General features: G+C 54.8%; 43 protein-coding genes and 2 pseudogenes (2 of these 45 running past the window's edge). 21 read left to right on the forward strand and 24 right to left on the reverse strand.

The window, feature by feature from the left end:
• From R8G34_17760 to R8G34_17805, 10 genes are all read right to left on the reverse strand, one after another.
• Positions 1-201, reverse strand: the 5' end (the start) of a protein-coding gene (locus R8G34_17760) for an MOSC domain-containing protein (protein MDW3224698.1). 537 nt of this gene lie to the left of the window's left edge; 201 of the gene's 738 nt are visible here — the first part of the coding sequence; it begins with the start codon at positions 199-201; its stop codon lies off the left edge, out of view.
• Complete coding sequence (gene yidC, locus R8G34_17765; protein ID MDW3224699.1) at positions 198-2,021, reverse strand: membrane protein insertase YidC; 1,824 nt, start codon at positions 2,019-2,021, stop codon at positions 198-200. Before yidC ends, R8G34_17760 begins: the two co-directional genes overlap by 4 nt.
• Before the next feature lie 159 nt (positions 2,022-2,180).
• Entirely contained in the window at positions 2,181-3,728 is a 1,548-nt protein-coding gene (locus tag R8G34_17770; protein ID MDW3224700.1) for a bifunctional diguanylate cyclase/phosphodiesterase, read from the reverse strand.
• A 345-nt stretch (positions 3,729-4,073) separates the two neighbouring features.
• On the reverse strand, positions 4,074-4,493 hold the full coding sequence (locus R8G34_17775) for a hypothetical protein (protein MDW3224701.1): 420 nt from the start codon (positions 4,491-4,493) through the stop codon (positions 4,074-4,076).
• A gap of 139 nt (positions 4,494-4,632) precedes the next feature.
• Positions 4,633-5,511, reverse strand: a complete 879-nt coding sequence (gene ttcA / locus R8G34_17780; GenBank protein ID MDW3224702.1) for a tRNA 2-thiocytidine(32) synthetase TtcA — start codon at positions 5,509-5,511, stop codon at positions 4,633-4,635.
• Positions 5,512-7,092: 1,581 nt separating this feature from the next.
• Positions 7,093-9,504, reverse strand: a complete 2,412-nt coding sequence (locus R8G34_17785) for a hypothetical protein (GenBank protein MDW3224703.1) — start codon at positions 9,502-9,504, stop codon at positions 7,093-7,095.
• A complete protein-coding gene (locus tag R8G34_17790; protein ID MDW3224704.1) occupies positions 9,491-10,837 on the reverse strand; it encodes a hypothetical protein in 1,347 nt (448 codons plus the stop codon). The genes R8G34_17785 and R8G34_17790 overlap by 14 nt, the downstream gene beginning before the upstream one ends.
• Positions 10,838-10,901: 64 nt before the next feature.
• The gene (locus R8G34_17795; protein ID MDW3224705.1) at positions 10,902-12,131 is read right to left on the reverse strand and encodes a hypothetical protein; all 1,230 of its coding nucleotides are present in this window, start codon (positions 12,129-12,131) and stop codon (positions 10,902-10,904) included.
• 3 nt (positions 12,132-12,134) lie between these two features.
• Positions 12,135-12,557, reverse strand: a complete 423-nt coding sequence (locus R8G34_17800) for a hypothetical protein (protein MDW3224706.1) — start codon at positions 12,555-12,557, stop codon at positions 12,135-12,137.
• 1,354 nt (positions 12,558-13,911) lie between these two features.
• On the reverse strand, positions 13,912-16,410 hold the full coding sequence (locus R8G34_17805) for a cation:proton antiporter (protein MDW3224707.1): 2,499 nt from the start codon (positions 16,408-16,410) through the stop codon (positions 13,912-13,914).
• 831 nt (positions 16,411-17,241) lie between these two features.
• Here R8G34_17805 and R8G34_17810 point away from each other — a divergent pair.
• The 4 genes from R8G34_17810 to R8G34_17825 all read left to right on the forward strand — a co-directional run bounded on the left by R8G34_17810 (position 17,242) and on the right by R8G34_17825 (position 21,891).
• Positions 17,242-17,730, forward strand: a complete 489-nt coding sequence (locus tag R8G34_17810; protein ID MDW3224708.1) for a twin-arginine translocation pathway signal — start codon at positions 17,242-17,244, stop codon at positions 17,728-17,730.
• 20 nt (positions 17,731-17,750) lie between these two features.
• Entirely contained in the window at positions 17,751-18,356 is a 606-nt protein-coding gene (locus tag R8G34_17815; protein ID MDW3224709.1) for a ferric reductase-like transmembrane domain-containing protein, read from the forward strand.
• Between the two features lie 351 nt (positions 18,357-18,707).
• Positions 18,708-19,475 (forward strand): penicillin-binding transpeptidase domain-containing protein, encoded by a 768-nt coding sequence (locus tag R8G34_17820; GenBank protein MDW3224710.1) that lies wholly within the window; start codon positions 18,708-18,710, stop codon positions 19,473-19,475.
• 772 nt (positions 19,476-20,247) lie between these two features.
• Positions 20,248-21,891 (forward strand): ABC transporter substrate-binding protein, encoded by a 1,644-nt coding sequence (locus R8G34_17825; protein MDW3224711.1) that lies wholly within the window; start codon positions 20,248-20,250, stop codon positions 21,889-21,891.
• Between the two features lie 184 nt (positions 21,892-22,075).
• On the opposite strand, the gene R8G34_17830 is transcribed toward R8G34_17825, so the two are convergent.
• Positions 22,076-22,660, reverse strand: a complete 585-nt coding sequence (locus R8G34_17830; GenBank protein MDW3224712.1) for a YceI family protein — start codon at positions 22,658-22,660, stop codon at positions 22,076-22,078.
• A gap of 131 nt (positions 22,661-22,791) precedes the next feature.
• On the opposite strand from R8G34_17830, the gene R8G34_17835 reads away from it, so the two are divergent.
• The 9 genes from R8G34_17835 to R8G34_17875 all read left to right on the forward strand — a co-directional run bounded on the left by R8G34_17835 (position 22,792) and on the right by R8G34_17875 (position 32,568).
• On the forward strand, positions 22,792-23,502 hold the full coding sequence (locus R8G34_17835) for an endonuclease/exonuclease/phosphatase family protein (GenBank protein MDW3224713.1): 711 nt from the start codon (positions 22,792-22,794) through the stop codon (positions 23,500-23,502).
• Positions 23,503-23,826: 324 nt separating this feature from the next.
• Positions 23,827-24,318: a CDP-alcohol phosphatidyltransferase family protein gene (locus R8G34_17840; protein MDW3224714.1), complete on the forward strand. Its 492-nt coding sequence runs from the start codon at positions 23,827-23,829 to the stop codon at positions 24,316-24,318.
• Complete coding sequence (locus tag R8G34_17845; protein MDW3224715.1) at positions 24,228-25,931, forward strand: sulfatase-like hydrolase/transferase; 1,704 nt, start codon at positions 24,228-24,230, stop codon at positions 25,929-25,931. Before R8G34_17840 ends, R8G34_17845 begins: the two co-directional genes overlap by 91 nt.
• Positions 25,928-26,833, forward strand: coding sequence for a lysylphosphatidylglycerol synthase transmembrane domain-containing protein (locus tag R8G34_17850; protein ID MDW3224716.1), 906 nt, complete (start codon positions 25,928-25,930; stop codon positions 26,831-26,833). Before R8G34_17845 ends, R8G34_17850 begins: the two co-directional genes overlap by 4 nt.
• The gene (locus tag R8G34_17855; protein MDW3224717.1) at positions 26,830-27,825 is read left to right on the forward strand and encodes an ABC transporter substrate-binding protein; all 996 of its coding nucleotides are present in this window, start codon (positions 26,830-26,832) and stop codon (positions 27,823-27,825) included. Before R8G34_17850 ends, R8G34_17855 begins: the two co-directional genes overlap by 4 nt.
• Positions 27,826-27,830: 5 nt before the next feature.
• Positions 27,831-28,577 (forward strand): ABC transporter ATP-binding protein, encoded by a 747-nt coding sequence (locus R8G34_17860; GenBank protein ID MDW3224718.1) that lies wholly within the window; start codon positions 27,831-27,833, stop codon positions 28,575-28,577.
• 21 nt (positions 28,578-28,598) lie between these two features.
• Positions 28,599-30,113, forward strand: a complete 1,515-nt coding sequence (locus R8G34_17865) for an ABC transporter permease subunit (GenBank protein MDW3224719.1) — start codon at positions 28,599-28,601, stop codon at positions 30,111-30,113.
• On the forward strand, positions 30,110-31,156 hold the full coding sequence (locus tag R8G34_17870) for a glycosyltransferase family 4 protein (protein ID MDW3224720.1): 1,047 nt from the start codon (positions 30,110-30,112) through the stop codon (positions 31,154-31,156). Before R8G34_17865 ends, R8G34_17870 begins: the two co-directional genes overlap by 4 nt.
• A gap of 425 nt (positions 31,157-31,581) precedes the next feature.
• On the forward strand, positions 31,582-32,568 hold the full coding sequence (locus R8G34_17875; GenBank protein ID MDW3224721.1) for an NAD(P)-binding protein: 987 nt from the start codon (positions 31,582-31,584) through the stop codon (positions 32,566-32,568).
• Here the strand turns inward: R8G34_17875 and R8G34_17880 are convergent.
• On the reverse strand, positions 32,539-33,831 hold the full coding sequence (locus R8G34_17880; GenBank protein ID MDW3224722.1) for a transposase: 1,293 nt from the start codon (positions 33,829-33,831) through the stop codon (positions 32,539-32,541). The two genes, R8G34_17875 and R8G34_17880, sit on opposite strands and share 30 nt — an antisense overlap.
• A gap of 149 nt (positions 33,832-33,980) precedes the next feature.
• On the opposite strand from R8G34_17880, the pseudogene R8G34_17885 reads away from it, so the two are divergent.
• A pseudogene (locus R8G34_17885) lies at positions 33,981-34,987 on the forward strand (IS110 family transposase).
• 289 nt (positions 34,988-35,276) lie between these two features.
• On the opposite strand, the pseudogene R8G34_17890 reads toward R8G34_17885, so the two are convergent.
• The 3 genes and pseudogenes from R8G34_17890 to R8G34_17900 form a co-directional block, all read right to left on the reverse strand.
• A pseudogene (locus tag R8G34_17890) lies at positions 35,277-35,563 on the reverse strand (transposase).
• A gap of 187 nt (positions 35,564-35,750) precedes the next feature.
• Positions 35,751-37,964, reverse strand: coding sequence for an NADP-dependent isocitrate dehydrogenase (locus R8G34_17895; GenBank protein ID MDW3224723.1), 2,214 nt, complete (start codon positions 37,962-37,964; stop codon positions 35,751-35,753).
• A 146-nt stretch (positions 37,965-38,110) separates the two neighbouring features.
• Positions 38,111-39,019, reverse strand: coding sequence for a LysR substrate-binding domain-containing protein (locus R8G34_17900; protein MDW3224724.1), 909 nt, complete (start codon positions 39,017-39,019; stop codon positions 38,111-38,113).
• 118 nt (positions 39,020-39,137) lie between these two features.
• On the opposite strand from R8G34_17900, the gene R8G34_17905 reads away from it, so the two are divergent.
• The 6 genes from R8G34_17905 to R8G34_17930 are packed head-to-tail and all read left to right on the forward strand — an operon-like array spanning position 39,138 to position 45,403.
• A complete protein-coding gene (locus R8G34_17905) occupies positions 39,138-40,193 on the forward strand; it encodes a dipeptidase (GenBank protein ID MDW3224725.1) in 1,056 nt (351 codons plus the stop codon).
• Positions 40,194-40,245: 52 nt separating this feature from the next.
• Positions 40,246-41,841 (forward strand): ABC transporter substrate-binding protein, encoded by a 1,596-nt coding sequence (locus R8G34_17910; protein MDW3224726.1) that lies wholly within the window; start codon positions 40,246-40,248, stop codon positions 41,839-41,841.
• Positions 41,842-42,900, forward strand: a complete 1,059-nt coding sequence (locus R8G34_17915) for an ABC transporter permease (GenBank protein MDW3224727.1) — start codon at positions 41,842-41,844, stop codon at positions 42,898-42,900.
• Positions 42,901-43,809, forward strand: a complete 909-nt coding sequence (locus R8G34_17920) for an ABC transporter permease (GenBank protein ID MDW3224728.1) — start codon at positions 42,901-42,903, stop codon at positions 43,807-43,809. It abuts the gene before it with no gap.
• A complete protein-coding gene (locus R8G34_17925) occupies positions 43,809-44,666 on the forward strand; it encodes an ABC transporter ATP-binding protein (GenBank protein ID MDW3224729.1) in 858 nt (285 codons plus the stop codon). Before R8G34_17920 ends, R8G34_17925 begins: the two co-directional genes overlap by 1 nt.
• On the forward strand, positions 44,663-45,403 hold the full coding sequence (locus tag R8G34_17930; protein ID MDW3224730.1) for an ABC transporter ATP-binding protein: 741 nt from the start codon (positions 44,663-44,665) through the stop codon (positions 45,401-45,403). The genes R8G34_17925 and R8G34_17930 overlap by 4 nt, the downstream gene beginning before the upstream one ends.
• Positions 45,404-45,493: 90 nt before the next feature.
• Here the strand turns inward: R8G34_17930 and R8G34_17935 are convergent, their stop codons facing one another.
• Positions 45,494-48,445, reverse strand: a complete 2,952-nt coding sequence (locus R8G34_17935) for an EAL domain-containing protein (protein ID MDW3224731.1) — start codon at positions 48,443-48,445, stop codon at positions 45,494-45,496.
• An 88-nt stretch (positions 48,446-48,533) separates the two neighbouring features.
• On the opposite strand from R8G34_17935, the gene R8G34_17940 reads away from it, so the two are divergent.
• Positions 48,534-48,764 (forward strand): hypothetical protein, encoded by a 231-nt coding sequence (locus R8G34_17940; GenBank protein MDW3224732.1) that lies wholly within the window; start codon positions 48,534-48,536, stop codon positions 48,762-48,764.
• Positions 48,765-48,794: 30 nt separating this feature from the next.
• Here the strand turns inward: R8G34_17940 and R8G34_17945 are convergent, their stop codons facing one another.
• The 8 genes from R8G34_17945 to R8G34_17980 all read right to left on the reverse strand — a co-directional run.
• Positions 48,795-49,334: a flavodoxin domain-containing protein gene (locus R8G34_17945; protein MDW3224733.1), complete on the reverse strand. Its 540-nt coding sequence runs from the start codon at positions 49,332-49,334 to the stop codon at positions 48,795-48,797.
• Positions 49,335-49,539: 205 nt separating this feature from the next.
• Positions 49,540-50,814, reverse strand: a complete 1,275-nt coding sequence (locus tag R8G34_17950; protein ID MDW3224734.1) for an amidohydrolase family protein — start codon at positions 50,812-50,814, stop codon at positions 49,540-49,542.
• The gene (locus tag R8G34_17955) at positions 50,814-51,758 is read right to left on the reverse strand and encodes an ABC transporter permease (protein MDW3224735.1); all 945 of its coding nucleotides are present in this window, start codon (positions 51,756-51,758) and stop codon (positions 50,814-50,816) included. Before R8G34_17955 ends, R8G34_17950 begins: the two co-directional genes overlap by 1 nt.
• Position 51,759: 1 nt before the next feature.
• Entirely contained in the window at positions 51,760-52,809 is a 1,050-nt protein-coding gene (locus R8G34_17960) for an ABC transporter permease (GenBank protein MDW3224736.1), read from the reverse strand.
• Positions 52,799-54,331 carry an ABC transporter ATP-binding protein gene (locus R8G34_17965; GenBank protein MDW3224737.1) on the reverse strand — a complete coding sequence of 511 codons (1,533 nt, stop codon included), beginning with the start codon at positions 54,329-54,331 and terminating at the stop codon, positions 52,799-52,801. The genes R8G34_17960 and R8G34_17965 overlap by 11 nt, the downstream gene beginning before the upstream one ends.
• Before the next feature lie 6 nt (positions 54,332-54,337).
• Complete coding sequence (locus R8G34_17970) at positions 54,338-55,354, reverse strand: BMP family protein (GenBank protein ID MDW3224738.1); 1,017 nt, start codon at positions 55,352-55,354, stop codon at positions 54,338-54,340.
• Positions 55,355-55,481: 127 nt separating this feature from the next.
• A complete protein-coding gene (locus R8G34_17975; protein ID MDW3224739.1) occupies positions 55,482-57,077 on the reverse strand; it encodes a gamma-glutamyltransferase family protein in 1,596 nt (531 codons plus the stop codon).
• Between the two features lie 411 nt (positions 57,078-57,488).
• A protein-coding gene (locus tag R8G34_17980) for a DUF2793 domain-containing protein (protein ID MDW3224740.1) crosses the window boundary here: on the reverse strand, positions 57,489-57,671 show its final stretch. The gene runs 894 nt beyond the window's last position; only the last 183 of its 1,077 coding nucleotides appear in the window; the start codon falls outside the window, past its right edge; its stop codon occupies positions 57,489-57,491.

Raw genomic sequence — 57,671 nt, forward strand, 5'->3', positions numbered from 1 at the left:
CGCCAGCAATCCCGGCGCTTTTGAACCACGGCTGAAATTTGCACAAGGCGCCCAAGCGCTGCCATCAGCTTTGGACGCATCATGCGCCACAGCCCAAAGCCGATCATAAGGCATGGCGTGTGCCGGGCTCAACACAACTGCGTCAAGCGCTTCCCGGCCATGGCTTTTGAGGGGATGGCGCAGGATATGAGTGATTTTCATCCGTCCGGGTCCGGTTTGGATTTTTTAGCGAAACCGCCTTTGATATTCCCGAACACGTCCGGCTTGTATCCCTGGCTGCGCATGATCAAATATTGCTGTGTGAATGTGATCGTATTGTTTGCAATCCAGTAGACTACGAGTCCGCTTGCAAAACTACCCAGCATGAACATGAACACCCACGGCATCCATGCGAAAATCATCTGCTGCGTCGGATCCGTGGGCGCCGGGTTCAGCTTTTGTTGCAACCACATCGAGATGCCGAGCAAAAGCGGCAAGATACCAATGAAGATCAGCGCCATGATCGATCCTGGTTCGGGCCCATTGAGCGGGAGCAACCCAAAAAAGTTCATCAGGGATGTCGGATCCGGCGCGCTAAGATCCTGAAACGGGCCAAAGAAGGGGGCGTGACGCAATTCAATGGTCACAAAGATCACTTTATAGAGTGAGAAAAAGATTGGGATTTGCAACAGGATCGGCAGACATCCAGCCGCCGGGTTTACTTTTTCCCGCTTGTACAGCTCCATCATGCCCTGCTGCATTTTTTGACGATCGTCGCCAGCCTCTTCCTTCAGTTTTTCCATTTGCGGCTGAAGCTCTTTCATTTTCGCCATGGAAACGTAGGATTTATAAGCCAATGGGAAAAGAATAGCCTTGATGATCAGCGTCAAACCGATGATCGCCCAGCCCATGTTGCCAATAAGTTTGTTCAACTCATGCAGCAGCCAGAAAATTGGTTTTGTCAGGAAAAAGAACCAGCCCCAGTCGATGCTATCGATGAATTTTGGCACACCGGTGGATTCGTATTCACGCAGCATTGCCCATTCCTTTGCACCTGCAAAGAGCTGTGTGGTGATCTCGAAGGAAGACCCGCTTTCGATGGTTTGGGTCGGCATACGCGTGACGGCGCGGTAAACGTCCGTTCGCGCATCATAGGTGAGAGCCTGATCGAATGTCTGGCCTGCCAGCGGTATCAGAATTGCCTGCCAGAAGTGATCGGTAAAGCCAATCCAGCCTGAAGTGACGTCTTCTTTCACAATTGCCTGACGACCCCACTTTGGGTCCATTTCGGCCTCTGCGATCTCATCCCAATCGGTCTCTGTCAATTCTTCATTGGCTATTGCAACGGCGCCTTCGTGAAGGATGAAAAAGTTCTCAAGATCATCTGGTGTGGTATGCTGAACGATCATGCCATAGGGGGCCACGCTGATCGCCGCGTCACCCGCGTTCGCAACAGATTGTGTGAGCGAAAACATATAGTTGTCATCAACCGATATGGTGCGCGAAAACACCTGCCCGGCATCGTTATCCCATGTCAATGTAATTGGCTGGTCAAGGCCAAGAGTTTCGCCCGCGCTCAAGGACCATTCCGTTTCGGGCCCGGGTACGGCGGAAGGTTCGATCCCAGCGCCGGCAGCCCAGCCTTGCAACGCATAATAAGCGTCATTGGTGCCTTGAGGAGACAACATCGTGACGATGGTGGCATCTTCGGCCAGCGTGGTCTGATAATCCTTGAGTTTCAGATCATCGATACGTCCTCCCACCAGGGAGATCGAACCCGTGATGCGTGACGTTTCTATTGGGACGCGAGGCGCATTCTCAAGTGACGTGTCGGTCGATTGTGTGGGCGTACTGAGCGGCGCTGCGGCGGTCGATTCCGGCGCGGCCGGGATTGCTGTCCCGTTGGAGTTTGTGGCTTGCTCCGCCGGCAACGTATCGAGCGGCACTTCAGGTTCTGGTGGGGGGAAAAGAACAAACCACACCAGAATAACAATGAAACTGAGTGCCGTTGCAAGAATGAGGTTCTTGTTCTGATCGTCCATAGGGACAGCCACCTGATCTGTTTGATATCAGCGTGGGTTCAACAGAGTGCAGCCACAAAGGTCAAGCGGAATCGCGGATTTTGTTCGAATTCTGACCGCCGGACCTAAAACGGTTTCGAATATTGATCGAGCATCTGATTGTCGGGCGCTATAACACCTTCACCCTGTGCGGTTGCCAATGATACGCGGCACATCCTGCAATTTTGCGTTATGCGCAGCTATCCAGTCGAGAGTTTGGTCAAATGGCATCGGTTTGCCAATGCCGAAACCCTGAACATGATCGCATCCCAGTTGCGCCAGAAGTGCGTGCTCGCCGACCGTCTCAACGCCTTCCGCGAGTGTTTCCACATTCAGTCGTTCGGCCATTGTCAAAATCGCGCTGATCATGCGTTGCTGTTCCGGATCCCGATCCGCCTTCATGACAAAAGAGCGATCAATCTTGATACGGCTGACAGAGAATTTCCGGATCGAGGCAATTGACGCGTGCCCTGTGCCAAAGTCATCCAGGTCGACGCTACAACCAAGCTGACCCAACCCATTGATGTTGCGCGTAATCACATCTTCGGGGGCACCGGCGACAACCGTTTCCAACACTTCCACCGTCAGGCGATCGGGTGTGAGGTCAAATCGGTCAAGTTCCCACTTCACTTTATCCACCAGCCTGGGATTTTTTAACTCTGGCCCTGCAAAATTGACTCCCACTTTGGGGACCACAACGCCCGCGTTGTCCCAGTCCTTGAGCGCATTGAACGCCCAAAACATCATGACTTCCGCCAGGCGTTCCAACATATCGGCTTGCTCAATTGCGGGCAAGAAATCCACCGGAGAAATCATCCCGCGTTCAGGGTGGATCCACCTTGCCAAGGCCTCAAACCCGGTGACGAGCCCTGTATCCGTTGAGATCTGTGGTTGGAACCACGGTATAATCTGGCCGCTTTCCAAAGCGTTGGCGACTTCTTCGCGTAATTCCGCCTTGGTTTCTGATTTTTTGCGCATCTCTTCAGAAAAGGCTCTGATGGCGCTGGGGCCGTGGTTTTGGGCTTCGCGCAGCGCGGCGCTTGCCGCTACCACCCATTTCTCGGATGAGCCGTTTCGAACACGGCTATGTTGACAAAATCCAACGGAAGACGTGATGTAAACTGCGGTACCATCAATGGAAATCGGTTCTTCCAAGGTCGCTTGCATGCGGCCTGCGAGCTGAATGCACAACTCCAGATCCAATTGACGCACCGGCTCCAGGCAAATCGAAAATTTGCTGTCTCCCGACTGTGTGATCGCGTCATCGTCTCTGAAAATTGCAACCAGACGTTCACCAACGCGTTTGACGACTGCATCGATTGCGGATTGACCATACTGGTCTATAAGTTCCTCAAAATCGTCGATTTCGATCCTGAAGATTGCGCTGGTCAGGGTTGTTTCCTGGGCTTTTTCAAAAACTTCCTTGGAGATTTTTTCGAAACTCCGCCGATCAATCAGACCAGCCGATGTCCTGGTTTTTCCCAAAATGGCGCGAATGCGTGTCTGTCCGCCGACGACGAGGTAAATGAGCGGCGTAATCACCGCTGCGCTCATCAGGGCCCTGTCTCCACCGGCCCAGTAGATGCCAAGAGACGCGGCAGGCAAGAACGCAATCGTTGCAGGTCGCATAAGGAAACTTGCGGTTTTCTCTCGAAATTGCGACCAGTTTTCACTGAAAACCTTTGCCATACGACGTCCTATTCAATCCGGTGCCTCTTGCACAATTGACGTCAAATTATGCAGCTACCAATGACACTTCGGTTAACAGCGGTGTTTCAAGTGCGACTGGATTGAATAAAAATGTATCCAACGCAGACATACCTCTGGGCTTCCAAGTGCGTCGCATCTGAAAAAACAGACCAGCACGATTTATCGAGACGGCTTAGGATTTCACGAATGACAAGTTGCACGCTCAGCTGGTCCGCGCCTTTGCGCGACTGTTTTTGTCAAGCACAAGACCTCTTTTCCAAGTGCTGTCTTCGCACCACGCCCTCCCACTTGCGATATGACCCTGAAGAAAATCATCCCTATGTTTCAGTGCGCCGCAGTCGACGGAATTCCACAAGCATAGAAAATTGGATCGTGCGTCATGTCCGCGAAGCCGTCGAGAGATCTGGGATGGTTCAAGGAAGTTAAGGACGCAGGCTTTTTTGCCTGTGTGACAGCAAGGACAGCTACACCTTGCTTGCGATGCTTTATGAATTGGAATTGTGCAGCTTCCTCCGAGGCGAACTCTTCGCCTGTAACTTGGGCCGGCCAGGTTTTCCAACGGCAATTTTGCTGAAGTTGCCTGAAGCGAATGGTGGTACCGCACCGGATCGGATACCAGGACACTTTTTCCATCGTCATAAGCAAGACACCCGAGGGCCAGATCTTTTTGTGCGCCGTGTTCATCCTTGCGGGGGAACCTTTGCTGGATGGCGCGCGGAGTGGGAAGCGGTCGTGCTTGGTCATCACAGACAGAATCTACATCAGCTATGCAAAACAGAAATCGCACCAGACGGAAGAAATCTGCATTGCTAGCCTGGGAGTCTGTCGGTGCATATCATTGCTCAGACACGAATTTCTGTGCGCGAATATGTGCGAAACGCTTTTAGTTTTCCTGCGATTCTGTGTCCCCTTGGACAGTCTTGTCATTCAGGCTGGTGCCGCGTGCTAGCTGTGAAAAGTCCCAGAGTTTTGGATCCAGCAAGTGCGAAGGGCGTGCATTCATCAACGCCCGAAACATGACTTGTCGTCGGCCGGGGCTGTTCTTTTCCCAGTCATCAAGAATCTGTTTAACTTGCTGCCGCTGCAGTCCATCCTGACTTCCACACAGGTCACAGGGAATAATTGGGTAGTTCATGGCTTGGGCAAATCGCTCGCAATCCTTCTCTGAAACATGTGCAAGCGGACGAAGAACAAATAGATCGCCCTCATCATTCACCAGTTTTGGCGGCATTGTTGCCAGCCTCCCGCCGTGAAAAAGGTTCATGAAAAAGGTTTCCAAGATGTCATCCCTATGGTGGCCAAGGACGACGGCGCTACACCCCTCCTCTCGTGCAACCCTGTAAAGATTCCCACGGCGCAAACGTGAACACAGCGCACAAAATGTCCGGCCTTCCGGTATCTTGTCCATGACGATGGAATAGGTGTCTTGGTATTCGATCCGGTGCGGTACGCCCATCTTTTCGAGGAATTCCGGCAGCACCGTCGCCGGGAACCCGGGCTGCCCTTGATCGAGGTTGCAGACCAGGATGTCGACCGGCAAGAGCCCTCGCCATTTCAACTCGTGCAGTGCTGCAAGCAGCGTATAACTATCCTTGCCGCCAGACAGGCAGACGAGCCAACGCGCATCACGTTCTTCAACCATGCCGTATTGCTCGACCGCTTCGCGCACCAAACGCGTTATCCGCTTGCGCAGTTTGCGGAATTCGGTCGTTTGGGGTGCTCCATGAAAGAGCGGATGAATTTCTTGGGCTAGATCAGACACAATACACTGCCTATGCGAAAGAATGAGGTTTCGAAAGTGCCTATTGTCAACAGGCTGGTAGTGCTGGGATACCAACTGAGCGCTTTGTAAGGCATATTTGGAGGGATATCAGAGCAAGCTGACCGATGCTCTTTATCAGGGGATTGAAATCTCCATCCTCGAGCATTTTGCGGAGAGCGCCAGCGGTCAGTTGATCTTTGCAACCTCAGTGTTCTCACGAAGACAAGTCTGACGTCGTCAAATCAGGTGCTCCGTCGGCCATTCGTTCTGTTTTTAAAGGATTAAATACAAGCTGAACCTGCTGTTCTTGTCGGAGGCCCTCAGGCGGTCAGGATATTGGGATTTGGCAAAGGAGAGCTTAGGGAGAGGAGGTCTGGACGAATTATATGCGCGTGCCGTGCGTATGGTCTTGCGTAAAGAGAGTGGGTATCAAAGTCGTTCATGGCCAACCTGCCGGATTCGGCTTCGGACAAGGCGAACTCGCCGTTTCGCGTATCAGGATCTGGCCCACTTTGGATGCCCGATTTTCCAGGCCTGTCCGCATGGCGCGGATTTGGCTATGTGGCTCTCGGTATCGACAGTTTTTACTCACTGGACCGTCACTTGAAAGGCGGCGATGTCCCAAGACAACCGGTTCGTCCCCGATGCTTAGGATCAGGACAATTACGTTCGCCGAGCTGCTGAACGGCGCCTGCACCCCTCTGATCGCGGCTGCCAATATATGTATCCAGCAAAACCGCAGAGGGTTCAGTTTGCTCACTTGCTTCACAAGCACAATTAGCGATTTGCCGTTGTTTGTTGGACTGCAAAGCTTCAACGGATCGCGAGGTCTGGCGACAAACCCTTTCGCGCCCGTGCACGACATCTGCGCTCTGCCATACAAACACAGGTAGGCAGGCCCACACAGGCGGAAGTGCGTGTCAAAAAGCGCCAAGATGCGCAGCGTCTTGCCCAAGGCGCGCTGGTCTTGGACGATGCCCACAGTCCAAGCATCATTTAGCCCGACGGCCATTTGGCGGTTTCCCCCGAGCTTTGCTTTCACCGGGCGCTTCGAGCGCTTTTCTATGAAGTGCAAACACAGGGTCCGAACATCGCTGATCATTGGCTTGACGCCAGATTTGGTTGATGCGCGCCGCGTCAATCATTCCAATCAAAGCATCAAAAATTGCCGACATATCCCGTGATGTGTTTCGGATGATGGGAGAATGCAAGGGACGGGCTTGATGAAATCAGAAAGAGGCCATCGCTGCAGGTTTTGCTGAATGGTATTGACGCGAATTTTCGGCAGGATGGTGCTGGCATCCGTCTTATCTTGACTTGGCGGTCAATTGCACGGCGGTGACCAGAGATCGCGTTTTTCCAAAGGTTGCCAGTACCTTCGGTGACAGCACTTACGGAAGTAGAACCAAAACGTATGTGCCGCCAGCGCGCGGGATCAGTTGCAGTGACGGTAGAGCGGCCGAGGGTCGCATCGAGTTTCGTGCCCTGCGTGGCACTGGCGAGCGCCGGGATCTCGCGCCTTGATGATGCTGACAGTCTCAAGGATTGCAGAGGAAATCCATCTCACGCCGGCGTAGGTAGCTAAGCCATGGTGAAAGCAATCAGCTTCTTGTTGAACACCTCTGACGTTTCTTGATCCATGCGGGTCGCATTGCCCTTGGTCGCAATGATTTTCGCAATGCGCTGCATCACATCCTCTGCCACCTCTCTTCGCTTCTCTTTGTCGGTCTCATAGATCAATTGCATGATATCTGGCAGCACCGAGTAGATTTCCGGGAGTGTGGCACCCATTCGTTTAAGGTGGCTGTCAATCTGTGTTACGAAGGGTTCAAACTCCGAAACATACTTTTTATCGGTCTTGTTGCTTGTATAAAGGCGCTCAAACAGGATGTTGGCAGAGACGGAAATCACCATCTCGACGCTGAGCAGATGCATTACTTCCCGGTCGGGATGCTCTTCCAATTCGGCGAGCGCTTCCAAAGCCCTGATAACATGTTCCCAGGAGTTTTTTTGTGCTTCATTTGCCTCTGGTATGTCCATCTGGTCCCGCTCCAGATGTTCACCATAAGCAAGCGACAGATAGATCATGGAAAGCTCAAGTTCCGAGCGACATATCAGAAAACTGCTGCGCGCATCTTCTGCCTCATGGAGCAGTGTCCAGGCTGGCTGCACCAGATTTCTGAGGATTGGAAGCCTTTTCCGGGGGCGTTCCAGCGGCATATCAAGTATGGAAAAGCGGCGGATGACATGAGCAAAGTATCGCAAGTCAATCAGTTCGTGCGGTCTTTTCGGATCGGGCTCTGACGGCGCGGTTTCAAGAGCACGGTCAATAAAGAACTCCGCGCTGTCCCAACGGGATGCCCAGAACGCGACGGTCGCGGCAAAAAAGAAAGCGCGATGTGGTTTCACCGTTTCCACCTTGGTGATGATCTCGTCCAGACGGTCGGTGTCAGGTTTGGCCACAAAACCCGTCAGGAACGCGAACAATGGTTCCTCTATCACATCCTGAAACCGTGACAGCGGCACCGCCACGCCGCGCCGGGGTGCGGCTGTATGCGCGTTCTGTTCACGCAGTTCCTCGACGATTGCTGCCAGCGTGTGTTGAACACTGAACTTTGCATGCGCCAATTCCACCCCGGACAAAGTGTCAGAAATCAGATCAAGCACGGCGGTGCGCACATCGTCGGCTTCGACAAGGAAATTTGACAGCGCATTGAAGATTTCGATGCGACGTCCCAACAGCTTAGCGTTCAAAAATACGGTTTCACGCGACAGCCGCTCCCAGAGTTTTTTCAACTCCTCCAGCGTTTTTTGATAAGCAGGATCGAGGTCGGCTCTGCGGGCCATTTTTTCGGCCAGTTCGGCCATCGTACTGTGAAACTGCGAATGATTGTCGGAACTTGATCGGCGGTCCCAGCGCGGCAATGGGCGCGGGGCTTGTCCGACTTGCCCCCATACCGTCAGCAAAAAGGCGGTAACGGCTCGTTTGACATCCTCAAAGATACCAACGGACTTCACCTGGTTGGGCATATCCTTGGTGTTCAGAAACGGAATGTACTGACCCAGCCGGCGCAGCGGGAAATCCAAGCCCCCGAAGGTGTCTGACTGCGCAAGCCAGTCGATTGCCGCGTTATGCAAGCCTTGATCTGAAGTCACCAAAACGTATCGGACGCGCCGGCGCATTTTGCCTGCCGCGTATCGTCTTTGGGCTTCGACATTCAAACGGCAGACCTGCAAAAGCGTTTCAGCATCTCTTGTGACAAGTCTTTGAGTAGAGGCTTTTTCGCCGCCAGTGCGATGCAGTAACAAATGGTGCCGCAAATTCTGCGTGTCATCTGCAGTGACGGCCATAATCTTGGGGCTGGCCATATCGTCAAGGTGCAACGGTCGCAGCAGATTTTCATGAATGACGCGGGTGAACTCCTGCGCTTCAAACGCCTCGTTTGCCAAAAGTTCACCGATTCCGCCAAGCGGGTCCAGTGTTTCGTCAATCGCCTCGCGCAGAGCACTCTCACTTTTGCGACTGTTCATCAGGCGTACGATTGTCCGGGAAATCTCATGCGTGTGGCTGCCCTCGATCTGACGCCTTGCCTGCTGCCCCAAATGCCGCGCGTGATCTGCGACTTCTTCTGCATGCGCAGGAGAAATCATGGGTGAGGCACCCCATTGCCCCGCCAGTTGGCGCGACATTAGAAACTCCGCGGTAACCGTCGCCAGCGCCTGCATGGTTTGGACCGGTGGTCGTTCCAGCGAGCTGATCTTCAGATATTCATCTGACTTGAACGGGTTCAGGAAGAACCGAACCACATTCGCATCAAAGACATAGCGAATCTCGCCGTGTGCCTTGGCGAATTCAGCGTCATCGCCATTAAAATCAACCGAATTTTGAAGATCAACGGCACCGGCCAGGTAGCGGCCCGACTCATGACCGGCATTGCCGGTTCGGGCCCTTTCACCGGTGGCGTCAGGCGCCTCTGAGTCAGGCGAGGACATGGTCAGTGTGCCCGGGTGCAAAGAAGGCCTTGAAGCGGTCGGCTAGGGCATTGGATTTCGGCTGTTCAAAAGCAGCCGCAAATTCACTCATACCGGTCTCCTGCAATGCATTTCCGAGCGACAACATCCGATCAATCTGAAGGGTAAATTCGCCCTGATCGCGAGATATACCCCGATTGATCTGGTCCCATGCGTCGCTGTTGCCTTCAATGATCTGGCGCAATTGTCGCAGCTCGTACCGTTTTTCCCGCGCGAGCCGCATCAGGTCCACCTGATCACGCCGCTCAAGGCACTGGAGCAAGGATAGGCACAAGAAAGGGTTATAAAGCCGGTGGGACATCAGGCTATCCACCCAGTTGCCTATGATACTATCCTGCAGCATTGCCGGGTCTTCTGCCAAACCGATCAGTGCCTGATGCATGAAGCGCTGTGTACGCTCATTGCCATGTGCCGCATTCAGCCGCGCATGCAGGGCACGACCGACAGTGTCATACCCGAGTTTGCAAAAAACATCCGCTATGACCAGATAGGCATTGGCATTTTCAATGCGGGCCATTGCCATTAACAATCCGCAGATGAGGTAATCCTGACGGATGATCGAGCATTCCTCGGCAGTCTCCAAAATAATCCAAAGCGTGTCATGCAGGTCTTCTCTTGGGTTGTCATTTTCAGACTGCGTTGGCACCAGTGGATGAAACGCTTTCTGACGCGCAGCCTCGTCACTAAACCAATGCTCGATGGCCTCTTCGAACCAATCCGCGAAACCGTCGACACCGCGCATCGCAATACTGCCAAGTTTCTCCACAGAGATTTTCATGCCTGCGATCTGGCGATTGAGCCGCGCCATTTCCTCAGCCACAGCCTCGGGCGGCACATAGCCGGAGTCTGTCCACTCTTTCAGTCGCTGCGTTTCAAAATCATACCACTCGAACGCTTTTTTCAGCGCATGATCCCGTTCTTCTTTAAACTCCGCACGCTCGGCCTGGGAAAGATGGTAGTGGATGTCACGGCGAATGTCGGGATCTTCAAATGCCCGACGCGCGCTCTCAGCATCTGACAGCTCGCGCTCGGTCTGCGGGAGGCCGGCAAGAGCGCCCAATTCCTGGCGAATGGCATCGGCCTCCTCGTCGCGCAACCTCCAAATTTTCCGAGGACGTCCGCGACTAGGGCTGTTCGTTCCCAGTGAGACGACGTAGCGGCCTTTATTGCTACTTCGCCGTAACCATGAATTGACCGTATGTGGATTGACGCCCGTCGCCTTGGCAAGCTGTGCACCGGTGAACTCCTCCAGCGCCAGCATACCAGCGAGTATCTTGTACGTCTCTCCACTCATTGCCTGCGCCTTTCAACGGATCACACTCCGATTAAACATGCAAATGAGTTTAAAGTCAATATTTTTAATGCACGTGCATTTTTAATCCCAGATTGCGCCTTATCGTGCGCATCATGGCTGCCACATCCTTGTTCATGATAAATTGGTGCAGGGGATCAATCAGGGCAATTTGATGTTCTTCCCGGTATTTTGCCTGCTTCATAAGCAGATAAAACGTGCTCCGCTCCTCACGCGTCATATAGAGATTTAGGGTAAGGATGACTTGTTCCGCCCAGCCTTTGGGCTTGCCGCCCAGCTTGCGAAGGTAGACGAGGAACCTATAGATGTCATTGCGACCACTAGCGCGCGCCCTTCGGATGTCATCGCCCGGATCGTTGGCACCGACTTCCGGCATTTTGTATCTGTTGAGGTGGTATTCATAACTGGCCTGCCAGAACGCGTTGGCCATTGGCTGCAAAAGTTTAGGCAGGGCGGATTTATCACTCAAGACCTCGGCTTGCAGGATTTCACACGCCACCGCATCAACAGCACCTTCCGTGAAGGCGCAATCCTGATCGACCTGAAAACGGGCCCCATTCAATGCGGCACCCTGTGCGCCATGCACAAAGACCTCATGAAAAATCAGATAAGGCAATGAGTGGATTGCGTCGCCAAGCGCATCATCCATTGGTAAATAGACCTGCATGACCGCATCAGTCTTGCCATTTGGTTGGCGAAACTCGCCATCTACTGGCAACGTGCCAGCAGCGTCTTTCTTGCGCACGGTGGCCAGCATGATTGGCGGTACGATTTCGATGTCATTTCCATCGGCCAGCAGCCGCTGATATTCCAGCTCTGCCTGCCTGATGAAGCGACGCGTTATCTGTCGCAGGAAATCGAGGCACCGTCCGCCGGTCTCATGCTGAAACTGGAACAGGTCCGCCTCTCCGCCTTTGCACCATTTGTTTTCAACCCCACACTGACCACAATCGAAAGCCTCAACCATCGCTCCCATTTTTTCGCGCGCAGATACGAATGTTTCTGCTTCATGCGCGGCGGTATGGGCTTTCACCCGCTTGAGATACATTTCCAGAAAATCAATCAGGCTGATCGGTTCAGGCGCTTCGCCATCTTCGTGCAATGCTGAATCGATCTGGGCTTTGACTGTGAGGGCATAATTCTTGTGGTCCGGGGTGTGGTCTTCAGAGAATTCGATAAGGTGCGCCTGTCCAACGAGGTGGACAATCCACGCAGCCAGACGTTTGCGTGCCCGAAGGTCAAGCTGGGTGTCTTCGACATAAGTAATCCGGCCCAACGGTCAGCTTCCCGCCACAGGTGGTTCCTTGTCGGTAGAAAAGCGTTTCTTGATCTGGGGTTCGATCATAAGCTTCCAAGCCTTCTTGAGTGCCTCCATTACAACGGCGGTCGCTACCGCGCTGCCGACTTTGATCAAAATCGCCGTCATGACATCTGCGCGGTTTCCTTCCTCCTTTGGCGCAGCAACCACAGGCGGTTCCTGTCCCAAATCATCAATTACCGTCAGATCAACGCCCCGCGCCTCGGCCAGCTTGCGCGTATCCTTATCATTCAGCAAAAGACTCCATTGCCTTTTGATTTCTCGGTTCACATCATCAGATTTCGCAGAACCAAGCTCAGTGAGTGCGTCAGTCACGGTAATCTCCAAATACAAATTTAAAATAAAAGTTAATAATACTCGTTTTGAGCGAGTTTTCCAGAGCACGCATTCATTTTTGACGTGGATTTTCAGAGCGCATCACCTTTTTCAGGGTGGATCAGAGCGCGACAATCGCCCAGAACGGTATGCTGGCATGGCAACAAAAAACCAGATGTTGAGGATTGTCTGCTTTGCCCTTGCAGGCCAATACTGCATTGCCAAGACGCGCTTTGGCATTTGGAAGTCGTTGAACACGCCACACGGCCCGATCCAATTGAAACTGAGACAACGCTGCTTGATACTGCGGAATGTGCGAAGAGGATCTACCAGCCTTCATAGCCAAAACCCCCATGTTCAATCACAGCAAACAGGAGGCTTGACTGGCGTCCAAGAAGTTTCGAATGACGCGTTAGTGTGTTCTTTCTTCGGGATTACCATGCGGTACGTTGAGTTACCGGACGCTGAAACTAACCCGTCAAAGACAATTTGACCCTCGATCAGCCTGGTCGCAACAGCGTCGCAATAACCGAACCCTTCGACAAAGAAAGGTAAGTTTCCGATCTTGATCGTCTTGTCGCCCATACTGCCAGCCCAAATACGCTCGGTTCTGAACCCGTGCCAGGTGTCTGAGCCAAGGCAAAAACGATCTTTTCCATATCACCTCGTACCAAACTGATGCGGCTTTGATACCTTGAGAAATGCGATATTTCATTGGCTCAAACCGTCACCAGTCGTTACTTCTGCTAGCCCCCGTCGAGGACTAGGTCGGTCCAGCCAACGTCATTCGCTTCATCGATGCCTTGGCAGGTAGGCTTGGTCTTGCGGCGCGCCGCTTTGCGTCAGCCAGCCTGAAACGAACGGGCAGGCGGGGCTACCACCCCTGCCATTTGCTTAAGCTCTGTAGGACTGGATATCTCAACCGCGAACGAACTAGCCGGCGGTTAGGGGCAGAGGCGCGCCGAAGCCTGAAAAGGCCTGGCTGATGCGTCAACTATGTTCAGAATTCAGATCCATTGCCGACTTTTTGGTGCCTGCATCGCAAGGCCTTCAAGCAGGTATTTCATCAGTTTCTTGTTCTGCGCCAGAATCTTAAACGCAGGGGCGCGAGTGCTCCGCTTTAGGCGGCACCCGGATCAAAGTCGTGAACAAGAAGCGCCGCAATTTATCCGAGCCCTGCTCGACAAGCTGATCCGGTCGCATGACGAAAGCCTGAAGAAATAGGTCGCACATCTCTACATCGGCAGTGATCTGACGTTTATCCGCTGCACAGGGTTGGCATATGGCACTGCGGACTCCTCGACGGTCCCTTGTCTCGGGTGCTACATCGTTGTTGTCGTCATCTACGCCCCGGTGGTGATGGCGGTCCAAAGGGGCGCGCTCGGGAAACCGCCCCAACTGGACCCACGATTTCTGACATATGTCAGTCCAACAAAAGAGCCGACGGGTCGATCATGCGCTTCCTGGCGCTCAAGTTAACCGAGTTACGCATTGCCTTGCTGCGTTTGAGCAAGCGGCGAAAGCGCGTTTCGTCCAATGCCAAAAGCGTTGACGGTGCCATGGCACGGACCTCCACCCGGCGTGGTTTTTCCATCAAGATCCCTAATTGTCCGAACATTTCACCTCGGCCAAGGCGCCACGATTGACCACCTGTTTCCAACTCAAACGCCCCCGACGCGATGAAATAGACGCTCTTGGCCGGGTGATCCTTAGCAAGAATGACATCTCCCGAATTTGCGTGTGTCGTTCTTAGAACCTTGCTGAGTTTTTTCAGTGCTGCGTCATCCAAATCTGCAAACAAGGGGAATTGCCGGACCAGATCGGGCCCCTTCAATGCAATGTCCAGAGGTGGTCGTCCTTCGGATGCAGCACGGCGTGACGCTACATCCTGCATCAACACGGTATAGAGCTCCTCTCCGACAAGGCCATCCTCGCGCATGATCGTATATTCACGCTCTTCCAGTCGCAGTGCAGTGCGTCGAATGAAGCGGCGTTCCAATTCCTCGGCATAGCCCGGGTACTGCAACCGCAAACCTTCCAACGCCGCCTCAACAGCTTCGACGCGACGCGCCAACAACTCATCGAGAAGGTCCGCCACCCGTCGCCCGTGAATACGTCGAATGCGTCCGCCGACAAAACCGCCAAGATCGCGCAGAATAAGGCGTTGAGACAGCAATAGTTCGAACCTGTCCGCCGTCAGTCGCTTCAAGGGTACTGAAAACCGCAGATAGTGGTGCACAAAGACAGCCATCCGGAATGACCGGTTGTAGACAATGCTGTGATTGCCTGCGCGACTGTATCCGATGCGCCCGCCCGTGCGCGCGCCTTCAATCAGACGGTCCGCATCTGAAAGTATCTGCTCACTCATACTGAATGAAATTGTGCGCTCGCGCATTCGCGCAAGGATGGTATCGCGTTCCGCTCCGGCAAGGGCGATCAAACCCAGCGTAACACGATCGCGATCGAGAATTTCGATGTTTTCCTCGGCGTCCTTGACCGCTTGTTCCAGCCTATCGCCGAATTGCTTGGCTTCCGATCTTACAATTTCACGGGTCAGTTCATAGTTCTCCACAGTACGCGATACGTCCTCGCGCACGGTTTGCAAAGCCACTGCAACCACTTGACGGGAAAGCGCATCATCCAGCGGAGAGAGACGGTCCAAGCCAAGCTTTGCAATGACTGTACGCAAGGTGGTGCCCTGAACAACCAGCGTGAAGAGGGTAAAACCGGTGGCAAGAATGCCAACAACGCGTTTGACTTCTACGGGAACGCGCACGCTTTCCGTGACCGCCAAAGCCAGTGCGAGCGTCACAGCTCCGCGCAAGCCGCCCCAGAGGATTGCGGTGCGGTAAGGTCGTTCAACAATCGGAGAGAGACGGATTTTTGCCAGAAGCGGCAATAACCCAAAAAGAATTGCTGCGCGCGCCGCAATGGCCGAAACGATCACCATACCAAGCAAGCCGATGTCTGACGGGCGGACTTCTTCAAGGAGCCGCGGGATAAGCAGCGCTGCCAGAATGAAGATCAAAGCGCCAGCCCAATGTGCCAGCAGATCCCAGACCTCGCACAAACTGGTCCAGGCGGAGGGCGGTAAACGGCCAGGGCCGATCAGGTTCAGGGTCAGTCCCGCGGCCACGACGGCAATCACGCCGGAAGCGCCAACGCTTTGTTCCGCGCCGATATAGGCAAGATACGGCAACGCAATCGAAATCGAAATCTGTGCCACCTCATATCGCTCGAAGGCCGCCATGACCCAAACGGCAATCCTCGCGGCGAGCCAGCCGGTGATCGCACCACCTGCGATCAATAAAGGGAACTGCGCCAATGTCTCGCCCAGAGCCGGATCTGGCGCGCCCAGCATGACAAAGCCCATGAACAGGCCAAAAAGAGCAACGGCCGCCGCATCGTTGAGCAAGCTTTCGCCCTCGATGATGCGAGCCAATCGGCGTGGTGCGGAGATTGACCGAAAAATGCTGACCACCGCTGACGGATCTGTTGTCGATACAATCGCACCGACCAAAAGACAGGCCGCCAGTGGAAGCGTGCTGACCCAGCTCAAGGCATAGCCCACGGTTAGTGTTGCCACAACGACAGCCACAACAGCCATCATCAAAATAGGCATCCAGTCGTCGAGCATGCGGCGCAAATTCATGCCAAGCGTGGCTTGAAAAAGGAGCGTGGGCAAGAAGACGTACAGAAAGACATTGGACTTGATCGGCAACCCAAGAATTGCCATGGCAACTGGGTTCAATGCGTCCGTCAGCTCCGTGCGCAAGAAGAAAGTCGCGCCCAGACCGATCAATATGCCCACCACGGCAAGAATGACGCTGTAGGGAACGCGCAGTCGCGCTGCGAGTGGTTCGGCCACACCAATCACAATAAAGAGCGACGCAATAATGGTCGTGATGACGACAATGTCCATTTGAACGGTGTACCCTAATTCCTGAAGCCGGGTAATCGGTTGTTTTCGGTAAATATCATTGAGCAGGACCCGGTCTTGGTCATTTCATGCGTGGGCGAGTGAAATGAGGCACCGAGAGTTGTTTGCTAGGCACATAGCACTTCGCCAGCTTCTGGCAGTTCTGACCCATGACCTACCCTGTCGAGCGGGGTTTTGATCGAGGTGTCCTCACGCCCACATTTTCGCAAACTGTTTCTGAAAATACGCGGCCGTGATGTACACGCAAGGGCCCAAAAGGCGCCGCCGGGGCACGTCAAAAAAGCGTAGAGATGGGGATCCACAAGAGATCGGCGACGGGCAAAGATTTATCAGGTGGCCTGGTGCTTGATTGGTACTTGAAATGACAATATTCTGGCTGGCGAGACCAACAATCTGTTCACCACTGGCGTCAATCCTCGCCCCGGCGCAGTGTTCGAGCCGTCAAAACTGCCACATATGAATTGATCCATTGGTCCACTATCTGACGCCAGTCGAGATCAACACTCAAGCGCGCAGAAATCAGACAAGCCCCGGAAAAGTCAAACCTGGACCGGCCCCGAAGCGCCAGACCTTGCCAAGAAAGCCATAGCACCGGGACGCGTAGTGGCAGTTCCGAACCCACCAACTTTGGACATTTTACTAGAGACACAGGGTATTGCAGGTGGGGGCGTAGGATCACAAAGCTGTGAGATTTTTTTATCACATCCATTTTCTGCCCGGGGTCGGATTTCTTGGAAAAGTCACTATGTTGTTATCTGAAGTGCAGCGCGCGGATGACAACAGCTCTAGATGGTTTTGATAGGAGAATGGCAAATGAGTAGCAAACTAGATACCCGTCGTACTGTTCTGACCGGTGCTGGCGCATTTTTGATGACCGGAGCGACCGGACTTATCTCGCCTGCTCGTGCCAAAGATATCAAACCGACCCGCTCGATGCGAGGAGGATCGAATAATTACCGGCCCGGCGCGCCTGTTGTAGAACGCATTGGCGGCGGTGGTTTCTGGATGTCTGGCAGCGTGCGCCGTGCGGGGGATGGAGCACCCCTGGCGGGAAAACGGATTCAAATCTGGGCACATACAACGGAAGGACACGAGCGTGATCCGCAAAGCCACGGTGCCACACTGACCGACGCAAACGGCATATTCCGGCTTGAGATGCCACAGATCGTTCCCGCGTTTGGCCAGGCGCATGGTCACCTTGCGTATGACGACGATGAATTCGAGACGGTTTTCCTGCGCCCAGTCATGAACCGCGCGAGCGACACAAGTCTGAGTGCAGATTTCGTTCTTCAGCAGGCCTGAGCGAGGATGATACCAAAAAGATGAAGCCGATCTGGACGGCCCTCATTTGGACAGTTCTTATCACCGCAATTGTCGTTCCGATTGCCGCCGCCGCGGCCAGCCCCCTGCTGGCTTGGCGTGAACCAATTTATATTGCGGCTGGACTGGCCGGTGTCCTTGCGATGGGTTTGATGCTCTTTCAACCCTTATTGGCGGGCGGCTACTTGCCGGGTCTGTCGGTCCCGAAAATGCGGTGGATACATCGGATCGTGGGCAGTGTTCTTCTGATTGCGGTCATCATCCATGTTGCGGCGCTTTGGATTACAAGCCCGCCAGATGTTGTGGACGCCCTTCTCTTTGCGTCACCGACGCCGTTCTCGGTTTGGGGCGTTATTGCCATGTGGGCACTCTTTGCCTCTGCGCTGTTGGTTGTATTTCGGCGGCGGCTTCGTTTGAGGACGTGGCGTTTCGCTCATACGACGCTGGCCGTGGTCATCGTTTCGGGTACCGTAGCGCACGCATTGCTGATTGAGGGAACCATGGAAACAGTTTCCAAAATCTCCCTGTCCGCATTGATTTTGGCAGCCACGTTAAAAACGGTGGCTGACCTGCGTGCGTGGCGGATCCTGAGCCGAAAAAAGGCATAAAAAAGAGATATGCGACGGCATTTTGGCGACCGCTTGATGCCTTGTACAGATTGAGATCATGGCCGTAGAGACCCAACGTGCCGTCGTCGACCACTGGCTGACCAACGAAAACTCCCCCAGATCGGAGACCGGAAAGACGCGTCGCCAAAACGACGTTGCAAACCAAGATCTTTTGAGGTCCAAGACACGCAATTGTTCGCCAAATGGTAGAACCGCTACAGGCGAGAGAACCAACCGATCATCCCAGTCTGATTTGCCTCAAACAGTTTCTCGGGCAGACCTAAAGAAGGATTCGAAATGAGAACCAAGCGTTTCGTGATCGCACTATGTGTACTTTTTTTAGCAACACCCATGGCAATCTCAGCACCGGTGGATGTGTCTGAAACGATCCGGGAATCCGGCGTGGATATCAGTGCGTCCACCGTCGTGATCCGCCGTGTTTCAGATGGTCAGACATGGATCAGCAACCGACAACGTGCGGCTGAACGTTTCATACCTGCATCCACCTCCAAAATCCCGCATACGATCGTCGCCTTGGAGACCGGGGTTTCATCTTTTGACACTGTGTTTGAATGGGACGGGAAGCGTCGTTTCCTCGACTCATGGAACATGGATCAGACGCTTGCAACTGCTTATCAAAGATCCGCCGTTTGGGTGTTTCAGGACATTGCAGACGCGGTTGGACATGCTCAGATGGCGCATTGGATCCAGCGATTGGAATATGGAAATCGTAATATCGGTGATGCGACGCGGCTAACGACGTATTGGCTGCAAGGACCGCTGAAAATTTCGGCGCTGGAGCAGATCGACTTTCTGGAACGGTTGGTTTCGGACAAACTGTCGGTGTCACCCGGCACAGTGGATAAGGCCCGAGAGATCATGCGTGCCGACAGCGGACCCGATTGGAGCCTTTATGCCAAGACGGGGTGGGGACTTCGAGTCGATGAACCCGATATCGGGTGGTATGTTGGATGGCTGGAGCAAAATGAACCAGTGCCGGAGATTTACATTTTCGCCTTTAATCTCGATATGGCAAGTTCTCAGGATCGACACAGGCGCGAACAGACTGTTCGGCATATACTTGCGGACATCGGTGTACTGGCAGCCGAGGCTCCTTGAAGGCAGCTTCCCTCCTGTGGATTTCGCACTTGAAAAAAGTGTCCCAAAGACGCGCGAGGATAAAGTGCAATGAATCAAGGCAGCTTGCGCATCGGAAACCGTGATGAACCCAAGCCCGGATAATGGCATTTGGACCATTGCTCATGGCGACAGGCAAAGACCATTTCCTGCCGCTTTTGAAAGCTGACAGGTTTGGTTTTCCGGCGCCGCGCGCCAGCGTCGCATGGGATTGTCGGATCGGATGGCAGGGGCATGGACGATCAGTTTGCCAACGAACGTCGGATCACATTCAAACCGCGATTTCCGAAAATCCTTCCAGCATGCGGCAATTGAGACAAAGGAGATTTGCCGCTTTGGGCGTGACGGTTTCTTTCCACATCGTCTCCAATGGGGAGCCGTCGCGATACGTGATGCAAGTGGTGCGCAGACTGGCCTGACGAACGGAACCTCGCAGCGCGAAATTTTGGTTGCGGCTCGTTGGTAGGTTTGGCGCGTTGCGACGGGACTCAAACCAACCCTTTGTTTTGACACACCGTAAATGGGGCAAAATCTGTCCAATGCACCAATCTTTCAAACCTGCCAAAAAAGTCAGCCTTCATTAAGGATAAGGCCTGATCCAATGCGCAGATTCCAGAAAGTTAATTGTATACAAGCGTTGCTTTGGATTGATAATGTCGTTTTTGAGCTATGTACCAGACCAGTCGAACGACCGTATCATATCTGCTTCAGACGGTCGGACTTTTGCCGCGCAACAAAGAAAATTGAGGGTTTCATGGATCATTCTAAAGCACGTCTTCACCCCGCAGCACAGGATTATGCAAGGGAAGTCGCCGCCGGTTCGCTGTCGCGTCGTGAGTTTCTGACGCGCGCCACATCGCTGGGAGTAAGTGCCGTTGCTGCCTACGGTTTGCTGGGTCTTTCGCAGCCCGCGAGAGCGGCGGGCCATGCGCAGTCAGGTGGGACTTTGCGCATCGAGTCTTCGGTGAAGGCATTGAAGGATCCGCGCACCTACGACTGGCCGCAAATGTCGAACTACACGCGCGGTTACCTTGAATATCTTGTTGAATATCAAACAGATGGAAGTTTGAATCCCGCACTTTTGGAGGGGTGGGAAGTCAACGCCAATGCGACCGAATATACTTTGTCTGTGCGCCCGGGCGTGACGTGGAGCAACGGTGATCCCTTCACTGCGCAGGATGTGGCTTTCAATATTGCGCGTTGGTGCGACAAAAGTGTCGAGGGCAACTCAATGGCGTCCCGTATGGGATCGCTTGTGGATGAGGCGACAGGTCTAGCGCGTGATGGGTCCATCACGGTGGTGGATGATACGACCGTGCGCTTGACATTGGGCCAGCCCGACATCACTTTGACCGCCGGGTTTTCTGATTATCCAGCTGCCATTGTCCATCAGAGCTTTAGCGGTGACCCGCTCGACAATCCAATCGGTACGGGACCCTATTTGCCCGGCGAGTTTGAGGTTGGGGTGCGGGCGGTGCTGATCAAGAATGAAAACCATACTTGGTGGGGTGAGGGCGCTTACCTGGATCGTATCGAATACCTCGATTTTGGGACGGAGCAGGCCAGTATTGTTGCCGCAGTAGATGCGGATGAGGTCGATATGGTTTACGAATCCATTGGCGATTTTATCTTCATCATGGATGACATCGGCTGGGCCAAGTCCGAAGCGGTGACAGCCAATACCGTCGTCATTCGGCCCAATCAGGAGGCTGAGATCGATGGAACGAAACCCTATGCGGATGTACGCGTACGCCGCGCGCTGGCCATGGCGCTCGACAATAACGTATTGTTGGAGTTGGGTTTTTCGGACAACGGGTTGGTCGCCGAAAACCATCATGTATCCCCGATACACCCTGAATACGCAGAACTGCCCGCTCCGGTTTTCGATCCCGCAGGCGCTAAAGCGCTGATGGACGAAGCGGGCATGGGAGACTTTGAACATGACCTGATCTCGATTGATGACACTTGGCGGAAGGACACAACAGATGCAGCAGCGGCAATGCTGCGCGATGCCGGCATCAACGTGAAACGGACTGTTCTGCCGGGGTCCACATTCTGGAACGACTGGGCGAAATATCCACTTTCTACCACCGATTGGGCGCAGCGTCCTTTGGGCGTGCAGGTTCTGGCTTTGGCGTATCGTTCTGGCGAAGCTTGGAACGAAAGTGCTTTCGCCAACGCGGAATTTGACGCGCTGCTGGCTGAGGCACTGGCGATCGCGGATGCTGACCAGCGCCGTGACGTGATGGCAAAGTTGCAAAAAATCATGCAAGATGAGGGGGTTATCGTGCAACCCTACTGGCGCTCAGTATATCGTCATCACAAAGAAACTGTGGTGGGGGCCGAAATGCACCCGACATTTGAAATACATGTCGCCAAGCTTGGGTTCGCGGCCTAACAGAAGGCGAACTTATAAAACAACATCCAATCCACAGGTCTTCTGTGGATTGGGTTTTTGCGCGCGGGCCGAGGTCTGGGAAAATGCGCTTATTCGCCTAAAACTCCAATGGTACCAGTGCTTTATGGCGTGACAGAGTTCGCGCGTGATGTCGCATGATTTGATACGCGACATCAGTTGAAGGTCACTCCATTTTCATCGCTTCAGTCTCAACTTGAATGTAGACGGTGTCGCCGACCAACCCATTGTCAACTGCGTAGGACATGCCGAAATCACTGCGGTTGATGGTCGTTTCCATCGAAAGTCCAAGCACCAGTCGCTTATGGCCAAAGGGATATTCTGCTACCTTGTTGAGTGTTACATCGAGCGTGACGGGCTGGGTCTGTCCAAGGATGGTCAAGTCGCCCGTGACAGTGCCGCCCGTCTCGCTGGCTGCGGTGCCAGCGGAGGCGGCAAACGTGATCTCAGGGTGGTTTGAGACGTCAAGAAAATCCTTGTTGCGGACATGCCCATCGCGTGCGTCATGGAATGTGTTGACACTTGCCGCATCAATGCTGACCTGCACATCGCTCAGATCCTGAGTTTCCAGATCGTAAGCAAAAGTGCCGCTGACTGTGCCGAAAATTCCCAAGGTGCGCGCATAGCCGATGTGATCCACAGTGAAAAAAACCGTTGTGTGTGAAGGATCCAGTTCAAAACGCGCCGGTTCGGCCATCGCACTGGCGCCAAAAACAACAGTGGCCAAGGCAGTACTTGTCAAAAGATGCATCAGTTTCTCCCGGTTCTGTGTTCCCATGATCTAGTGCCTATGTTTACAACTTAAAGGCCACCGTGCACCCGTTATGTTGTGCGATAACCCCAAAGTGACTGAAAGTAGCGCATTTGCACAAGGTTAGCTGTATGACTTGGAATGTTCATCGCGCAAAGGGGCGCGACGGCAGAACGGATCCTGCGCGCATCGAGAATGCAATTGAACAGGTTCTGACACCCTTTGATCCCGACATCCTCGCTTTGCAAGAGGCGGATGGGGAATGCCGTCCCCATGCGCGCATTCTGGACGTCGCAAGGATTGCCGCGCAAACGGGTCTCTCTTATATCCATGATCAACCGACCCTGCGATGGGGCCCCGACAGCGATGGCTTCTTGGGCACAATTCTATTTTTGAACAAGCGTTTCCAGAGGATCAGTGCGGATGTCATCGATATGCCAGGGCACTGCCACCGTGGCGCCGTCGTTGTCGAAGTGATGGCGGAAAAAAGCCCGATCCGGATTATGTCCTGTCATCTGTCGCTATCACAACCGCTTCGCATCATTCAGATGCGGGTCATTGGACAATACCTGAGGCGGCGGCCGGCGATGCAGACAATCCTGCTGGGCGATCTCAATGAATGGCGGCCTTGGTTGGGTATGGCCTTTGCCAAAAAAATTGTCGGTCGCCAGTTCAAGGGGCCGTCAGAAGCCACCTTCCCGACGCAACGGCCCCTGCTTGCTCTGGACCGGATTTTGACCGACGCGCCAGGGCATGTGGAGGAGGTTCACGCCGTCGATCACCCCGACACAAACATGGCATCTGACCATCGCCCTTTGCGTGGTGTGGTCACTGTGCCGTGAACTGGCAAAAAAACGCTGGTGAAAACAAGGACAGGCAGTAGTCATATCTGATTGGTGACCTATCTGGTTTTATTGGTAAAAGCAGGCGTTCTGACAGTGATTAATAGTATACGGCAGCATATTTGGTCAGAATGGGGTTCGTTTGGCCCCGTGTCCGTATTTGCACTGCTGGCTTTGATCTTGCTGGTGCCACTTTCCTTTGCCGCGGGTGCTCTGTTTGGGGGTTTCGTTCTTCCGGTAGGGCTCTTTATGATCATCTCAGTCTTCGGTCTGTGCGGAATTCAGTCGCAATATCCTCACCTCAGACTGGGCCTTTGCAATGCCGTGACACTGATCCGTGCCGCAATGATTGCCGTCCTTGCAGGTGCCATCCTTGTGCCAGATCCGAAAAGCTGGATCTTGTTTTCCATCGCATGTGTCGCCTTTGCGCTGGATGGATTTGATGGATGGTTTGCTCGCAAATCCGGTTTGACCTCCGCCTTCGGTGCGCGGTTCGACATGGAAATAGATGCTCTGCTTGGTGCGGTTTTGGCCTCCATATTGTTGGCGGGTGGTCATGTCGGTCTTGAAATTCTGGTCTTGGGTTTCACGCGATATGTCTTTGTTGCCGCAGGTTTTTTTGAGCCCAAACTGTTGGCGGTTCTTCCTGAAAGCCTGCGCCGCAAATCTGTCTGCGTTGTTCAGATTGCCGCATTGATTGTGTTGTTGTGTCCTTTGACACCTGTTTGGCTGATGCACCCGATATCATGGTGCGCCGCCTTGCTGCTGCTCTGGTCTTTTGGGCGAGACACTCTTTGGTTGCTGGCGCGCAGGTGATGATGCACCCCTTCCGTCTTCTATTCGCGAGTGCCGTGCTTTTTCTGGCACTGGTTTTGCCCAACCACCCGGGGACAATGAACCTGTCGGCGCTGAACAGATTTCCCCTTGAGTTGCCGGTCTTGATTTTGGGCATGATCGCGATTGGTCAGCGTCGCTGGATTGTGGGCGCGGTGGCGGCTTTTTTGGTTGCTGCAACCTTCCTGAAGCTGGCCGATTTCGGCATGTTTGCAGCCTTTAATCGCACGTTCAATCCCGTGCTGGATGCGTTTTTGATCGAGGCTGGGTTGAACCTGCTCAGCGACAGTATTGGCCGCCCACTGGCTTATCTCGCCATTGCCGGGTTCGCAATTGGGATGCTTGGTATTTTCTATGCGCTGCTGCGCAGCTTGTATGCATGGGCGTCACTTCAGGTTCCTCTCTACGCGCGCGGAGTGGCATTGGTTGGTGTGATGGTCTTTGGGGTCTGGGCGGTTGCTGATGCAGGCCATCACCTTGGGTATTGGAAATTCGACCGCAGCCCACCTGGTACCGCATGGACATCGCGCCTGTCCTTCAAGCGCATCGTTGAAGTGCGCGCAACTGCGGCAGACCTCGTTCAATTCAGCAATGAGGCAGAGTTGGACGCTTTCGCGGGTGTCACAGGCGTGTTGGATCAGCTTGACGGGAAAGACGTGATCCTGATTTACGTTGAAAGCTATGGCCGTGCCAGTTTTGACAATGACCTTTATGCACCTGTCCACCTTGCGACGCTGGCGCAAGGTCAGGATGCCCTGAGGGACGCGGGTTTTGCCATGAAAAGTGGCTGGCTGACCTCGCCAACAGCAGGTGGCCAAAGCTGGCTTGCCCACGGGACTCTGGCGAGCGGTTTGTGGACAAGTGACAATGGTCGATACAATGCGATGCTGGCCAGCGGGCACAAATGGCTGTTCCATTTCGCGCAGGAGGCCGGGTATCGTACCGCTGCGATCATGCCAGCCATCACGTTGAACTGGCCTGAAAGCAGCAAAATGGGGTTTGAGTTGATCTTCCCCGCCGCTGATATTCCGTACAAGGGGGATCCGTTCAACTGGGTGACGATGCCAGATCAATTCACGCTCGCGGCCTATTCCTCGCTCCTGCCAGCAGATCCGCGCCCTGATTTTATCCAGATCGCTTTGATCTCCTCGCATGCGCCATGGGTTCCAATTCCGCAGATGGTTCCATGGGATGACATCGGCGATGGCACAATATTCAATGAAATGGCGAAAAAAGGTCCAACACCGCGTGACCTTTGGAAAAACCGCGATGATGTGCGCATCGCATACCGGGACGCCGTCGATTATGCGTTACAGGCCACCTTGTCTCACGTCGCGCGCTTGGGGAATGAGGCGCCTCTGGTCTTGGTCATCGGCGATCATCAGGCAGCTGGTTTTGTTGCGGGCAGCGACAATCATGATGTGCCGATACACATGATTGGCCCGCCACACCTTGTGCAGCGGATCGGCGCATGGGGTTGGACGGACGGGTTGATCCCATCCCCGGACGGGCCGGTCAGGCGCATGGACATGTTCCGCAACGATTTCATTTCGGCGTTCAGCGAAAATGCGAAACTGGTGGGCGTGATCCAATGATGCCATTTTTGTTGAAACTGAGCGTTTCCCTCGCGATTGTAGGTGCCCTGATGTGGTGGGCGGACGCGCGGGCTGTGGCTAACAGATTGCAGGATGCTGACATCCTTTGGTTGTGCATCGCTTTCGCAACCTTGACCGCGTTGACGGTGCTGATGGCGCGCCGTTGGCAGATCGTAGCAGACGCTTTGGGGATCAAACTTTCATTTGGCCATGCTTTGGCCGAATATTATCTGGCACAGTTGGCAAATCTGGCATTGCCCGGCGGTGTCTTGGGCGATGTAAGCCGCGCTTATCGCATTCGTAAGAAACTTGATCTGGCACGCGCGGCTCAGTCCGTGGCGGCCGAGCGCTTGATCGGTCAGATTTTCATGTTCACGCTTACAACCATCGCTTTCATCTGCGCCTTGATCATGCCGGGGGGCATGGCGTGGTCGAAATGGGCTTGGCTCGGCGTTTGCGCGGTTGTGCTTGTCGCGGCACTTGCAATTGCCACGACCCGTTTCCAGACCGCGACGTCCCGTTTTTTGCAACTGTGCGTGGATCTGTCAAGGCAGCCCCGATTGATTGCCTTGTCATTGCTTATCGCAATACTCTTGATCTTCAGCTTCTACGCTTGTGCCCGGGCCACGCATACTATCATCCGTTCGGATGCTTGGTTCACTGTGATCCCCTTGATCCTGTGCTCTATGCTGATCCCGCTTTCAGTTGGCGGATGGGGCTGGCGGGAAGGGGCCGCTGCAGCTCTTTTCCCACTGATAGGCGCAGACCCAAGCGCTGGGATCGCGGCGGGTATTGCTTACGGCGCCGTCATGACACTTGCGGCTTTGCCGGCGGTTCTCATCTGGTTGAAGGCGCCTGACCCCATTCCTTATCCTCAAAATTCGAAAATGGACTTGCTATGAGACATCTTTTTCACCCGACACGTCGCGCCTTTTTACAGACCGGCGGTGTCGCCTTGGGGACTGCGTCCCTTGGTCTGCCGGCTTTGGCGGAGAACCATACCCAGATTAACTTTCAACTGTCTTGGCTGCACTCCGTGCAGTTTGGTGGAAGTTACATCGCCGCGCAGCGTGGATATTGGGCTGAGCAGGGGCTAGATGTCTCACTGACACAAGGCGGGCCAAACGCGCCCGTAGAGCCGCCGGTTGTATCCGGTACCGCCCTGATGGGCATTTCTGCTGCAGATTACACAGCAGCCGCTGTTGCCCAGGGCGCTCCTTTCAAAATCATTGCAGTGGCGATGCAGAAGAACCCCTTTGCGATTGCGTCGCTTGATGCCAATCCGGTCAACAAACCGGCCGATCTGATTGGTAAAAAAATCGGCATGGCAGTGTCAAATACGCCGGTCTTGCAGGCGCTCTGCACGATCAACAGTATTGACATCAATCAGATTGAAATCGTCCCAACCCAATACGATCCGGCGCCTTTGGTCAGCGGTCAGGTGGACTGTTTATTGTGTTGGGAAACGGATCTGCCCGTGGCGATGGATATTCAAGGGGTCGATAACACGACCATGCTGATGGCGGACTATGGGTACGCCGTGCATTCTCAAACCTACATTGCAACCGAGGACAGCATTGCCAACCGACGCTCTGACCTTGTGGCTTTGTTGAAGGGCGAAGTCATGGGATGGAATGACTACCTATCGGACACGGATGCCGCGTCACAACTGACCGTCGAGATGTTTCCAGATGCGGGGCTTGATCCTGCAACACAAGCGTTGCAGGCAAAACGTCAAGTGCCGCTCATGTTCTCGCAATTGACCGAGACCAATGGATTTGGGTGGTTTACCGATCAGACAGTGGCCGCCAATGTAGAAACGCTTGCGCTGCTCGGACGCGACGTCAGCCCGGATCTTTGGGATCGCTCTCTGCTTGAAGACGTCCACGCGTAAGATCTGTGTCGGTCAACGAAATCGAATGTGACGGGGTAACCAAGCAATTTGACCGCGATGCGGTTCTTGGACCGCTGACGCTTACCTTTGCCGCAGGTCAGACAACCGCTTTGGTCGGACCCTCAGGATGTGGCAAGTCGACGTTGTTGCGTTTGATTGCCGGGCTGGAAGCACCCACGCAGGGCAGCGTGCGCATCGGCAGTCAAAGCCCGTCAGATCTTGCCCGGCGGGGTGCTTTGTCGATGGCCTTTCAGGATCCGGCTTTGTTGCCCTGGCGCAGCGTGCGCGCAAATATCTCTTTGGGGGCGAAACTGGCGCGTAAACCGGATTGTCGCCTGGAGGAGCTCATCTCATTGGTTGGTCTGGCCGGGTTTGAAGCGCACCGGCCTGCCGAATTGTCCGGCGGTATGCGTCAGCGCGCGGCCATCGCGCGTAGCCTCATTTCCGAACCAGAGGTGCTCTTGTTGGACGAGCCCTTCGGGGCGGTGGACGCATTGACCCGCAACCGGTTGAATGTCGATCTGCCGCCTTTGTGGCGCAACAGTAAAACCACCACGATTATGGTTACCCATTCTGTTGCCGAAGCCGTGTTGCTATCGGACCGCATTCTTGTTTTGTCACAACGCCCGGCAACGGTTTTGGCGGATATACCGGTGCTGTTTACCACGCCCCGCACAACGGAATTGACCGGCCAGCCAGAATTCCAGACCAAAGCAAAACAGGTCCTGCACGCTCTTGGGGTCGTGATCTAGATGCGGTTTTCCAATTGGCTTGTGTCTGTCCCAATCGCGCTGATGTGTTGGGAGGCGGGCGCACAGGTTTTTTCGGATGGTGTTCTGGTAGTCGGCCCGCTTGGGATATGGGCATATGTTCTGGGGCAGTCCGACCTTTTGGTCCGCGCAACGTTTACAACGACTTATAACGCTGCCTTGGGGTTTCTTTGGGGCAATCTTGCGGCCGTGTTTATGGCGGCGACTGTGATAATACTTCCGAGAGCCGAGCGACTGGTATCGAGCCTTGCACTTGTTGTCTTTTGCCTGCCTCTCGTTGCCACAGGACCCATCCTGCGGGTCATTTCCGGCCCCGGCGATGTGCCGCAGATCGCGCTTGCAGCGCTTGCCGTGTACTATACCACATATCTGGCTCTGATCGTCGGCCTGCGAGCGATGCCGCAAAGCTGGTCCGATCTGATGTCCATTTACGGCCGTGGAGCGCTTTCCACATTGCTCATTGTCAGAGCGCGTTCCAGCCTGCCGTATTTCTTTGCTGGCTTGCAGATTGCCGCGCCTGCGGCATTCCTCGGCGCGATGATTGGTGAATTTACTGGGGCCGAACGCGGTCTTGGTGTCCTCACTCTGAGGGCCATGCGGGGTCTGGATGTTGATGCGACATGGTCACTGGCCATCATATCCGCCGGTGTCGCGATGTTAGCCTATACAATTGTTGGCGTGGTGGCGCGCCGGATGCAGGGGTACGCGCCAATCATCATTCTGTCACCGCCACGATCCCTGGCGCGGCGAAATTTTTGGCCCAGATTTGCAGAAGCACTTGCAGCAGTGGTGTTGCTGTTGCTCGTGTGGCAGGTGGTGATGGATGTGTTCGATTTGAATCGGTTCTTTGCCAAACGACCCGGAGATGTCGTCGCATATCTGGCGGGCAATGGAGAGGCACGCCTCATGTTGTTCGAGGCCTTGCGTCAGACGGTAAGCGCGACGATCCCGGGTTTCGTGGCGGGCTTGCTTCTGGGTGCCGGGCTGGCGGTTGGGGTCATCCTTGTACCCAAGGCCGCGGGTTTTGTGCTGCCTATCGCGGTCGCACTGCGCGCCATACCTATTATAACAACTGCGCCGTTGATCGTTCTGGCTCTGGGTCGGGGTTCGGCTGGAACAATAACGGTGGTCGCGGTCATGATTTTTTTCCCCACCTTCGTTGCCTGCCTTAAAGGTTTGCAACAAACGCCAAAGCAGATCATTGACGTGTTCAACACCTATGGTGCCGGGTCACTGCGGATCTTGTTCACGGCCCGGATTCCGACAATGCTACCCGCCTTGTTCGCGGCGGCCAAAATGGCGGTTCCTGCCGCGATTCTGGCCGTCACAACAACTGAATGGCTGGCAACGGGCACCGGGATCGGTGTACTTATGGCGCTCACCTCGACCACCTCGAATTACAATATGCTTTGGTCATGTATTGCCGCGATAGCGCTGGTTGCAGTGACGCTTTACGTGATTGTGCTTTGGCTGGAACGCGCAGTTTTGACAGTTTATGCGAGTGAACAATTGACATGACTCAAGCTGTTTTTGCGATACCCGGTGATAAAGACCGCAAGACCGGTGGATTTTTATATGAGGCGACAGTCTTGCGCGCCCTCAACGAAATGGGGATTAAAACGGCTCATCTTGAATTGCCGGATGGCTTTCCTGATCCCACGCCGGAAGAGATGATGACCGCTCTGAAGGCTTTGTACGCCGTGCCAGATCATCTCCCGATCATTCTGGACGGTCTGGTTTTTGGTGCGATTGATCCGGTTGGACTTGCGCGCGTCAAGGCGCCCATCATCGCCATGATCCATCATCCATTGGGGACCGAAACGGGTCTGACACCTGAACGTGCTGCATTTTTGCGCGCCAATGAAGCGGCAAACCTGAAACATGCGGCGCAAGTCATCGTGCCAAGCCCGCACACCGCGCGCGTCTTGATCCGCGAATTCGGCGCTGATGAGGGACTTGTAACAATCGCACCGCCGGGGTTTGAGCGACCTGTTTTCAATAGAATGCCAGTGAGCCCGCCTGTCATTCTATCCGTTGGATTATTGGCGCGCCGCAAAGGGCATGATGTGCTTCTGAACGCACTCTCGTGCATCAAGGATCTGAGCTGGAAAGCGGTGATCGTCGGAAAGGAATATGATGCATTTGTTGCCGATGAGTTGCGGGCGCAATGCCAACAGCTGAGCCTTGCAGACAGGGTTGCATTCCCCGGAGAGTTGGGAGAAGCCGCTTTGTCGAGGCATTTCGCCTCCGCCACAGTCTTTGCACTGGCAACGCGGTATGAAGGGTATGGTATGGTTTTAAGCGAGGCCATGCTTTTTGCTTTGCCTGTCGTGTCATGCCGTGTTGGCGCGGTTCCTGACACAGTGGGGGAGGCTGCCATTCTAACGCCCCCTGACGATCCGAAGGCCTTTGCTGCAGCTCTCAGGCAGTTCCTTGAAAACCCTGAGACGGCAAGGGATTTCAGTGAGTTGTCCAAAGTACGGGCGCGGTCATTGCCGGAGTGGACAGATACCGCGCAAATGTTTGCGTCTGTTGTGCAAAAGGTCACGCAAACAGACTGATGAACAACGCGCAAGCTATTTCAAAAGCCGTCTGGGTTTTGGGACCATTCGGGCGATACAGCTTGCAAGGCAATGAGTTAAACCGAAATGGCTTTCCGCATTCTTGCAACACTCATTGCATGGGTCTTATGACAGATAGCTGCCAATCTCATGCGGAGCAGTTTTGACAGGTTTAGGACAAAGGACTGCCTTGCACGAAATGCTTTTGGCAATCTGAAAGAACAGACAATCCCTGTGACCGAGCGTATGAAGATCATCGCGAGCTTGATTTCTCTCTGGCCCTTTGGCGCGGCAAATTTTTCTAACCTCCATGCATACTGTCTAAAGCATAGGCAATCTCACTTTTGCTGTACGATCTGAGTTTCTTATGTGAGTGGATCAAACAGTCGCATATCTTCTGCGCAGAATTGGTGTAGGTCGGGACCATGGAAGAACAGTTGAAAGTCGCAATCATTGGCGCCGGCATGTCGGGGCTCACACTCGCGCAAGGTCTCAGCGGCCGGGCACAGATCGAGGTGTTTGACAAAAGCCGTGGTATCGGCGGCCGGATGTCGACACGGCGGTCAGAAGCCTATCGTTTTGATCATGGTGCGCAGTATTTTACAGCGAAGGGTCCGGATTTTCAGGCATTTCTGGCGCCTTTCCTAAGAGATGGGATTGTTGAAGAGTGGCGGCCCCGACTTGTCACACTGGGCTCGCCGTCGGTAACCCCTTCCGTCTGGACGGCGCCGCGGTACACAGCCGTGCCTGCCATGAACAGCCTGTGCAAGGCCATGTCCGACCCTGTCAAGATCACCATGCAAGCCGAGGTTTCCAGTATTGAACGGGCAGGTGACGGCTGGGAGCTGGTGGGAAAGGCGGGAGAGGATTTCGGGCGTTTTGATTGGGTTGTGAGTTCAGTGCCCTGTGTACAGGCCGCCCGGATCATGCCGCCAACGTTCTCTGGTCAGGAGGTCTTGGCAGCGACAAAAATGCAGGGATGTTACAGCCTCATGCTTGGTTTTGATCAGCCGCTGGACTTGGACTGGGACGCGGCGCGTGTTTCCGAGGGTCCATTGACATGGATTGCTGTCAATTCGTCCAAACCTGGCCGGACACATCCCCTGAACATCATTTGCCAAACATCCAATGAATGGGCGGAAGATCACCTCGAAGGCGATCAGGAAGCCGTAAAATCGGAATTGCTGGCGGCTTTCGCTTTGGCCACGGGGATGGATCCAGCGCAGGCTGGCTATGTCAGTTTGCATCGGTGGCGTTATGCCAATGTCGCCACGCCCGCAGGAATACCATATCTGATCGACCATGAACGCAAGCTCGCAGCTTGCGGCGATTGGACCGGTAAAGGCAAAGTAGAGACAGCGTTTGACAGTGGTTTCGCCTTGTCACGGGTGCTTGGCGACATGTTGACCTGAACGGATGCGTTCATTGGTCTTGCTCAGCAGAACCGCGCGTCGGCCATCACGGGAACATCCATTGGAAAAACTGGTGCGGACCGTGACTATTTTCGACCAAGTTATTGATTTGGAGCAAAGAGATAGACTTTTGTACACCCTTTCCAACATCTGCGCGGATGAAAGGCAGGTTTGTCCGGATAGTGTTGAAGAATTCGGTGTTTTGGCAGGTTTGACAGCTGTCGAGACTTGGGGTGACACGTCCCTTCTTCGTGTCGGTTCTGTTTGCGGGACCAGTTTTGCGAGTTTCCTGAGGTTTTGGGGAGCGGCTGCTAGCTGGAACTGTTCATATGCGCCTCTGGGTCCTCGCAGCCGCATCGTTGCGACACCGATGTATCGTTTCAGATGGGCGAAGAGAGTTTCGACCTTCCGCCTCTGGATGGACGAGGTCATGTAGGCGTCAGTTTTTCCGATATCGCGCGCGACGTCTCGGGCAGCTTCGTGCACAGAGCGCATGAGGCGTCTCCCGTGGTTCTTCGGGTAGCATTGCGGTTTCAAAGGGCATATGTCGCAGTCATGTTTGGAGGCGCGGTATCTGATGAAGCCGTCTTTGCCGCCATTTGCTTTTCGTGGCGTTGAGACGTTCCGACGATAGGTCTGCAACGCCTTGCCGCCCGGACAGGTGTAGCTGTCGGTCGCGAGATCGTAGACAAAATCTTCGCGTGAGAAGGTGCCGTCCGTCCGTTTCGATTTGTCCCAGACAGGAATGTGCGGAGCAATACCGCGCTCTTCCACCAACCACCCAAGCATCTCCGCTGATCCGTAGCCCGTATTGCCAACCAGCTTGCCTGGCGTCATGTCGAAGCGCTCGGTAATCCGGTCAATCATCCGGCGCACGGCAAAGGCTTCTGCGGTCCGGATCGGAACAGATGGCTCGACATCCACAATGACCGCATTGTCCAAATCCACCATATAGTTGGTGGAATAGGCGAAGAATGCGGCCCCATTATCCGCTCCGCTCCAGCGCGCTGCGGGATCAACTGGTGGGATGTATTTGGGAGCCAACTTGGTCGATGCGTCAAAAGCAGCGTCATCAAGGGTCTCAAGATATTCGTTGACGACACGAGAACTCGGGTTTTCTGGCAGACCATTCTGGCTATCAATGCCACGCGTCTGGCCCGCATTAGCGGGGATCAAGCTTGCATCAACGCCAAAGCTGCGGCCACCGACAAGGCCTTCATCCATCCAGCGCCGCAAAACTGTCTCGAACGAATGACGGAACAATCCGCTCTCCCGGAAACGGCCATGAAGGTTCTTTGAGAACGACGAATGGTCCGGAACTTGATCGGCCAGGTCCTGCTTGCAGAGATGGAGTAGGTGGGCGAGCCTTTGTGGTTGATGATGGCTCCATCAATTTGCTGATCGAAAAAAAAATGGAACATTATGTCGGGATCGACGCGTCTCTTGAGACCGTGAACGTTTGCGTTGTCGATGATGAAGGAACGGTCTGCCCTGAGCGTAAGATCGAGGCGGAGTCAGAGGCGATTATCGCGTTGCTGAAGAGTTTCGGGCATCCAATTATGAGGCTTGGCCTCGAGGCAGGGCCAACTGCTTCTTGGCTCTATAGCGAGTTGCAAATGGCTGGTCTGCCAGCAATCTGTATGGAATGCAGATATGTGAAAGCTGGACTTGGGGCAATGCGCAATAAGACGGATCGTAATGACGCACGTGGCATTGCGCTACTTTTCCGCCTCGGTTGGTTCCGTCGAGTCTTTGTCAAAAGTGAAGAGAGCTCAACGGACCCGGATGCTGCTCGTCAGCCGCAGTCATCTTTTGGGCAAGTCGCAGGACATCGAGAATTGTATTCGTGGGTCCCTAAAGTTTTTTTGGGCTCAGAACCGGTGCCATCACGAAGAGCGGTTTTGAAGGTCGTACCCTTGAACTTGTCACGGGTGACCAAAGCCTGATTGCGCTTGTGAAGCCGCTGCTACGTGCAAGACGTGCCATCCTAGAGGCGTTTGAGCGCCTCGACCGTCTTTGCATCCAGCTTGCTCGACGTGACCCGACTTGTCGGCGGTTGATGACAATTCCGGGAGTGGGTGTGATTGTCGCGCTTACTTATGTGACTGGCGTGGACGCCCCGGAGCGCTTCAAACGATCACGTGATGTGGGCGCCCATGTTGGACTGACCCAGAAACGATGGAGCTCGGGTCAAATTGACTATGATGGGAGGATCAGCCGATGTCGAGACGAGATGGTTCGGACGGCGCTTTATCAGGCCGCACATGTCCTGATGCATCATGGCGGGTGGTCTTCATTGCGGGCATGGGCCATGCGGATCGCAAAACGCCGTAGCGTGAAATCGGCCAAGGTTGTTCTCGCACGCAAACTGGCTGTCGTCATGCATTGCATGTGGTCTGACGGCACAGACTTCCGCTGGTCGGACCCGCAATCGCCTAACACACAATGGCAGTCGTCTAAATACACGACACTGAGATCCGCCTTCTGGTGGAACGTTGCGCCCGGGAGGGTGCGAGGGGCAGATGAGCCCGCATCGTTGGTTGCGACGGTGGGAAATTCACTACCAATTGCACGGCAAAGCTAGGCCGTCCGACCCTTCATACCCCATCCTGTCCGTCGACGTCGTCAGGCGTCGAGCACGAAAAGAAGCCTGAACCCTTTCGGGCGCAACCAAATCCCAAGAAGACAAAAAGGAGTTGACGAAACATGCCCACCTTAAGAAACCAGCGATAGGCCAGGTTCAAATGTACCTCTTCACAAAGCCGCCGCTCGGACCGGATGCCCTGACAATAACCCAACAACAGCATGCGGATCAGTAGCTCAGGATCAATCGAATGGCGGCCATGCGCGTTATAACACGGGGCCAGAAGAGGCCGCACATTTGTCAGATCCAAAAACGAACAATCCCACGCATCGGATGACCCTGCGGCACAAACTCTTCGATTGAAAACTCATAAAACAACGCACCTTGCGCCACCTGCCACGGTCCTATCATCGCCAATTCTACCGTCTCAAAACAAGTGAACCAGGGCTGTACGATCCAATCAACCAACTTGTCCAACAGTATCTCAGTGTAACAGGAATTCGCCTTGAGATATGTCGGCGAGATCGCATTGTCACCTGAGGCAAAGGGTGGCTGGCCCCCACCGTCTGGATGTCGGTGAGGGCTAGTTACCTGCAAGTCAGTCGATAATCGCGTTCAATGTTGGGGACGGACGCATCACCATCGCCGTTTTTGGCGCATCTGAGTGGTAGTATCCGCCAATGTCAGCTGGATTGCCCTGCGGGGCGGCAATTTCTGCTTGAATGGCGGCCTCGTTGGTTGCCAGTTTCTGAGCAATGGGCGCGAAGTGTTCGGCCATGTCAGCGTCGGCTGTTTGTGCTGCCAATGCCTCGGCCCAATAGCGTGCGAAGTAGTAATGGCTGTCACGGTTATCGGGCTGTCCGACTTTACGCCCCGGCGACTTATCATTGTCGAGAATCCCTTGCGTGGCCTGATCCACGGCATCGCCGAGAACTTTGGCTTTGGGGTTTCCTTTTACCTGCGCGAGGAATTTCAAGCTCTCTCCCAGGGCGCAAAATTCGCCAAGCGAGTCCCATCGCAAGTGGTTTTGCTCAACCAATTGCTGCACGTGTTTGGGTGCAGATCCACCAGCGCCGGTTTCAAAGAGGCCGCCCCCCTGCATCAATTTCACAATCGACAGCATTTTCGCGGACGTGCCCAGTTCCAGAATCGGAAACAGGTCTGTGAGGTAATCGCGCAAGACATTGCCCGTGACGGCAATCGAGGTTTCGCCTTTGCGGATCGTTGCGAAACTCACTTGCGTCGCCTCACGCGGGGCGAGGATCTGAAATTTGTCAGCAACACCTGCCGCCGCCAGTAGAGGTTTGACATAATTCAGCAGTTGTGCGTCATGCGCGCGGGTTTCATCCAGCCAGAAAATCGCCTGACATGCCTCCAGAGTTTGGCGATCAATGGCGAGTTGCACCCAGTCCTCGATCGGGGCCTTGCGGGTTGATGCAGACCGCCAGATATCCCCGGCCTCAACCTCATGCGTGTGCAGAATATCGCCATTGGCGGCAATCATGCGCACTGTGCCATCACTCGGGATTTCAAACGTTGTGGGGTGTGAACCGTATTCTTCGGCTTTTTGCGCCATCAATCCGATGTTCTGGACCGTTCCGGCCGTTGAGGGATCAAGCGCGCCGTTTGTTTTACAGTCATTTATGGCCTCATCATAAACTGCGGCATAAGAGCTGTCCGGAATGATACATGCCGTGTCGGCCTCGTTGCCGTCGGGTCCCCAGCCCTTGCCACCTGCACGGATCAATGCAGGAAGCGAGGCGTCAATGATGACGTCTGAAGGGACGTGAAGGTTTGTGATGCCCTTGTCTGAATTCACCATATACAGCGGCGGATTATCGGCCATGGCTTTGTCAATCGCCGCAAGAATTTCCGTCGCCTTCGGTGAGGCGGCAACGCTCTCCAAAACAGACCCCAAACCGGAATTTGCGTTCACCCCTGCGGCGGTCAGATCATCGCCGTATTGGTCAAACACAGGCTTGAGGAAAGCTTTGACCGCATGACCAAAGATGATCGGGTCCGACACCTTCATCATAGTGGCTTTGAGGTGGATCGAGAAAAGGATCCCGGAGGATTTGGTCGCTGCAATCTGATCCAACAAAAACGCGCTCAGCGCCTTGGCGGACATGAATGTCGCATCTACAACTGCGCCGGCGGGATACTCGACACCCTCTTTGAGCGTCGTGACAGACCCATCTTTTCCAACCAACTCGATGCGGGCGGCGCCGGCCTGCGCGGCGCTCAGTGTTACCGAGGTTTCATTTGAGCGGAAATCATTGGCCGCCATGGTTGCAACATGGGTCTTGCTGTCTGCGGACCATGTGCCCATCGAATGCGGGTTCGCTTGGGCGTAATTCTTAACGGCAGCCGCGGCGCGACGATCCGAATTGCCCTCGCGCAGGACCGGGTTCACGGCAGAGCCTTTGATCGCATCAAACCGCGCACGTACTGCTTTTTCTGCATCTGTTGTTGGTGTCTCAGGATAGTCTGGAATTGCATAACCTTGGGATTGCAACTCGTTCAACGCGGCAACAAGTTGCGGGACAGATGCAGAAATATTCGGCAGCTTGATCACATTGGCATTCGGTGTTTTCACCAATTCGCCCAACACCGCGAGATCGTCCGTCTGGCGCTGCGCTTCTGTGAGCCCCTCGGGGAAGGCGGCGATGATCCGCCCGGCCAGCGAAATGTCACGCGTTCCGACAGAAACACCTGCCGCTGCAGCAAAGCGCTGGATAATGGGCAAGAGAGATGCGGACGCAAGTTCCGGAGCCTCATCAACCTTGGTATATACGATGTCGGGATTATCCATATGTCATGCCTACCTTGATCTTTTGCAATTTCCCTATCCCCTAAACGACCATGGTTGTGAGGTCCACAGACCGGACGGCAGAAATTCACCGCTTTGCAGGATCAAACGGATCGGAGGCTGATGTAAAAATCGCCGTCTGAGCTGGATCAAGCCTTTTTTGAAAACGCGTCTTTGGCCGTGTGCAATCGGAGGTGGCGCATAAAGGCGCGCGCAATGCCGGATGTTGGCCTGTGATCGGGCGTGACAAAGTAACTGCGGTATTCGATCTGCGAGGCAAACGGTTTGAAAACCACATCATCGGATCGGTATTGAACCACCGGAAAGGGGTTCACGATTGTCAGACCAAGCCCTTCCTTGACCAGATCCACGGCTGCAAAGGACGTCGATGCCTCCGCCACAATGCGCGGCGTGCTACGGCATACATGCAAGACCCTTTCCAACTGCGCACGCCGTGCATGGCGATGGGTCAGGGCCACCAGCGGCTGACCATCGAGGTCTTCGGGGTTTATCGTGTCGTTTATTGCAAACGGGTGATCGTTGGGCATGGCGCAAACCGCGCTTGAACTCCGATAAGGAGTCAGTTTCACACCATCGCGCGACAGCTCAACGCCGGTCAGACCGATATCGAAGCGTTCTTCAAGGATGCCCCGGATAACGTCTTCGGATGGAGAAACCTCCAGGCTCACATAGAAATGCGGGTTTGTTTTCAGAAAGGTCGCAATGTGATGCACCAAAAACCGATGCGCGTAAGTGGGCGGCGCTATGATGCGCAACGTCTCTTGCGCCACCTCTGGCGGGCCATCGATGCGATCAAGCGCCTCAAACAAGGGATCAAGACGGCGGTTCATTTGGGCGGCTTCATTTGTCGGACGCAATCGCCCGGCGTCGCGTTCAAACAAGATGCGCCCGGTGCGGGCCTCCAGACTGGCAATCGAGCGACTCACCGCGGATTGGGACAGTCCCAGTCGAACAGCCGCCTTTGACGTTGTCCCGCTTTCCATCAATGCGCGAAGTGCCTGGTATTCTGGCAGGCTGTGCGTCGGTTTGTTTACCATTTTATCATCTGCAAGATTCTCATCAGGTAATGAGTAAATATCATGAACAAAAAGCTGGTCCATGAGAATTAGTGATATAAGGTGCGACAGTGGTCCTGGGGAAGTACATAGCGTGAGCATTCAAACCGCGCCCGCCATTTTTGACGGTCATAACGACGTTCTATTGAAACTCTACCGTGCCGGCGGCGCGGCGGCAGCAGAAACTTTTGTTTCGGGTCGCGACGGTGCAATTGACATTGGCAAAGCTGCTGCAGGCGGGTTTGGTGGCGGGTTTTTTGCTGTTTATGTGCCATCGCCCATCGATCTTGATTTCAAATTGGAAGAAATGGCAAAGCCGACATATGATTTGCCTTTGCCGGATCCCATAGATTGGGAAGATGCCTTCCCGGTTGTGATGTCACAGGCGGCGATCCTGTTTGATCTGGAAAAGCGGGGCGCGCTGAAAGTTTGCAAAACTGCAGCAGAAATCCGCGAAACACTCGGATCAGGCAAACTTGCCGCCATTTTCCACATCGAGGGTGCGGAGGCCATTGATGCCGAGTTGAACACATTGGAAGTGCTCTATCAGGCCGGGCTGCGATCCATCGGACCAGTCTGGAGCCGGTCAACGATTTTTGGTCACGGTGTACCGTTCCGGTATCCCGGCACGCCGGACATTGGCGGCGGCTTGACCGATCACGGGTTGCGGCTCGTGCGGCGTTGCGATGATCTGGGGATCATGGTGGATCTTTCCCATCTGAACGAAGCGGGTTTTTGGGACGTTGCGCGCCATTCAAGCAAACCGCTCGTGGCGACCCATTCCAACGTTCATGCCATATGCCCGCATAGCCGTAATCTGACGGATAAACAGCTTGCCGCGATCCGCGAAAGCGATGGTATGGTGGGTTTGAATTTTGCAGTGGCTTTCCTGCGGGACGATGGGCGGATGCTGTCGGATGTGCCGCTGGAACAGATGGTGCGCCACCTTGATCACCTGATTGAACATCTGGGCGAAGACCGGGTTGGGTTTGGATCTGATTACGATGGGGCGGTTGTCCCCGAAGATGTCACGACTTGCGCGGGCCTTCCTCGCTTGCGCGCTGTAATGGCGAAACATGGCTATGACGATGCGTTGATGGCCAAGCTTTGCCACGAGAATTGGCTGAGGGTGCTGGAAAAAACTTGGGGGGCATAACCCCAGAACGCCCGCAGAAAATAAACTGAAACGGAACAGGAGAGGTTCTAAAATGAATGCTTTTAACAGACTACTGACAAGTGCTGCGATCGGCCTTGCGGTCAGCGTCACGTCCTTTGCAGCCTATGCTGAGACGCCTGCAAATATGTTGGTTTTGGCCAACCGGATTGACGACATTACCACGCTTGATCCGGCGGAATCCTTCGAATTTGCAGGCTCCGACGTTAGCCGTAACATCTATGGCCGTTTGGTCAATTTTGACCCGATGGACCTTGATGCGGGCTATCAGCCTGATCTGGCCGAAAGCTGGGTGGTGAGTGAAGACGGCAAATCCATCACCTTCACCATGCGCGAGAGTGTCTCTTTTCACTCCGGTAATCCGGTGCGGGCAGAGGATGCGGAATTCTCGCTGCAGCGCGCGGTCATCCTGAATAAAACGCCATCTTTCATTCTGACCCAATTCGGATTTACGGCGGACAATGTCGCCGAAACCATCAAGGCGGATGGCAACACGCTGACGATCACCACCGACAAAAAATATGCGACATCTTTTGTTCTGAACTGTCTGACTGCGGTCATCGGCGGGATCGTGGACAAGGAACTGGTCATGGCTAACGAAGTTGACGGTGACATGGGGAACACGTGGCTGAAAACCAATTCGGCTGGTTCCGGCGCCTACAAGCTGGTCGGCTGGAAGCCAAACGAGAGCGTGACACTGGTTTCGAACCCTGATTTTTACCTCGGTGCTCCTGCGATGGAGCGCGTGATTGTACGCCACGTACAGGAGAGCGCGACACAGCGTCTGTTGCTGGAGCGCGGTGACATCGACGTGGCACGCAACCTGAACCCCGAAGACATCGCCGGTGCCCGCGAAGCGGACGGCGTTGCGATTGACGACGAACTGCGTGGCCGCTTGATGTATATTTCGGTCAACCAAAAGCACCCTGAACTGTCCAAACCGCAGGTCCGTCAGGCGATCAAGTATTTGGTCGACTATGAGGGTATGCAGAACAGCTTCCTCAACGGTCAATATACGATCCACCAGAATTTCCTGCCGCGCACTTACCTAGGGTCGGTCGATGAAAACCCGTTCTCTCTGAATATCGAAAAGGCCAAAGAATTGCTGGCCGAAGCGGGCGCAGGCGAGTTTGAGATCGAAGTCGGCGTTCGCGAGGCGCAGGAACGCATCGAGATTACACAATCGCTGCAAAACACCTTTGCGCAGGCGGGCATCACGCTGAACATCACCGTCGGCACGGCGAAACAGATCCTGTCGCGTTATCGGGCGCGTGAATTGGACATGTACATGGGTGCGTGGGGCCCTGATTATCCTGATCCCCATACAAATGCAGGCACGTTTGCATTTAACCCCGACAACTCAGATGAAGCGGGTGCAACAGGTCTGTTGGCATGGCGTAATTCATGGGACACGGACGGTCTGACCGAAAAAACAGCGGCCGCTGTTGTTGAAGGTGACCGGGATGTGCGCGCCGGGATGTATCAGGAAATCCAGGCTGAGTTCCGCGATGTCGCGCCTTTCACTGTGATGTTCCAAAAGATCGAACAAACAGGGCGTGCGGAGAACGTCCAGAACCTCAACCTGGGCGGCGCGATCACGTCCGTTTCTTACTGGCCCGTGACCAAATAAATGGCATTGACCGATAACACTTCGAAGGGGCGCCCGGTGGCGTCCCTTCCTGCGTGGCTGAAAACCACACTTTTGACGCTGGGTTCCATCGCGGTGACGATGCTCGGCCTCATGTTCATTACCTTCGTCATCGGTCGGGTCATGCCGATTGATCCTGTGCTGGCAATTGTCGGCGAACAGGCCAGCAAAGCGACCTATGACGCAGCTTATGAAGCCCTCGGCCTTGACCGTCCGATCCTTGTGCAATTTGCCATCTATGTCTGGGACGTGCTGCACGGTGATTTTGGCAACTCCCTTTTGACCGCACGCCCTGTGGCTGACGATATCGCGCGAGTTTTTCCCGCGACGCTTGAGCTTGCCACCCTAGGGGTCACCATGGGCATCGTTCTGGGTGTGCCACTGGGTGTCGTGGCGGCCGTGCGCCAGGGATCGTGGATTGACCAGATCGCGCGTGTCATCGCACTTGTGGGGTATTCCATGCCGATCTTCTGGCTCGGCCTCATGGGGCTATTGGTCTTTTACGGCATTCTGGGCTGGGTCGGCGGGCCGGGACGTGTCGGTATTTTCTATGTCGACATTGTCCCCAGCGTCACCGGCATGATCCTGATCGACAGCTTGCTGGATGGCAATTGGGAGGTGTTCAAGAACGCCTTTAGCCACATTATCCTACCCGCATCTTTGCTGGGGTATTACTCACTGGCCTACATCAGCCGGATGACGCGATCTTTCATGCTGGAACAGTTGAGCGCGGAATATATCACCACCGCGCGGGTCAAGGGCATGTCGGAATGGGACGTCGTCTGGAAGCACGCCTTCAAGAATATCCGCGTGCAATTGATCACCGTGATCGCGCTGAGTTACGCGAACCTGCTCGAAGGTTCTGTCCTAACCGAGATTATCTTCTCTTGGCCCGGCATTGGCAGCTATATCACCACGGCACTCCTCAGCGCGGATATGAACGCTGTTCTGGGCGGCACCGTCGTCGTTGGATTGATTTTCATCCTGCTCAACATCTTCTCTGACCTGCTCTACAAGGTCTTCGATCCGAGGGCCAAATAGATGGCTGATCAATCCCTGCGCGCGTGGCTCCTGACGGATACGCCAACATCGCGACGCCACGCCAAACTCTCTGCGCTCTATCAGGGCTGGCTGTCTTTTCGCAGCAATACCATGGCAATGATTGGATTGGCCATTTTGGTGTCTTTGGTTCTCATTGCCGCCGCAGCGCCCTTTTTGGCCCCGCATGATCCCTATGTTCAGGACCTGGGCAATCGGCTGGCACCACTCTGGAGCGAGGGGCATGTTTTTGGCACCGATAGTCTGGGGCGCGACATCCTATCGCGTCTGATCTACGGCGCGCGCATCACTCTTTACATCGTGGCGCTGGTGGCATTGATCGCACCTGTCGCGGGGCTTCTGGTCGGAACGGTCTCTGGGTATGTGGGAGGCTGGACGGACACGGTTCTGATGCGGATAACGGACATTTTTTTGGCCTTTCCCCGTCTGGTCCTTGCTCTGGCCTTTGTCGCGGCCCTCGGTGCAGGGATCGAAAACGCTGTACTTGCTATTTCATTGACAGCTTGGCCGCCCTACGCGCGCATTGCGCGTGCTGAAACTCTGACCATCCGATCATCGGATTACATCAGCGCGATCCAACTACAGGGTGCCGGCGCTTTGCGAATTATAACAAAACACATTTGGCCTTTGTGCATCTCGTCGTTGATCGTACGGGTCACACTGGACATGGCAGGCATTATTCTGGCAGCTGCTGGCCTTGGCTTCCTTGGCCTTGGTGCGCAACCTCCCAGCCCGGAGTGGGGTGCGATGATCTCTGAAGGGCGCCGTTTCATTCTGGATCATTGGTGGGTGGCCACCGTGCCGGGGCTCGCGATTTTTACCGTATCGCTAGCGTTCAACCTGCTCGGCGACGGGCTGCGGGATGTGCTCGATCCAAAGGCAGGTGAATAATGGCTGCGCTTTTGGACGTTGAAAACCTCTGGGTGAAATTTCCATCACGTCACGGCATTTTTGATGCGGTGCGTGGTGTGTCATTCACACTAGGTCGGGAACGGTTGGGCATTGTCGGGGAAAGTGGGTCGGGAAAGTCCATGACGGGGCGTGCCATCTTGCGCCTGATCCGGTCGCCGGGAATCGTCGATGCGGATCATATCAACCTGGACGGGGTTGACCTGCTGAAAAAATCTGAGAAAGACATGCGGGCCGTACGCGGACAGCGGATCAGCATGGTCATGCAGGACCCTAAATTCTCGCTGAACCCGGTCATGACGATTGGGGATCAGATCATCGAGGCCTATCGATTGCACAATGCGTCCTCCAAGGCGGATGCGTATAAAAAGTCACTGGAGATGCTGGAGGCTGTTTCCATTCGCGATCCTGAACGCGTGATGCGCGCCTATCCGCATGAAATGTCGGGCGGAATGGGACAACGGATCATGATCGCGATGATGCTGATTCCAAACCCTGAAATCCTGATCGCGGATGAGCCCACATCAGCGCTGGACGTCTCCGTTCAGCGCCAAGTGCTAGATATCATGGATAAGTTGGTAAAAGAACGCGGTATGGGCCTGATTTTCATCAGCCACGATCTCAATCTGGTCGCTGACTTCTGTGATCGGGTTTTGATCATGTATTCAGGACGTATTGTGGAGGTCTGTGATGCCGACAAGCTGCATGATGCGAAACATCCCTATACCCGTGGGTTGTTGAATTCGCTGCCGCGTCTGGACACGCCGCGGGCGCGCCTGGAGGTTCTGGAACGCGATCCTGCGTGGTCAGTGGCCGAGAGTGTGAGCGGTCGCATATGAAAATGCTGGAAGTCACGGGGTTGAACGTCTGGTTTGGGGCCCACCGCGATCGCGTGGATGCGGTAAAGGGTGCCACATTTGATGTGGCGCAGGGCGAGAGTTTTGGACTGGTGGGTGAAAGCGGGTCTGGCAAGTCAACGATCCTGCGCGCCATCACTGGACTCGCGCCAGATTGGTCGGGCGAGATTACGGTCGAAGACACCGCAATTGGAAAGACGCGCCCCAAATCGTTTTTCAAAACCGTTCAGATGGTGTTTCAGGACCCCTACGCCTCGCTCCATCCACGCCATTCCGTGGATCAGGTCCTTGGAGAAACTCTGCATTTACATGGGTTTCGTGACATCGACGCGAGAGTAGTTAAGTTGCTGGAAGATGTAGGCCTTGGGCAAAAATTCCGTTTCAGGTATCCGCATCAACTCTCAGGAGGGCAACGCCAACGGGTTGCAATTGCGCGGGCGCTTGCGCCAGAACCTGATTTGTTGTTGCTGGATGAGCCAACATCAGCTTTGGATGTTTCAGTACAAGCTGAAATTCTGAACCTTCTGGCGGATCTGCGGGCCGACAAGGGATTGACCTATTTGATGGTGTCGCACGATCTGTCGGTCATAGGGCATATGTGTGATCGCCTCGCCGTCATGAAAGATGGCGAAATTGTTGAAATCATGGATGTAGCAGCATTGCGCCAAATGGAAGCCAAACACACCTATTCACAGCAGTTGTTGCAAGCTTCCTTGTAAATTCCTCCCGGTATCGCGGTTTGGTTGCAGCGGCCCTAGATCGCGTGACAAGCCACCCAAAACCAGTACAATCCCAACGCGTCGGAGCAATCATCCAATTCCACGCACTTTAATGTTGTCACCAAGATATGCGCACAGCCCCGGTAAATCGAGCGGCCGCGAGAAATAGTAACCTTGCAAACGTTCAGCCCCAAGATCGGTCAGAACGCGCACCTGTTCAATGGTTTCCACGCCCTCGGCGATTATCTCGATGTTCAGTGCATTGCCAATTTCGATGATTGATCGAACCAGACGCGCGGCACTATTTCCCCTTTTGATTGGCATGATCAGCCGTTGATCGATCTTTAGCCGATCAGGATCAATCCTTTGAAGCGCAACAATCGAGGCCCGTCCGCTGCCGAAGTCATCCACTTCGAGTTTAATGCCCATATCACGCAGTAGATCGAGTTGCATGAGAAACGCTTCGCTTTCTTCCTCCAGAAAAATGGTTTCGAGCAATTCAAAAGAGACTTCCCCTGAATAAGCGGCCGCGATCTTCCGTATGCGCTGAATTTCTTCAAACTGGATTCGTTTCGCACTCACATTGAAGGAAAGGCTTGGCAATACTGCCAAACCGCTGAAGGCTTGTTCACACTCAGCGATCGCCTTCTCAAAAATCATCTGATCAATATCAGCCACAACATTCAGATCAGAGGCAACAGACAGAAACCGATCCGGTGTCAGGATGCCGTCCAATGGATGAAGCCAGCGCGCCAAAGCTTCTACACCAACGACCTGACCGGTCCGGGTATCAATCTGCGGCTGATAATAAGGTAAGAACTCGGCCTCTTCGAGCGCGCGCATGATATCATCCGCGAGCGCCTTTGTGTGCCGCATTTCTTCTATGTCTGCCTGGCTGAATATGGCCATCTGCCCGCGTCCCGCCCGCTTTGCCTTGTAGAGCGCGACGTCTGAATTTGTCAGTAAGTCATTTTCATCGGCCAATGGGGTCTGCGATATGCCTATAGATGCGCCAAACCGGCATTTACGCCCCTGAAAATATGACGGTTGGAACAAATCCTCCAGTAAGGATTGGGCCATCTTTTGAGGCTTGTCGCTGGCCTCGGCCTGCCACAGCAGTATTACAAATTCATCGCCACCAATACGGGCCACAACGTCTTGTGGGCCTACGTTGGCGCGAATACGGTTGGCGACATCGATCAAAACATGATCGCCGGCGGCGTGACCTATGGTGTCGTTGATTTGTTTGAAACGATCCAGGTCAATGTGCAAAGCGGCCAACTCGCCGCCTTCCAGTTTGCGTTTAGCTGACAATTCTTCAAATTTCTCTGACAGAAAACGCCGGTTGCCAAGGCCGGTCAACTGATCGTGCAAGGCTTTATGCGTAATTTGCTGGTTGGCTTCTTCGAGCTGCTTGGCATATTTTTCAAGCGCCCGGCGCTGTCTTACGGATTCAGTAATATTCAGCCTGAGCACCACAACTTCACCGTTGTCGGCGCGCGACCTGATGATGCGGTAGTGGACGTCGTTGGCAAATTCGAACTCTTCCGCGTCGAGATTAGCCATCTCCGGGGCATTATATTCTTTCAACCATTCGGCCTCTCGCCCTTTGGCTGCTGGCACATGACCATTTCGTACGGCCAATTGCAGAACTTCGTTAACGCTCATTCCGACCGAAACATCATTGGGATCCTCCGTGAGGGTGGAGGCAAAAGCCGGATTCCAGGTCAAGAGTTTCAGATTGTTGTCATAGATCGCGAACGGGTCCGGAAAAGCGTTGATGGCAGAGATCAGGCGATCTTGTGTTTCTTCCAAAGCGCGGCGCTGTCTGACAAGTTCCGTCGTATCAAGGCGTACGATGACAAGGTCGCCATTGGACGATCGGGACCGCAAAATCCGGTGATGGGTATCGCCCGCGATCTCGATGTCTTCGATGGCGCGGGTGCGTTTTGCGGAGCGTAACATTTCCGTCAACCATGCGTCTTCGCGTCCAAAAGCTTCGGCAAAGCGACCGTTTTTCAGACCGACGCGCATAACGTTCTCCAGCGACATTCCTACTTCTAGGTCGTCAGGAGTATCCGTCAGGGCTGCGGCGTAACTATCATTCCAGACCGCAAGTTTGGAATTGTGGTCGTAAATACAAAAAGGCGCGGGATAGGCACCAATAGCTGACAGCAGGCGCGCCTGCGTCTCTTCGGCATTCCGCTTCTGGCGCACGAGTTCGGTGATATCCAGCCGTATGACGACCCAATCCCCATTCTCCGCTTTACTGCGCAACATGCGATGGTGGATGTCACCTGGCAGTTCCAGGTCTTCACTCGCCAGCGCAAAACGGTCGGGATCAAGCAGTCGATTAAAGAGCACGTCGCGACCAGCGGGCGGCACGATCATGCGGCCACTGTCAAAAGCTTCATTCAGCGCGTCACGAATGTGCATGCCGGGTTTGATGGCATTTGGTCTTGTGGACATCGAATTTCGGTAAGCGGTATTGCAGATCACCATTCTCATGTCTTTGTCGTAGATGACAAACGGTTCCGGATAGGCATTCATCGCGGACAACAGCCGCGTTTGTGTGTCCAGTAACTCGTGGAAGGTGCGATCTTTTTCGACCAGTATCTGGTTGCGCTCGGCCAACGCGCGCGCGGCTTCCTCTTCGCGATCCATGAGTTCGGAAATATCGCGAAAGACCGCGCAACTATAGCGTCCTTCGGTTTCTTCGTCCTCTACAATGAAAAAGGACAGGCTGGACCAGAATTTGTGGCCGCTGGCGGTTACACACCGAGCTGTTTCAGTAAAATGTTTAGCGCCGGATCGATGCCATTGCGCGACGGACTCGATAAATTCGTCCCAATGCTCCGGGTCGTGAACGATGGAAATCGACTGCCCAATAAGTTCCTCGACCTCGTAGCCAAAGAGCCTCGCATAAGCCGGATTCACATAGACGAGTTTAGCGCTCTTTTCCTCGCCTGGAATGCGATGGCTCACGGCAACCGCGTCCTGCGTTAGTAACAGGAAATCTTTCAAGATTTCAGAAAGTTGCATCCGACCGCCTTCGATTCGCTAGCGGCAGAGTACAAAAGATTGGTTACTTGAAGGGTAAAGCTCGGGTTTGATTAAATTCGAGAAGGACATGGGAAAATCGCCCTTAAAGAGCGTATTTCTCAAAGAAAAGACCGCCCGCAAAACTCTGGTTGCCAACATCTTTGGGGGCCTTTCGATAAAATCGATCCTGCTTCAAACACCCTATTGGCAAGGTTTCTTTTGTGGTGGAACGGGGAGGAAAAAAGGCCAAGAGGTCATGACCCGCATCAGTCCAGAACGAGCCGCACGGGACAAACCGCAAAAAAACAACCCGTGGTGACGCAACCCGCGGCAGGTTATTGCGACAGGCCTATTCAGCAGCGACGTCAATCTCTATAAAACGTGCGACTTTTTGTGCAAGCGCGTCCCAATCGGTGAATTCCTGTTCATCCACGGATGGGTCGTATTCTTTGCCCCGCAGAACAACATGGCGAAGCACTTGCATTGCGTAGTAGTCATAATGATGCGAGCGCACCGCGCCTGCCACCAACAGTTCTGCGGTAGGGGCGAATTTTGTGCGCATTTTCAGTTCGGTAACGTATTCCTCAGCCTCTTCGAGACACTCTTCAAAAGCGGCGCTTAGGCTGACGGACAGCAGAAGCGTGTCGCATTTCGCCAGGTCCTCGCGATGCGCTGACAGAAACACTTCAAACGTTTGCGGGTGTCTGCGTTCATGTACGCACGCCGCCAGGATGACTTTTTTGACGCCTTCAAAGGAGACTTGCGCAGTTCTTTCCGCCGTATCGGCAACTGTCACCTCTTGCCCCAAATCCTTGAGCTGGCTTTCAACCGCGCGCGCAATTTTCCCGGTTTGACCCTCAACGGTCGCATAGATTATTAGAACGGACATGGCAGCCTCCTGTGTATACCGGAAAAGCTCGGCGGCGGCTCGGGCGAGACCAGGACTCCGGCAAAGTCTTGGCACAGTGCCGCTCAATCAATTCTGTCGAAACACTAACCTGCGCGCTCGATGCGCGCCTTGTTTTAGATCAAAGAGCTTGTGTGTTTGAAAACTGGCGCTTCATCGCTTGGGGCAAAGCAATGCTATTTTGTGGCTATGCCTCGTGCCGCCTTCTGATCGACCCAGCCCGACCTGGCAACGTCAGTGTTGCATCCCCACGGGGCATCTGGCTGATCAGCTTGCCTTTGGCGACGACAAAAAGGCGATTTGACCGCAATCTCAGGGCTTCAATCGGGTCACTTGCATCCAAGACAACCAATGAAGCACAGGCGCCCACATAAAGACCATAATCCACCAGCCCCATGGTTCTGGCATTGTTGATGGTTACCATATCAAAACAACGCCGCATCTCTGCAGGGCTGGTCATCTGCGCCACATGCAGGCCCATGAAGGCCACGTCCAGCATGTCCGCCGTGCCGAGCGAATACCATGGATCCAGCACGCAATCCTGCCCCCAACCGACATTGATACCCATTGCCTGCATTTCCTTGACACGGGTCAGGCCGCGCCGTTTTGGGTAGGTGTCATGACGGCCCTGCAAAACGATGTTGATCAGCGGGTTGGGTATGGCGTTAATTTCCGCCTCTGCCATAAGTGGCAACAATTTCGAGACATAATAATTGTCCATGGAGTGCATCGAGGTCAGGTGTGACCCGGCAACTCGCCCGTTAAGGCCCAGGCGCTGCGTTTCACAGGCAAGGGTTTCGATATGGCGCGACATGGGATCATCTGTTTCATCGCAATGCATATCCACCTGCAAACCGCGCTCAGCGGCGATTTCGCAAAGTTCGCGCACTGATGCGGCGCCATCCGCCATCGTGCGTTCAAAATGCGGGATGCCGCCGACCACGTCCACGCCCATATCCAACGCGCGGATGGTGTTCGCGCGCGCCGTTGGATCGCGGTAAAACCCGTCTTGTGGGAAGGCAACGAGTTGCAGGTCAATGTAGCCTTTGACCTTTTCGCGCACCTCCAGCAGGGCCTCAACGCCGAGTAACCGATCATCGCACGTGTCCACATGGCTGCGGATTGCCAGAAGCCCCATGCTGGCGGCCCAGTCGCAATAATCCAGCGCGCGTGCCACCACATCCTCGTGGGTCATGACCTTTTTGAGTTCACCCCACAGGCCGATCCCTTCGAGCAGGGTACCCGACGCGTTGATACGAGGTTGGCCATAAGACAGGGTGGCATCCATGTGAAAATGAGGATCGACAAAAGGTGGGCTGACCAGATCGCCGCTGGCGTCGATGACCTGACCGGCCTCAGCATCGGTCAGATTGTCGATAGCGGTGATCCGGTCTCCGGTGATGCCAATGTCAGCGCGCGTGCCATCTGTGAGCGTGCCGCCTTTGATAATCAGATCGAACATCAGCGTTCTCCCTTGTTGAAAGGTACCATCAAAGCCGCCGGTACTTCAGCACGTCGCGACACCAGAACCAATGCCATGATGGACAAGACGTAAGGTGTCATCAGGAATATCTGATAGGGGACGGCGGCCCCGAGGCTGGTTTGTTGTACGCGGATTTGCAGGGCGTCAAAGGCGGCAAATAGAACCGCGCCCATAAGCGCCTTGCCCGGTCGCCAAGCGCCAAAGACGACAAGCGCGATGCAAATCCAGCCGCGTCCGTTGACCATTTCAAAGAAGAAACTGTCAAAAGCGGACATTGTCAGGAAGGCGCCGCCTACGGCCATGAACCCGCTGCCGATAATTACCGCACCCATACGGATGCCGGTGACAGACAAGCCCTGTGCGGCGACGGCGGACGGGTTTTCGCCCGCCGCGCGCACGGCCAGTCCCAATGGCGTGCGATAGAGCGTGTAGCTCACGACCAAAACGAGGACAAAAGCCGCATATGTCAGAGGGGTTTGATTGAAAAGTGCGGGTCCGATCAGGGGGAGTTCGGACAGGCCGGGGATCGGATAGGGCTGGAAGGCCTCGATCTTGGGAGGGCTGGTGACCTCTGGCAGTGCGAGCCGATAGGCATAGTAGGTGGCGGAGGTCGCGAGCAGCGTAATACCCAGTCCGACGACGTGTTGTGACAGACCAAAGGGCACTGTGAGCGTGGAATGCAGCAGGCCAAACAGCATGCCGACCGCCATGGCGACCGCAACGCCCATCCAAAGCCCGGTGCCGGAATAGACGGCCATCCACCCGGCAAAAGCGCCTGCGACCATGATGCCCTCAATCCCGAGGTTCAAAACACCGGCACGCTCGCAAATCAGCTCTCCAAGTGTTGCGAAGATCAACGGGCTGGCGATGCGGATCGCAGCAGCCCAAAAGCTGGCGGAGAGGAGGATGTCGAGAAGTTCCATCTCAATCCCTCACAACGCGAAAGCGGGTCAGCATGATGGCGAGCACCATCAACAACAGGGCCGTGGCGAGCATGATATCGGCAAGATAGGTGGGCACATTTGCGGAACGGCTCATGCTATCGGCCCCAACGAATATACCCGCCACAAAGAGTGCGGCGAATATGACGCCGATGGGATTTAACAGCGCCAGCATGGCGACGATGATGCCCGTGTAGCCAAAACCCGGAGACAGATCGAGTGTCAGGCTTCCTTTGAGGCCGGCGACCTCGGAAAACCCCGCAAGCGCCGCCAGACCCCCTGAGAGGAGGGCGGTTTTGACAAGCACGGTGTTGACCGGGATACCCGCAAATCGCGCCGCTTCGGGGTTATTTCCGACCGCGCGCATTTCATATCCCAATGTGCTGCGTGTCTGGATGATCCAGACCAAGATGGCCGACAAAATGGCAAGACCAAAGCCCCAATGCAGCCGCAAGCCATCGACGATGCGTGGCAGGCGCGCCTCTTGCAGAACCCGGGCGGATTTGGGCCAGCCCATGCCCATAGGATCTTTGAGCGGACCTTCGAGCAGCATGGAGATGAACAGTAGGAAAATGAAATTGAACAGCAATGTCGTGACTACTTCGTCCACGCCAAAACGGGTTTTGAGAAGGGCAGGTACCAACAACAAAAGCGCGCCCGCAACAATTGCGCTCAGCGCCAGCAGCGGGAGCAAAATCGGGCTGGGCCAGGCGATCACGCCCGTGCCCAGAACCACAGTGATCAAAGCGCCCGCATAGAGTTGCGCCTCAGCACCGATGTTCCAGAACTTGGCGCGAAAGGCGACGGCTGCGGCCAAACCGGTAAAGATCAACGGTGTCGCCCGGTTCAGCGTTTCAAGAAGCGCAAATTTGGATCCGAATGCGCCGTTGATGATGAGCCCCAAGACAGAGAACGGATTGCCGCCAGCCACCATCGCGAGCAGCGAGGCGATCACAACTGTCGCGGCAATGGCGATCAAGGGCAAGCCAAGGCGACGCGGCAAAGTGGGATTGGCGATGGGTTCAAGACGCATGAGCATCCTCCTCAAACCCTTGTCCGGCCATCCAAATGCCGAGGTCCGCCGGTGTCATCTCTCCACGTGCAAATTCCGGTGAGACCCTGCCATCAGACATGACATGGATCACATCTGACAACGCCATGATTTCATCGAGGTCTTCGGAGATCAAAAGCACGGCCGCCCCGGCGTCGCGTGCTGCCAGCAACTGGCTGTGCACGTAGTTGACTGCTCCAATATCAAGGCCGCGCACCGGCTGATTTGCCAGGATGATCTGCGGCGCCGCTTCGAGCACCCGGCCCAGAATGAGTTTTTGCATATTACCGCCAGAGAGCAGGCGGATGCGGGTGTCCGGGCCAGGACATCTGACGTCGTATTTTTCGATGATCTCTGTCGTGTACCTGCGTGCTGCGGGCCAATTGAGCCAGCCGGATTGGCTGAAATCTGGGGTGTTGTAGCGTTCCAGTATCGCATTTTCGGTCAGGTCGAAATCAGCGACTGTTCCGGTCTTATGGCGATCTTCTGGAATCCGTGCGATGCCTTGAGCAACGGCGTCTCGTGGTGTCCAGCGGGTTGGCTGCTTGCTGTTCAAAGTCAACGTGCCAGACGCGGGGCGAGACATTCCCCCTACAAGATCGGCCAGAGCGGATTGCCCATTGCCAGAGACACCGGCAAGGCCGGTCACTTGACCCGCGCGCAAGCCAAGCGAAACGTCTTTCAGGCCTGGCGCGTTTCCCATGTTTGGGGTATTCACCCGGTCCAATTGCATCAAGACGTCGCCGGGTGTCGCAGGGGCAATCTGGGGTGGGGCGGAGCTGGTCCCCATCATCATGGCCGACATGGCTTTGGGATCAGTGTCGCTGGTTTCGACTTCTCCCACCAACTTGCCATGGCGCAAGACGACCACGCGGTTCGAAATCGCCATGACCTCATGCAGCTTATGGGAAATGAAAATGATCGACAGGCCATTGGCGATTGCTTTTCTCAGGGTGGCGAAAAGGTCATCGGTTTCCTGTGGGGTCAGCACGGCTGTAGGCTCATCAAGGATCAGGATTTTGACATCGCGGTAGAGGGCCTTGAGGATCTCTACGCGCTGGCGTTCGCCAACAGAAAGCGCGCCGACCCGCGCGTCCGGGTCGACCTTAAGTTGAAATCTGTCGGAGAGTTCCGCAATCCGGTCCCGCGCCACCGAAGCGGATGAGCGCAAAGAGAAAAGCGGCTGCACCCCCAGCGTGATGTTTTCCTGAACGGTCATATTACCCGCCAGTGTGAAATGCTGGTGCACCATGCCCACGCCTGCATCAAGCGCCGCGCGCGGGTTCCCCGGTACAAGCGTTTGGCCAAACACCTCGACGCTCCCGTGATCCGCCGTATATTGGCCGAACAGGATATTCATCAATGTTGTTTTGCCAGCGCCATTTTCGCCCAAAAGGGCGACGACCTCACCCCGGTGCAGGGTCAGGCTGATTGCGTCATTTGCAACCAGCCTGCCAAACGTCTTGGTGATGTCTTGCAGGCGAAGAACTGCGTCCTTGCCCATGTCAGATCAGGACGATTTGGGTTCTTCGTCATTGATCGTGACCGTAAATGCGCCTGATTTGATCTCCTCGGTGCGTTGGGTCACAAGGTCCATGGCCGCAGCGGGCACCTTGCCCTCAAAGGTTCCCAAAGGCGCAAGAGATGTACCGCCCTGGTTCATGAACGAATAGATGCCATAGTCGGCCGCAACAAAGGACCCGGCCTGTACTTCGGCGATGGCCTTGTCCAATGTCGGCTCGAAATGCCAGATCGCAGAGGCCACGACCGTTTCTGGATAATCGCTTTGCGTATCAATCACATTGCCAATGGCGAGGATGCCCTTTTCCTTGGCTGCGTCAGATACGCCGAAACGTTCCGCATAGAGCAGGTCTGCGCCGTTTTCGATCATGGCAAAGGCGGTTTCCTTGGCTTTGGGTGGATCAAACCAGCTGCCGATGAAGCTCACCTGAAAGGTGATGTCGGGGTTCATTTCCAGCGCCCCGGCCATGAAGGCATGCATCAGGCGGTTGACTTCGGGGATCGGAAAGCCGCCAACCATGCCGATATTGCCGCTTGTGGTCATGGACCCTGCGATAATGCCCGACAGATAGGAGGCGTCCTGAATATAGTTGTCAAAAACTGCGAAATTCGGGAGCGCTGCATCTTCTTTGAAGCTTGATCCCATCAGGAAGGCCACATTCGGATATTCGGCAGCGACTTCGCGTGCTTCCTGCTCAGCGCCAAAAACTTCACCAATGATCAACGTGTTGCCAGCTTCGGCATATTCGCGCAGGACCCTTGCGTAATCCGTGTTCGAAACGTTTTCCGAAAAGCTGTAGCTGATGTCGCCACGTTCCTGCGCTGTCAGGGCTGCCTGGTGAATCCTGCTGACCCATTGTTGCTCTACAGGTACGGTATAAATACCGGCTGTCTTGATCGGGTCGGCTGCCAAAGCGCGCGATGTGCCTAACCCACCTAGCAACAGGGCGGTTCCTGCCGTTGTGGCCATAAAGTGGCGGCGGTTGATACGGTGATGTGGTTTCATTTGGTCGTCCCCCAGTTGTTCGCGCAATCAAGCACAAATATTTACCACTTGGTCAAGGACCAATGGTTTGCCCGATGTCGAATGATCAGATCGATTTAACAAACTGCATCAAAGGCGGGCAGGGGTCTTAGAAACCCATCGCGGACCCGTCTTTGCGCGGATCAGACCCGGCAACATAGCCACGTCCGTTCAACCGCGCAATCAGCTGCGCACCGCCGAAACCAAATGCATTGTCAGGCGCTTCCATAGACAGCTCGTGACCCAAAGCCCGCAATGCCTCCAGCGTTTTGCCCGGCAAACTGGTCTCGCAGGCAACCCCCAAGCCATCCGTCACACGCCAGCGCGGTGCATCCACCGCCATCTGCGGATCCTGACCAAAAAGCTGAGTCCGCAGAACCATCTGCACATGCCCCTGCGCCTGCATCGGCCCACCCATTACACCAAAACTCATCTGTGGCCCGTCCGCTCCCATGAGAAATCCGGGAATAATCGTGTGGAACGGGCGTTTGCGAGGCCCAACACAATTCTGGTGATCCGGGTCCAAAACAAATCCAGCCGCGCGATTTTGCAAAGATACACCCGTGCCCGGGACGACGACGCCAGACCCAAAACCTGCATAATTGGACTGGATAAAGGACACCATCATGCCGGATGCATCCGCTGCCGTCAGATAAACTGTGCCGCCTTGCTTCGGCGCACCAGCCCCGAAGTTCGTGGCGCGGGTCAGGTCAATTTCGCGCGCACGCGATGCCAGATACCCATCATCCAGCATATCTTCCACTGTGATGTTTTTCATGTGATCGAGATCCGCGACATAGCTTTCAGCATCACGCAGGGCGAGCTTCATAGCCTCGATCTGCAAATGCAGCGCGCGTGGATCGTCTGCGTCCATATCGCGGATGTCGGTTTGTCCGAGAATACCCAATCCCATCAGAGCGGCGATCCCCTGACCGTTGGGTGGAATCTCGTGCAAGGACACATCGTCGAAGGATTTGCAGATGGTGCCGCACCAATCCGCCTTGTGGGTCGCCAGATCATCTAGAGACAGGGCGGCGTCATGCTGTTCTGCGTAGGCGACAATCTCCTCGGCGATATCACCCTCGTAAAAGGCACGTCCCTTGGTCTCCGCGATCAGTTTCAGTGTGCGCGCGTGGCCGGGGCTGGAAAAATACTCTCCGGCGCGGGGCGCGCGTCCGTCTGGCATGAAGGTCTGCGCAAAGCCGGGTTGGTCGCCCAATTGTTCAGCCGCGCGTTGCCAGAGGGTCGCGATGATGGGTGATACCGGAAAGCCACGCTCGGCATATCCGACAGCGGGCTCGAAAAGGGTCTCGAAATCGAGTTTGCCAAAACGGTCGGACAGTTCAACCCACGCGGAAATCGCGCCGGGAACCGTGACACTGTCCCAGCCGCGGAAAGGCATGTCTTTCCGGCCCGCGAAACGCTCAGGTGTCCAACCCGCAGGTGAGCGACCAGAGGCATTTAACCCGTGCAATTCCTGACCGTCCCAAAGGATTGCAAAGGCATCTGAACCGATGCCGTTTCCGGAGGGTTCGACCACAGTTAGCGTGATTGCGGCGGCCAGCGCCGCGTCCACCGCGTTGCCACCCCGTGCCAACATTGATACCCCAGCCTGTGCTGCAAGGGGATGTGACGTCGCGACCATGTTGTCAGCAGCAACGGCAGAGCGGCGAGACGGATAGTGGTGGTTTGAACGAAGATGCATCTGTTTCTCCAAAGGGCGCGCGCGATTTAGCCCGTTGGTGCCTTTTCCTGGCGGGATAAGCAAGGCAGCCGATGCGGTCCGCTTGAAAACCTTGCCGCGTTTTACCCATGTTTGCACATGGGAACGCGGAGCGGCAAGATTGCCTGCTGTATTGGAACCCGGCGCAGAGAACAAAGTTAAGCTGCGGAAATGCATTCACAAATGACCGGGTGAAGCGTTTTGGGTGTCATGGTTTGGACCTCAACCGATGCAAGATGGATCTCGGTTTTCAGGTGGCGTGGAATAATCGCGTCGTATGGTTCCGGACAGCTCAGGATTGTTTGTACCGCATGGTTGTGTCTTGTGCAGGCGGCGGTGACTGGCCTGTTCGCAATCAGGCCAGTCGCGATTTTCCTTAGCGTCCTTGGCAGGTCAGCCGACCTTGAAGCCCCAAAGGCTGGTTTGATCGGCAAGGAAATACCCGTCAAATCCGCGCAACCGCCCCTGAAGTTCCACGCTATCTCCCGCGGCAAGCAAAACCATGCTTTGCACATTGAGCACAGTTTGTTCAGACACATGATCCCCTGTGATTTCGGCCAGTGATCCGCTGATCAC

Source organism: Paracoccaceae bacterium, from assembly GCA_033344815.1.
Classification (GTDB): Bacteria; Pseudomonadota; Alphaproteobacteria; order Rhodobacterales; family Rhodobacteraceae; genus Roseobacter.

What these genes read in the sequence shown, in the direction of transcription:
- yidC (MDW3224699.1), bottom strand. Translation starts at nt 2,021, where the DNA reads ATGGACGATCAGAACAAGAACCTCATTCTTGCAACGGCACTCAGTTTC.
- R8G34_17770 (MDW3224700.1), bottom strand. Translation starts at nt 3,728, where the DNA reads ATGGCAAAGGTTTTCAGTGAAAACTGGTCGCAATTTCGAGAGAAAACC.
- R8G34_17775 (MDW3224701.1), bottom strand. Translation starts at nt 4,493, where the DNA reads ATGACCAAGCACGACCGCTTCCCACTCCGCGCGCCATCCAGCAAAGGT.
- R8G34_17785 (MDW3224703.1), bottom strand. Translation starts at nt 9,504, where the DNA reads ATGTCCTCGCCTGACTCAGAGGCGCCTGACGCCACCGGTGAAAGGGCC.
- R8G34_17790 (MDW3224704.1), bottom strand. Translation starts at nt 10,837, where the DNA reads ATGAGTGGAGAGACGTACAAGATACTCGCTGGTATGCTGGCGCTGGAG.
- R8G34_17805 (MDW3224707.1), bottom strand. Translation starts at nt 16,410, where the DNA reads ATGGACATTGTCGTCATCACGACCATTATTGCGTCGCTCTTTATTGTG.
- R8G34_17810 (MDW3224708.1), top strand. Translation starts at nt 17,242, where the DNA reads ATGAGTAGCAAACTAGATACCCGTCGTACTGTTCTGACCGGTGCTGGC.
- R8G34_17815 (MDW3224709.1), top strand. Translation starts at nt 17,751, where the DNA reads ATGAAGCCGATCTGGACGGCCCTCATTTGGACAGTTCTTATCACCGCA.
- R8G34_17820 (MDW3224710.1), top strand. Translation starts at nt 18,708, where the DNA reads ATGGCAATCTCAGCACCGGTGGATGTGTCTGAAACGATCCGGGAATCC.
- R8G34_17825 (MDW3224711.1), top strand. Translation starts at nt 20,248, where the DNA reads ATGGATCATTCTAAAGCACGTCTTCACCCCGCAGCACAGGATTATGCA.
- R8G34_17830 (MDW3224712.1), bottom strand. Translation starts at nt 22,660, where the DNA reads ATGCATCTTTTGACAAGTACTGCCTTGGCCACTGTTGTTTTTGGCGCC.
- R8G34_17835 (MDW3224713.1), top strand. Translation starts at nt 22,792, where the DNA reads ATGACTTGGAATGTTCATCGCGCAAAGGGGCGCGACGGCAGAACGGAT.
- R8G34_17850 (MDW3224716.1), top strand. Translation starts at nt 25,928, where the DNA reads ATGATGCCATTTTTGTTGAAACTGAGCGTTTCCCTCGCGATTGTAGGT.
- R8G34_17855 (MDW3224717.1), top strand. Translation starts at nt 26,830, where the DNA reads ATGAGACATCTTTTTCACCCGACACGTCGCGCCTTTTTACAGACCGGC.
- R8G34_17870 (MDW3224720.1), top strand. Translation starts at nt 30,110, where the DNA reads ATGACTCAAGCTGTTTTTGCGATACCCGGTGATAAAGACCGCAAGACC.
- R8G34_17875 (MDW3224721.1), top strand. Translation starts at nt 31,582, where the DNA reads ATGGAAGAACAGTTGAAAGTCGCAATCATTGGCGCCGGCATGTCGGGG.
- R8G34_17895 (MDW3224723.1), bottom strand. Translation starts at nt 37,964, where the DNA reads ATGGATAATCCCGACATCGTATATACCAAGGTTGATGAGGCTCCGGAA.
- R8G34_17900 (MDW3224724.1), bottom strand. Translation starts at nt 39,019, where the DNA reads ATGGTAAACAAACCGACGCACAGCCTGCCAGAATACCAGGCACTTCGC.
- R8G34_17910 (MDW3224726.1), top strand. Translation starts at nt 40,246, where the DNA reads ATGAATGCTTTTAACAGACTACTGACAAGTGCTGCGATCGGCCTTGCG.
- R8G34_17915 (MDW3224727.1), top strand. Translation starts at nt 41,842, where the DNA reads ATGGCATTGACCGATAACACTTCGAAGGGGCGCCCGGTGGCGTCCCTT.
- R8G34_17920 (MDW3224728.1), top strand. Translation starts at nt 42,901, where the DNA reads ATGGCTGATCAATCCCTGCGCGCGTGGCTCCTGACGGATACGCCAACA.
- R8G34_17925 (MDW3224729.1), top strand. Translation starts at nt 43,809, where the DNA reads ATGGCTGCGCTTTTGGACGTTGAAAACCTCTGGGTGAAATTTCCATCA.
- R8G34_17930 (MDW3224730.1), top strand. Translation starts at nt 44,663, where the DNA reads ATGAAAATGCTGGAAGTCACGGGGTTGAACGTCTGGTTTGGGGCCCAC.
- R8G34_17935 (MDW3224731.1), bottom strand. Translation starts at nt 48,445, where the DNA reads ATGCAACTTTCTGAAATCTTGAAAGATTTCCTGTTACTAACGCAGGAC.
- R8G34_17940 (MDW3224732.1), top strand. Translation starts at nt 48,534, where the DNA reads ATGGGAAAATCGCCCTTAAAGAGCGTATTTCTCAAAGAAAAGACCGCC.
- R8G34_17945 (MDW3224733.1), bottom strand. Translation starts at nt 49,334, where the DNA reads ATGTCCGTTCTAATAATCTATGCGACCGTTGAGGGTCAAACCGGGAAA.
- R8G34_17950 (MDW3224734.1), bottom strand. Translation starts at nt 50,814, where the DNA reads ATGTTCGATCTGATTATCAAAGGCGGCACGCTCACAGATGGCACGCGC.
- R8G34_17955 (MDW3224735.1), bottom strand. Translation starts at nt 51,758, where the DNA reads ATGGAACTTCTCGACATCCTCCTCTCCGCCAGCTTTTGGGCTGCTGCG.
- R8G34_17960 (MDW3224736.1), bottom strand. Translation starts at nt 52,809, where the DNA reads ATGCGTCTTGAACCCATCGCCAATCCCACTTTGCCGCGTCGCCTTGGC.
- R8G34_17965 (MDW3224737.1), bottom strand. Translation starts at nt 54,331, where the DNA reads ATGGGCAAGGACGCAGTTCTTCGCCTGCAAGACATCACCAAGACGTTT.
- R8G34_17970 (MDW3224738.1), bottom strand. Translation starts at nt 55,354, where the DNA reads ATGAAACCACATCACCGTATCAACCGCCGCCACTTTATGGCCACAACG.
- R8G34_17975 (MDW3224739.1), bottom strand. Translation starts at nt 57,077, where the DNA reads ATGCATCTTCGTTCAAACCACCACTATCCGTCTCGCCGCTCTGCCGTT.